Origin of the sequence: Methylocystis sp. B8, from assembly GCF_005771425.1 — a bacterium.
Lineage (GTDB): Bacteria > Pseudomonadota > Alphaproteobacteria > Rhizobiales > Beijerinckiaceae > Methylocystis.
Genome location: NZ_VBTZ01000012.1, coordinates 1 through 56014 on the forward strand (window position 1 = coordinate 1; position 56014 = coordinate 56014).

Below are 56014 nucleotides of genomic sequence, written 5' to 3' on the forward strand. Positions count from 1 at the left end.
CGTAACCGCCGAAGGGGCTGGCCCAGATCGACCAGCGAGGTTCGTAAAGTGCGGAAGCATTTGGTTGGGGCGAACGCGATAGGTCCACGTGAGAAAGCGAGATTTTCTTCGACGCGGCTGACTCATCTGTCGGGTAACTCGCAATGAAGCCGCTTGCGTCGCCTATTTGGCCCTGGTTGCGATTTGGTCCCTGGAGATCAAGCATTTGATACAGGAAGTGGCCCAGTGAACGATATCCGATCTGTTGCGCGCCTGTCGCTGGTTCGCCCGCAGAACTCGCCAAAGCGTTGGTCAAAGCTGTCCCCGTTAGGCCGTAGAGGTTGACGAAGTTTGGCGCCAAGGGAAGGCCCGCGTTGAACCAAGCGTTGATCACATTTGCAACGCCGCGTTGATTCCGCGGAAGAGCGCTCACGCCCCCGGGAATGTCGCCGCCAAGGTTGGCAGTGAGGCTCAAGAAAACGTCGTTTGACGTATAATTGAGACTAGTAATGAAATTCGCGGGAGCGTTGGCAGTGACGAGTCCGGAGAATTTGGACCCGGCGAATCCTCCGTCGGCATGTAGGATAGTATAGTTCTTAACTATGTAAGTGCCTCTTGCAAAAGTCGCGAGCACCGTCCCCGCGAGCGTCGCTGTGCCGGTCACATTGGCGCGGTCGGCGGCGACTGGCGAGACCTCTACGAGGTACTGGCTGCCAGCGCCCAGCGTAAGGTCGCCAACCACCGTGATCAAGCCGATCGAATTGCCCGGCGACAATTCACCATTGATCGTCGCCGAAGGCAGAAATCCGTTGCCGCCGATCACGGCTCCTTGCCCCACCGTCAATCCACTAGAGGAAACGATGGAGCCATTCACGACCAGCTTGCCCTCACTCACCGACGTCGCGCCGGTATAAGTGTTGATGTTTGAGAGAACCGTCGTTCCGGCGCCGGTTTTTTCGATGGCGCCGGTCCCTGAAATAACGCCGCTGACCGTGGACGTGCCAGCGCCGTCCAGGGCAAATGTGCCGTTGTTGACGATGGTGCTCACAATACTGCCGGTGACTATCAGCTGACCGGCATTGATCGTCGTCAGTCCCGTATAGGTATTGTTGCCCGCCAGCGTGAACGTGCCGGCGCCTTCCTTGATGAGGCCGCCGGTCCCAGAGATCGAACCAGAGAAAGTCGTGCTCGTGCCGTCGCCGCCGGTCGTAAGCGTGGCTGATCCGAGAAGGACATTGCCTGCGCCGGCCAGCGAGCCGATTGACTGACTAAAGCCGGCGAGGTCCAAAAATGTGCCGGAGGCGAGCGTGTGTGCGCTGTTGGCCGAGAAGGTGTTGCTGGATCCGGCCCGCAACGTCCCGGCGTTGATCGTCGTCCCGCCCGAATAGGTGTTGGTCCCCGATAGCGTCGTCGTGCCGCTGATCGTCGTCAGGCTCGCGCCGCCGCCAAGAGCGCTGACCGTCCCACCCGTCGAGGTGATCGCCCCGGTGAGCTGGCCATTCGTAAGCGTGCCGCCGGAAAGCGACACCGCGTTGATCGTCTGTGCAAAACCGCTCAGATTCAGCGTGCCGCCCGTGTTGATCGTCGTCGCCGACGCCACGCTGAACGCATTGGCGGCGCCGCCCTGCAGCGTTCCGGCGTTGATCGTGGTGCCCCCGGTGTAGGTATTGGCCCCCGATAGCGTGAATGTGCCTGTGCCTTGTTTGATCAAGCCGGTCACTCCCACGCCATTCTGGATGACGCCGGAAAACGTTGTTGAGGTATTGTTGCCGCCCGCTGTCAGTGTCGCGGCGCTGGCGCTTGAGTTGGTCACCACCCGGCCGCTGCCGCCGCCGGCGCTGGCGAGCGAGCCGATGATCTGATTGAACCCGGCAAGATCCAGGGTTGTGTTCGTATTGAGGGTGTGGGCGCTGGTGACTGAGAATGCGTTCTCCGCTCCGCCCCGCAGCGTGCCGCCGTTGGCGCTGACCGTCGTGCTTCCGCTGTAGGTATTGGTTCCCGTCAGAATGAGCGTGCCCGCCCCGCTCTTGGTCAGCGCGCCCGTGCCGCTGATTGCGCCGCCATAGGTCAGCGCGCCGGTGCGGTTGAACGTCAGCGCAGCGTTGTTGACGATATCGCCGGCGATGCTGCCGGTCGCCCCGTTCCCGATCTGCAGCGTGCCCCCGCCGGCGTTGATCGTCGCGGCGCCCGTGAAGGCGGGGCTGTCGCCGGTTAAGATCAGCGTGCCGGCGCCGCTCTTGGTGAGTGGTCCGCTCCCGCTGATCACGCCGCTCAGCGTCGTTGTGCCGCTGGTCGTGTTGAAGCCGCCGCCGGCGGCGTTAACCGTCACGCCGCGGGCCGAGTTGACGGTTCCAGAAGTCTGCAGCGTTCCGCCGCCAAACGTGAGCCCGCCCGCCGCATTGCCAAGATTGTTGTTATTGGTAATCGCAAGCGTGCCGGCGTTGATCGTCGTCCCGCCCGTATAGGTGTTGGTGCCCGACAGCGTGAACGTCCCCGTGCCCGCCTTTGTCAGGCTGATTGTCCCCGCGCCATCCTGGATCACCCCGGAAAATGTTGTCGACGTGTTGTCGCCGCCCGTTGTCAGTGCCGCGGCGGTCGCATCCGAGTTGGTCACTACACGGCCGCTGCCGGCGCCGGCGAGCGAGCCGATGGTCTGATCGAAGCCGGCAAGATCCAGGGTGGTGTTCGCGTTGAGCGTGTGCGCGCTAGTGGCTGAGAACGCATTCTCCGCTCCGGCCTTCAGCGTCCCGCCGTTGGCGCTGATCGTCGTGCTTCCGCTGTAGGTATTGGCGCCGCTGAGGGTGAGCGTGCCGGCGCCGCTCTTGGTGACCGAGCCGGCGCCGCTGATCACACCGGCATAAGTCAGCGCGTTGCTGCGGTTGAATGTCAGCGCGGCGTTGTCGACGATGTCGCCGGCGACAGAGCCCGTCGTTCCGCCGGCCCCGATCTGCAGCGTTCCCGCACTGATCGTCGTCCCGCCGGTGTATGTGTTGGCGCCGCTGAGGGTGAGCGTGCCCGCGCCTTGCTTGGTGACCGAGCCGGCGCCGCTGATCACACCGGCATAAGTCAGCGCGTTGCTGCGGTTGAATGTCAGCGCGGCGTTGTCGACGATGTCGCCGGCGACAGAGCCCGTCGTTCCGCCGGCTCCGATCTGCAGCGTCCCGGCGTTGATCGTCGTGGCGCCCGTGAAGGTGTTGTCCCCCGTCAGAGTGAATGTCCCTGTGCCGGTCTTCGTCAGACTGGTCGCGCCCACGCCATCCTGGATCACGCCGGAAAATGTCGTCGAGGTGTTGTTTCCGCCGGTCGTGAACGCGGCGGCCCCGCCGGAATTGGTCACCGTTCCCGCGCCGGCCAGGGAGGCAATGATCTGACTAAAGCCACCAAGGTCTAACGATGCCCCAGCGGCGACCGTATGCGCGCTCGCAGACGAGAACGCGTTCGTGGCGCCGCCCTTGAGCGTTCCAGCGTTGATCGTCGTCGCGCCGGAATAGGTGTTGGCCCCCGACAGCGTGAATGTCCCCGAGCCGTTCTTAGTCACGGCGATGGTCGCTGCAGGATTGACGCCGTTCTGAATGACGCCGAAAAACATCGTCGACGTGTTATCGCCGCCGGTGGTGAGGGTCCTCGCCGCCGTGCTCGAACTGGTCACCGTGCCGGCCCCGGCAAGCGACCCGATGGCCTGACTGCCCCCGAACAGGTCAAGGAACGCGCCAGCCGCCACGGTGTGCGCACTGCTTGCTGAGAATGCGTTCGTCGCGCCGGCGAGCAGCGTGCCGGCGTTGACATTCGTCGCGCCGGAATAGGTGTTGGCGCCCGACAGAGTGAATGTCCCTGTGCCGGTCTTCGTCAGACTGGTCGCGCCCGCGCCGTTCTGGATCACCCCGGAAAATGTCGTCGACGTGTTGTCGCCGCCTGCGGTCAGTGTCGCGGCGCTGGCGCTTGAGTTGGTCACCACACGGCCGCTGCCGCCGCCGGCGCTGGCGAGCGAGCCGATGATCTGATTGAACCCGGCGAGGTCCAGGGTTGTGGTCGAGCTGAGCACATGCGCGCTGTTGACGGAGAACGCGCTCGTTGTTCCGGCCTTCAGCGTCCCGCCGGTGAGATTCGTCTGACCCAGATAAGTGTTATTCCCAGTCAGCGTCAGCGTGCCAGCGCCGCTTTTGGTCAGCGCGCCCGAGCCGCTGATCGCGCTACTATAGGTCACCGCGTTGCTGCGGTTGAACATCAGCGCAGCGTTGTTGACGATGTCGCCGGCGATGCTGCCGGTCGCCCCGTTTCCGATCTGCAGCGTCCCGGCGTTGATCGTCGTGGCGCCCGTGAAAGCGGGGCTGTCGCCAGTTAAGATCAGCGTGCCGGCGCCGCTCTTGGTGAGCGGTCCGCTCCCGCTGATCACGCCGCCTAATGTCAATGTCCCAGCCGACGTATTGAAGCCGCCGCCGCCGGCATTGACCGTCACGCCGCGGTTCGACGTAAAGGTCGCCGTAGACTGTAGCGTTCCGCCGCCAAACGTGAGCCCGCCAGATACGTTGCCAAGTCTGGCCTCGGAGTTGATGGAAAGCGTCCCGGCGTTGATCGTCGTCCCGCCGGTGTATGTGTTGGCGCCGCTGAGGGTGAGCGTGCCTGGACCCGCATAGGTTAGTCCGGCGGTGCCGGCCACGACCGAACTAACGGTCGTGCTGCCGCCCGCCAGCACGCTGACGGTCGGATTGACGCCCCCAAGAGTCAGCGTATTGGCACCCGTCCGAGCGACGGTATAGCCGCTTGTATTAAACGTAAGATTATGTACCGTGACCGGCGCGTTGATAGTTACGGCGCCGGCCGTTCCCGCGAAAACGGCATTGTCCAGCGCGGCATTATTCCAAGTCTGGAAAGTAACTCCATTGTACCAAAGCGCGGGAGCCGAGTTATTCCAGTTGCCGGTGCCGCCGCCGCCCGGAGTGACGCCGTTCGCGCTCCACTGCAAATCGGCCGCGTTGACGACAGCGATCCACCCCAGTCCAAATGCAATGATTGCCGTTCCGTGCAGGAGTAAACGGGTCGGACCCGAAAGCAAGATTAAGCGGACGCGATCAACGCGCCGAATGCGAGCGCCGACCAATCTCGGTCCGCCCAATGCTCCCCCCCCCAATCGTTTAATGCCATTCCGAGTTGTGCAACTCGTGCATATTTTTTGTGCGCCACAGGCGTAAGGTTTTCAAATTTAAAAGTACTCGAGCTAATGTACACTGCTTTCAAAAATCCCTGCATGTTACTTAAATGTCACTGTACTGTGTGCATTTTGAAAGGCACGGCTGCGCGCTAAGAGTGCGATTTTACAAGATTATTCTTATCGCAAAGGCAACGCTGCACGCTAAGAGCGCGATTTTACATCATTATTCTTGTGGCGAGGCAAAGGTGTATGCTAAGAGTGCGATTTTACGTAATTATTCTTGTAACCACAGTACAATTGCTTGGCTTACGCTTCAATCGGCCTTCGATATCGTAGTTGTCGATGATTCCAGCCGCTTCTTCCACAATCAGCTCCTGCTCGACTTCTACGTCCGTTGGCCTCCTAAGAACGGGATCAAGCTTGTTTCTGTCGCCCACGAACCCGTTGATCCGATGAGCAACAGGATCCGGTGCTGTTCATGGGTAAGTGCTGTTCCAAGGCCACGTCTTTGAGCGCGACGAGTCGCCCGTAGGTCCTCGGGAGAAGTTCGTCGATCCGGCTATTGAGGTGGCCATTGACGATCTTTTTGAGCGCATCGGCGAGATCAGCCTGCGGATCGACGCCGCAGAGCTTGCAGGTTTTCGATGAGCGAGGCGACGATCGCTCGGGCCGGCGCTGTGTCTGGAGACGCGCCACGTGCACGCGGCGATGTCCGCGCAGCACAACAAGACCGATGCAACAGACGCGCTCGGCATCGTTCATATCGTGCGAACGGGGTGGGTCGAGGCCGCTTTCATCAGGAGAGAGCCGTGCTATCGCCTGCGGCTTCTGCTGACGCAGCGGCGCAATCTCAAACGCAAATTCCTCGACATCGAAAACACGATCCGCCACTCGTTCAAAGCCTTCGGTATCCGGTTGAAAGGAACGTCGCGGGGCAATTTTGAGCAGGCTGTGCGCGAGGCTGTCGCCAACGATCCGCTGACCAGCGAGCTGATGGAAGCGATGCTGACGGCGCGCGCGGCGCTGCGGAAGCAGTATTGTAAGCCGCACGATTTGGTCGTGAAGTTCATCTCTCGGGGTGAACTCTGCCGGCGCTTCATGGCGATCCCCGGCGTCGGCCTGGTGACGGCGTTAAGCTTCATGACGTCGATCGACGATCCGGCGCGATTCCGGCGATCGCGTGATGTCGCCGCCTATTTTGGCTTGACGTCGAAACGGCGTCAGTCGGGGGTCGATCGACGTTCAGGGCCGCATCAGCAAGGCTGGCGACCGCGAGATGCAACGCGCGCGTTACCAAGCAGCCGGCGTGATGCTGACGCGCTTCAAGGGCAATGACAAGCTCAAAGCATGGGGTTTGATGTTGCCGAAACGCGGTTGCCGGCGCCAGGCGACCATCGCCGTCGCGCGCAAACTGGCGGCCGTCATGCATGCGATGTGGCGTGACGGCGCCGGCGATGGCGCGCCAGGCCGACGTCGCCGCGCGGGCGGCCGTCAAAAATCGCAAGCCTCTCGGCGCGCACGCATGACGCAGCAACGCGCACAAATTTTGCAGACGATCACGCAAAACGCGATCGTCCTTGAGCCAGGGAGCTCCGAGCAAGCGGATGAGAATTGGTGTAGACCAAGGACGATGGGAGCACGCAATCTTGCCTGTGGCCGTTCACCCGGACCGCGCCGGAATGCCTGTGATGCGGCGCCGCCGGAGATCCCACGGAATGGACAAGAATGACGGGCATTAAGCCGCAATCGCTCGAGATGGCGCTTGCGGCCGAGCCAGCCGATGTGCGCGAGAAGTGGTTCGCGCGAATCTATGCGCTGAAGCCTCTTATTTTTGCGGTCACGGCGCTCTTCTGGATTTCAACCGCGTTGGTTTCTTTCGGACCAGGATGGGATATTGGCCTGGGGCTTTTGTATGAAGGCGGAATGTTCGGCCCCATAGTCGCTGACCGTCTTCGCCGGCGCGTCATCCGATCTGATCGTCGGCGTCGCGATCGCCTTTCGCCGCACATCGAAGACGGCGCTCGTCGCCGCGCTCATCCTCTCCTTCGTTTACCTTATCCTCGGCACCATTCTTGTGCCGCGACTTTGGATCGAGCCGCTGGGGCCGATGTTGAAAATCTGGTCTGTTATGGTGCTAAACGGCGTCTCCCTGGCGATCGTCGACGACCGGTGATCTATCTTCTCCTCAAATACATTCACATCATCGGCACCGCGGTTTTGCTCGGCGCCGGGGCTGGAATAGCATTCTTCATGCTGATGGCGCACTTCAAGCGCTCTACGCAAGTGATCGCCGGAGTCGCGCGCATTGTCGTGATCGCTGACTTCGTTTTCACCGCATCGGCCGTCGTGGTTCAGCCCGTCAGCGGTGTCCCGCTTACATGGCTCGCAGGCTTATCGCTTAGCGAAGGCTGGATCGCGTTTTCAATCGCGCTCTTTTTTTAACGGGCACCTTCTGGCTGCGGTCGTCTGGATGCAGATGCGCATGCGCGATATCGCGCAAGCCGCGGTAGCGGCGAACGAGCCGCTGCCACAGAGCTACCACAGATTGTTCCGGTGGTGGTTCGCCTTCGGCTTTCCCGCCTTCGGCGCCGTCATGACCATCATATGGCTCATGATCGCCAAGCCGCAGATATTTTAAAATACGCCACCATCGCAGCGAAACGCCTATTAAGAGGCGGTCATTTTTACTTTCATTTCCTTCTTACGTTTCGCGAGCGACGAACCTAGCGCCAAGAGATCGACGCCACTTTCCCGCGCCTCCGGAAAAATCTCATTCTCTTCCTCGCCGACATGATGCATGACATATTCGCCCAGCACCTTGATCTTGGCGTCGAAGAGACGATCGTCTGGCGTCATGGCCTGAATTTCGGCAATTAGCCGTTTGGCGCTCGCATGTTCGACTTCGGCTTCATCGAGCAAATCCCCATCAGCGATGGCGTTGCGGAGAGCGGGATAGAAGATTTCTTCCTCGATCTGCGCATGCAACTTGAGCGCCTGGCAAATTTTGCGCGCTAGCGCCTCTTTCTCGGCGTCATCTTCGAGCTTCTCAAACTCCTTGAACCACGTTTTCACCTCCCGATGATCGTCTTTCAGGATCTTGATCGCATCGGCTGGTTTCGCCGAAGCAAGCGACTCCTTGCGGTTGGTTCTAGACGCAGCCCGTTTGGCGCGGGTGGTGGTGGCGGTTGCCGTTGGCATGCTCTTTCTCCCTGAGCGAAACGGTCGCGCGCGACAATTCGCCTCGGAGTAACCCTTCCGCCAGGAAGATAGTTCCCCAGGAGGAAGCCCGCGTCGCGTCAAATTTTGCCGGCCGGAAATTTATAATTGATAGTTACAAGCGGACCCCAGGGAAACTATGAGTTAGCAAGCACTACCTCCGCTGAAGAATGCGCAGCGGCAAACGGACGCTCGGCGCGCGAAAGCCGGAGACGGCGGAGACATGAACCCTTCACGCGAAGACTTGCCTTCTCTTGCGTAACCTTCCATCACCGCCGTCAGATCGCAGCAAATTGTGACTCGCTGCGGGGCTTCTGCTCAACGATGCGCGCAATGCGCTCAATGCATCGGTCGGAAGTGACCGGGCCTTTTTGCGCTTTCCTTCCGAAGCTGGACAAGAATTCAACTGTTGGGGTTACGATGATTCCGTTAGTCGTCCGCCTATTTGTTGCGGAACCTTTCTAACCGAAGAAGCGTTCAGCTGTCACAGCGACCCGTCGTTTATAAGGCGCAGCAATGAGATGCGTAGCGCGAGTGACGTGTTGCAACCCAAGGAGCACTGAACATGGCCACTGCAACGCCGACCTTCAACCTTATCTCAAGCGAAGACGTCGAAGGCACCGCGGTATATGATCCTTCTGGAAACAAAGTCGGAGAAATCGATCATCTGATGATCGACAGAGTCTCGGGTAACGTGCGTTACGCCATTATGAGCTTCGGCGGCTTCCTCGGCCTCGGGCACAGCCATTACCCGCTTCCCTGGAGCGCTTTTCGGTATGACACCGGTCTAGAAGGCTACGTCGCGAACATCACGGAGCAGCAACTCAAGAACGCGCCGGAGTTCAGCGAAGACAGCTGGACTGACCGCGAGTGGGAAAAGAGCTGGCATGAATATTTCGGAGCCCAGCCCTATTGGCAAGAAGGCGCTGCTACTTCCAGGGAGTCGCGCGAGTCAATGATATAGAGCGTGCATTTTTATGGCGAACCGCGTCCGGCAAGGTCTTCGATCTTGTCGGACCTTGCTATCGTTTGCCTGTCTGTGCGATCCCGCGAGCCGTATCAGATTGAGGGCGAGGATCTCCGGCCATTCCAACTCGGCGAGCGCAAAAGTGCGCCGTCGTCTATGATGCGCTTAGCGCGCTCATATTGCTTGCCGCTCTCGAAACCTGTGCGCTCCCCAGCAAAGGCTCCGCCGGAGCCTCAGCCTCGGGAACAGACGAAGAAGTGCTCTGTTACCTCGGTGAAGGGCTACAAAGGACAGGACAGGCAAATGGACGACCGCAAGGAAATTTTCTCTCATGATTCCGGGAAACAAACACAAAAGCTGGCTCGCGGCGCTATTGAGGAAGCCCGGATGGTGCTTCCGGGAATTCAAGCGCTGTTCGGCTTTCAGCTGATAGCGGTTTTCAACAATCGGTTTTTGGCAGGCTTGCTCCGTCGCTCAACTTGCCGATTTGACGTCTTGTTCAGGTGATCACGATGACTCTTCTAAACGCATTGCCTCGAGTCGATCCTGAGACTGGCGCTGTGTTAGCGGTTGTGGAGACGCCTCGCGGCAGCCGCAACAAATATAAGTATGACGTTGAGCTAAAGTGCATTCGGCTGGCGAGCGTGTTGCCGCAGGGAACCGTGTTTCCTTATGATTTCGGCTTCGTCCCTTCCACCAAGGCTGCTGATGGCGACCCCCTCGACATCATGATCCTCATGGATGAAATTGCATCGGCCGGCTGCGTCATTTCGGTGCGCGTGATTGGCGCAATTGAAGCGGAGCAACGCGCCAAGGGCGGAGATTGGGTACGTAACGATAGATTGCTCGGCGTATCCGTGCAGGCTCATGCCCATGCCAGCATCGAGTCTATAGCCGACATTGATCCTAAGCTCCTCGAGGAGCTGGAGGGATTTTTTGAGCATTACAATCGCCTTCATGACAAAGAATTTCGCGTCCTGGAGCGCGTCGGACCCAAGAAAGCTCTGAAGCTTATCGAGAAAGTGGCGGTGTGAACAGGAGGGCTTTCGTCCACTCCAAAGCATGAGAAGCGGGCAAGCGCCCGCTATAAAATTAGCCTCCCGAGGGCGTCGCGATTTTCAAGTGAAACGAAGCTTTGCCAATAAAACCTCCCGGCGCGTACATCCGGCGACGGGGCGCTCTTAGGAACGGCGAGCGGCCGTCATTGAGCGGAATCTCCGTGTGCGCTTCGTTCAGTTCAAGCGCCGATCGCTGGCGGGCGCCGATTGGCCTGTAACAATCCAATATGGCGACACGTCGGTTTTGTCGCGAACGATTGCGAGTGCGAGAAGGAAAGCAGGTCCGCTCATTTCCTCGTTGCCGTCGAGCCAACTGGCGACCCATTCCGGCGTCTCGGCGAGGAGCGCCGCGAGATCGGCTTCTGCGAGGCCGGCGCTCTCGAGCGGGCGGCGGCTCTTTCGCTCCGCAAAGGAGCGACGGCCGCCGAACGGATCTTCGTTCGCGTCGTTCGCATGCCGCGGTAAAATCCTAGTCACGTGAATCGGATGGCGCGCTTTCATGATCGAATGCCGGTCCTACTCGACGGCGCGACGTTGGAGCTTGGATGGCAGGCGACGAGCCGGGGGCAACGCCCGAGGATGCTCTGCAGCAGTGGATTGCGTCGTCGCGCGTCAACAGTCATGGCCAGCCGCATCGTCCTTATCTGTACTAGCTGATACTCGATCCGACAGTCGGCGCCTGGTTGAGCGATTGGTTTTGATGTCCGACCTTGTCAGGCTGCGATCATTTTCTCCTTGGTCATCGGCATGGCGTCGAGAAAGGTTTGCATCGGCGTTTTGCCGAAACACCGGGGGCCTTGATGCGGGCGCTGTTCGTTATAGTCGCTCACCCAAACGTCGAGATCGGCCTGTAGCTCGTCGATCGAACGATACACTCTTTTGCGGAACGTGACACGATAGAACTCGTTGAGCACGGTCTTATGGAAGCGCTCACAAATTCCGTACGTTTGGGCTCTTGGTCTTGGTTCGCGAGTGATCGATGTCCTCGATCGCAAGATAGAGCTGTATTCATGCCGCTCTGGGTTCCGCAATATTCGCTGCCGCGGTCGGTGAGCACGCGCAGTAGCTTGACATCCTGGCTATCAAAGAACGGAACGACGCGATCATTGAGGAGATCGGTCGCCGTGATCGGCGTCTTGCGATCATAGAGCTTGGCGAAAGCCACCTTGGCATAGGTGTCGATGAAGGTCTGTTGGTAGATGCGCCCCACGCCCTTCAGATTGCCGACATAGAAGGTTTCCTGGGCGCCGCAGTAGCCTGGGTGCTCGCTCTCGAACTCGCCATGGGCCTCCTTCTCTTGTTTGGCCTTTTCCGAGGCGGCGATCTGGGCTTCGGTGAGAATAAGGCGCGCTCCTGAGCCATTTTGGGCCTCGAGCGCCTTCAGCCGCTTGTTCATGGTTTCGAGGTCATGACGCTGCCATACACAGCGCACGCCGGCGGGCGAAATCGTTAGCCCACGCTTGCGTAACTCATTGGCGACGCGGATCTGGCCAAAGGCCGCCTGTTCGAGAGCAAACGCAACGACAGCGTCTTCGACGTCCTCCGGCACCCAGTTCTTCAACGCCAGCTTCTTACGGCTGATCTCCTGTAAGGCCAGCTCGCCGCCTTTTTCATAAAAGCTGTCGCGGCTGTAACCCATGATTTTGCACGCCTGGCTGACATTGCCGAGCTGCTTGGCGAGCTCAAGAAGGCCTACTTTGGCGCAGATGATTTTCTGTTCGGTCGTCACGGTATCCTCCAGTCGCCGAGCGACCCAGGACGCCGTTTGTCAGTTTAAGTCGCACCTTATCGACATTGATCGCCTCTGTTGGTTGAAGTTGATGAACTCCAAGACACAACGATGTTGGTCGGCGTCCCTCACACGCTATGCGCCGACGAGCATCGTTGTGGCGAAGGCCATTCGTAAGAAGCTTGCGTGAGTTTTTCATGATTGAGTACCTCGTCTGGGGGAAGCCTCTCAGCCGGGAACTCTGGACGAAATTTCTTGTTTCGCCTGCCGCCGCGCATCCAGCGCCATCCGCCCCCACGCTCGAGAACATCGGCAAGTAGCTCCAATTTATGCTCGCCGAGATCATCGCCGAGCCAAGGCTACTCAATGTCGCGGTCGGCGAAATGCAGAACGGCGCGCGCATTCACGACGTTGCCGTGCATCAAGTCGTCGCCATTTTGATAGCTGACAAAGCGGTACAGCCTTCATGCTTCAAGATCATGGTTCGCTCAGGCGCGCGCGACGCTGGAAATTAGAATGGTCTGCGTCCTCACCGAGAGGATGAGGGCCCGCTGCCCCTCCCCAAAAGCTCCATGGCATCCTCGGCAATTTCCTCAGGTCCGTCCTGCCCGTCGCTTCCCCGGCGACAGCAAGCATAGCCCGCATCAGCGCAGCTAGATCAAGGCTTATCCCGCGATCAGCGGCCATTTGATTGGCAACGCGGAACGTCTCATCGATCAAATCCCGATGCATACCGGCTACTTTCTCCCTCCGCCATCGTCGGCTTCACCCTCCAGCCAAAACAGTGAAAATCAACAGCTTGATGATGCGGATGGCGAAAATGCCTGCCACGAGCAGTAGGCCGCCGATAGGAAATTGCTGCGCAATGTAACCATGGCGGAGGTCCGTCATCACTGCATCCCCTGCATCCCGCTCACTGCGGTTGCAGCGACGAGCGCGGCGAATTTGGTCCAAGCCTATCCTTGGATCATTTGCTCGCATCGCGCATATTTTTGCAAGGACTTGGGCCCCGCTAGGCTGCATTACGCAATCTCTTAATTAGGTCGTGGTTCTCCATAACCCCTTTGTATTGCCTTTCGATTATGTCGTGAACGTAGGGCGGAAGATCTTCTTCTAGCGCCTTTTGGTATTCGGTCTTGGCAACATCTTCGCCGCGCTCGCATTCTTCGAGTATGGTTTTGTCATCACCGTCTGTGATTACTGCCTTCAGCTTTGTCCATGCGCGGTGCAAGGCGCCTAATGTCGACCCTTGGGTGGAGGGGGAACCACCAAGATTGACGATTTCCTCTTCTAACTCCTGCGCGCCGAGCGCGCATCGTTGCGACGCTTTTTCAAATACCCTGCGCAGTTTCTGGTCTTTGGCTGCTTCCGCTGCGCTCGCGAATCCCTTTTCGCCATCACGGCTCACCTCGGCTAAATTCTTCAAGACAGATTGAGGATCCCCAGTCATTGTTCTACCTCCTACCCAAATCCGATGTGCAGCAACGATCGGGACGATGAATTGTTCCAATCCGCAGGACAGTGGGCGAATCGCCCACGAAAATTCTTGCGCGAAGATATTTAAAGCCGACGGTCTTCCCCATTTCTAACGAGCCGAGATCGCGGGACGAGCCCGTTAACCTCGTCCAACTTGGGCTGTAAGGATGAAAGACGACAAAGGAGAGAGGAGGCACGCCCAATGTAATGGGGGGCCTAGTTTCTGACGCGAAGCGCAACACCCCCTGCCGATCTGGCATCGGCAAGGTTGATCAAGACCTTCGGGACTGTTGCCATGCCAGGCTATTCGCATCTGCTTTACGATGAAAGAGACCCCGGCAGCGCTCGGAAAGCGACCGCGCTACGCGATGACGCCGGACTTGTCTTTCGAGATACGCTCGCGCCTCGCTGCCGGGAACGATCGGTTCGACCGGACGGCCCGCTGCATTCGCCATGATGGCGCTCCCACAAGGCGTCAGAGCGACAAAATATTATGAATCGAACTTCAGTTCCAGGTGACTAGCTCGCGCCGGAGCACGTCGCGACACATCCGTGACCGAACGTGGGAGAGCCAAGCTTCGCTCTGTCGCCGCCATTGCACCTGAAAAGCCCGCGGCCAAGTAAGAGCCGCGGGCAACACGACAGTTGCGCCTCTAACTTACGAGCAGACCCAAACCCAACCGTCCGGGGCCCATTTCCAGCACGGGCCTACGCCATAGGGATACCAGCGGCCTCCCCAATAGCGGCCGCGTCCTGAGCCGAAACCCCAGCGGCCGCGATTCCAGTCGCCGCCACCGCGCATGCCGCCGCGGTCCCCGCTCCAGCCTCGGTGGTCACCATCCAAGCCGCCAGCATGGTCGCTGAAGCCATGATCGCCGCCACCATCGCGCCCGGAGCCTTCATGAGGCCCAGCAAACACGGCTGATGGAATCGCCAACGCTCCTAACACTGCGAAGACAAGGGATACCTTGCGTAGCATAGCTTCCTCTGTTTCAGACCAGAAGCAGAGCGCTTGCGCGCTACCGCCTTCGTGCTGCGGACGAAACCGGTGAACTACACCACTAGTCCCGGCAACAACGGGCGCTTCGGCGAAGAGATAATCTTTTCGCTATAGAGGGGGCAAAGCCAAGCCCTTGGCGATCATGCAGAAACAAGGCCGCGGGAACATATGGACATGTTGACGTGTTGCAGTTTGCTTGGAGGTAACAATGAACCAAACGCCAACTGCGCTTTCGCGAGTAGCCATTCAATGTTTTGTCGTTGCCGCCAACAACCTGAGAGCCCGCTTTAGAAATGAGGTTGTTGCAGCATTACCAAAATTTGCGCGGATGCGACTCGAATGGGAGTGGCGGAACCTCTTCTGTTGCGACGTGGATAGCATTCCGCCGCTAGTACAGGCTTGTCTCTTGGGCGGCGAACGGTGCGCTCAAAGTTTGCTCAGAAATGATTACAAGGGCTCTCCCGACTCATTTTTTCAAGAATGTGTGAGCAGCACAGTGGACGACATTACCGCGCGCGTCGATGCGGAATGCGGGCGCTCTTACCATTGACTATTGCGCATAGGGCGCTGCCTAAACTGAGTGTAGGATAAAGCTATGAACCTCTCCCGTGAGATTGCGGCGCACGTACCTTATTTGCGCCGCTTCGCGAGGGCGCTCTGCGGCTCGCAAAAAAGCGGCGACGCCTATGTTGTCGCCACATTGGAGGCGTTGGTCGCCGACCCTGACGCTTTCCCAGCGAATATGTCGCCCAAAGTTGGACTTTACCATCTGTTCATGTCCTCCTGGTCGTCGATCCGGCTGAACACGGAAACGTCGCCCAACGACGAGATCTCCGCGGCTCAGCGCAACATCAGCATGCTGACGCCGCGCTCGCGACAAGCCTTTCTGCTACGCACGGTCGAAGGCTTCTCGGTTGCAGACGCCGCCACGATCCTGGACGTCTCCGAGGAGGAGGTTGAGGCGCTGGTCAGAGAGGCGGGCCGCGAAATCGCCGAGCGCGTCGCGACGGACGTGCTGATTATCGAGGATGAGTCGCTTATCGCGCAGGACATAGAATTCATTGCGCGCGATCTCGGCCATCGCGTGATCGGCGTTGCGCGGACGCATCAGGAGGCTGTGGAACTCGCCAAGCGCCAGCGGCCCGGGCTGATCCTCGCCGACATTCAGCTCGCGGACGGCAGTTCCGGTCTGAACGCCGTCAATGAAATGCTCGAAAGTTTTGACGCTCCAGTGATTTTTATTACGGCATTTCCGGAACGCCTGCTGACCGGCGAACGGCCTGAGCCCGCATTTCTCATCAGCAAGCCCTATAAGGTCGACACGGTCAAGGCCACGATCAGCCAAGCGCTGTTCTTTGAACGCAAGGCGTCTCGCGCGGCGTAAGCTCAGGCCCCATTAATAGCGTCGCGCGCTCGGATTTCATTTTATTTGTCTGGAAGCGCTATGGCAGTCACATTGGCGACAATCGCAGGCCATGGCTCAGTGAAGTCATCGGCGCCTGCCACGCGCTGTTGCAATCTTGGACATGCCGGAGTGACACGATCACCGATCTGCTGTTCCGTCGACGGCTCATCAATGCGGTGATGCTGCACGTCGGTGCTTTTTGGCTCTGGGCGCTATCTGCCGCGAAGCTTGGAACACCAATCTCCGAGCTTTGTTCTAAGGGCACGTTCGCTGTGACGCATCACCAAACGCACGGAGATAGCAATGCTTAAGTCCTACGTCCTCGCCGGCGCCATCGCGGCAACGCTTTCAGGCGTTGCTTTGGCCGAACAGACGATGAATCGCCCGACGGACGGCGCGGCGATGAGCCGGCCGGAATTCTTGACGATGCTGCCGCAGAATGCGCTGCTCGTCTCGAACATTCATGAGCAGAATGTTTACGATCCGCAAGAGAACAAGATCGGCGAAGTCAAGGACCTCGTGCTGGATCGCAGCGGCAAGGTCACCGCGGCAATCGTTTCGGTTGGCGGCTTCCTTGGAATTGGCGAAAAGGACATCGCGGTCGCCTTCAACGACATCAAGGCCACTGAGCGTAACAACAAATGGTGGCTGACGATGGACGCTACGAAAGACGAACTGAAGAACGCGACGGGCTTCCGTTTCGACAAGAACAAGGGGTTGTGGACGCTCGGCGCCAAGTAAAACGTCGATCGACCAACGCAAGGCCTCGCTGCCAAATGGCGAGGCCTTTTCACTTTCGGATCGGCAGCTTGTCTTCATCGGCAGGATTTGAGTTAAATCCTATAAGATGATTGAAAATTAGAACGAGCGCGGCAAGCCCAACGCGCACCGCCATTGTCAAGGCTTGCGAAAACCCCATCGCGATCTGCGCCATCGAAAAAGCCGGAGCCAGACGGCCCATTGACCGCGAGCGCTTCGCTGCGAAAGCGTGTTTGACACAGACTACTGACCCGAAAATCCGTTGGAACCTCGCGTCGTGCTCGGGGGTTTAGCGACAGACAGGACCGATCTGGACACGTCTCGTTCCGGCGCCCTGGCGGAAGTGCCTCCCTCGTCAGGCCGGTCATCACCGCTTCGTGCAGACGGCGCACGGTCGCCGATTTCGGTCAGGAGGCAGTGAAGGAACAGGCCAAGCTCACGACCACCTATATGATACTTGCAGTATCCGCTCTCTTGTTATGTCGCCGGCGCTATCCCTTCGGGGCAGAGGGGAAGGCCACTCTTTGACGGCCGAGCCGATCCGTATCGCTGATGCGCCGCTAAGGCCAAGAGCCGAAACGAGGCTGCGCAAGGCTGCGCTGTTCGAGCAGTTGGGGCCCGGTCTGGTGACGGGCGCTGCCGATGATGACCCCAGTGGCATCGCCACCTATTCTCAGGCGGGCGCGCAATTCGGCTTCAACATGCTCTGGACGATGGCGCTGACGTATCCACTGATGACGGCGGTTCAGCTTGTCAGCGCACAGATCGGCCGCGTTACCGGGTGCGGACTCGCCAAGAATATTGGCGACATCTTCCCGAGGCCGCTCGTGCTGGGGTTAATCGGTCTCTTGTTCGCCGCCAATACGATCAATATCGGCGCCAACCTCGCCGCCATGGGCGCCGCCACAAGACTGGCGATCGGCGGGCCATCACATCTCTATACCGTGGCGTTCGCATTTGCATCTTTGCTCCTGCAGATGTTCGCTCCCTACGAGCGGTACTCCCGCTATCTCAAATGGCTGACGCTTGTGCTGCTGTCCTACGTTGCTGTTGTCTTCATCGTTCAGGTGGACTGGGCACATGCAGCAAAAGGGATAGTTGCGCCGACGTTCTCAATGACGGCGGACAGCTTGACCGTCATCGTCGCAATCCTCGGCACAACGATCAGCCCTTACCTTCTTTTCTGGCAGAGCAGCCAGGAGGTCGAGGAGATCGAGCAAAGGACCGAGGCAAAGCCGTTAGCGGAGGCGCCCGAGCAGGCGCCTCGCGAAATGCGCCGGATCAGATTTGACACTTTTCTCGGAATGGCGGTCTCCAACGTCATCGCGATGGCGATCATGATTAGCGCCGCAGTGACCCTTCATGCGCAAGGCAAGGCCGAAATTGGTTCGGCCGCAGAAGCCGCAGAAGCCCTGAAACCGATCGCCGGCGAGTTTGCCTTTGCGCTGTTCAGTCTCGGCATCATCGGAACTGGATTACTGTCGCTGCCCGTTCTGGCTGGATCGGCTGCCTACGCCTTTGGCGAGTCGCAGAACTGGAAATGCGGCCTTGACAACAAACCTTGGGAAGCCGTCGGCTTCTATGGTGTCATTGTGGCCGCCATAATGCTAGGTCTCGGCATCGAGTTTTCGCCGATCGATCCGATCAAAGCGCTTTTCTGGAGCGCGGTCATTAACGGCTTGGTGGCCGTGCCAATCATGGGCGCGATGATGTGGGTTGCAAGTCAGCGCAGTCAGATGGACCGTTTTACCGTTACACTTCCCGTGCTGGTGTTCGGCTGGGCGGCCACGGGTATCATGGCCGTCGCCGCGTTTGCTATGGTGGCGCTCAACGGACCGCTTTAATCACTGTGCAAGGGGCGGGCAACGGGCCTATTCGTGTCGCCAGATTTTGACGGCTGAACAATCAGAATTGTCGCCAAGAGCGGGAGTAAGATGCTGTTTGGCACAATGCCGAGCAGCCCGCCGCCGAAGAAGGTCCCCACGACTGAGCCAAGCGCCATGACCAAGACGAACGCGCGGTTTTCAGACAAGACCGCGAAGCTGCGGTCGCCGCTGTAGCGAGTAAAGCCGGTGATCATCGTGTGCAAACTAACCGCGAGCGAAAGGCTTCCGGCAAGTTTTATGTCCGCGTCCTGTCGCGAGCGCGGCGCGATTTGCCCCCGCAAAATAGAGGCTTAGACTGATTCCGACATGTCGCTCTGAAAACGCCCGACCGTGGATGTAACGGCGCACAAGGCGCATAGCGCGAGCTGATATCCCAAGTAAGCGGTTTCAGCCTGAAAGCCCGGTCTCTCTGAATTTATAGACCGGGCTTTTGGAGTGCGCTGAGTAAAGCGAGCCCCCGACCGACAGGGGCGCTGTGTTAATGGCTCACTTGTGCCGTCAGCGCTCTCGCAATCGTCTGCGCGACGGCCTTGGCGTCTGCGTCTGAGAGCCGATTGACCAGTGCCCGGCGCGTCGGCTCGTCTTCGAAATAGACATAGGCGAGCGCGATCCCGTTCGCGTCTTCCACGATGTAGGATTCGCCGCTCTTGCGGATGCGCAGCGGCGGCGCGAAGCAGATTGCCGCCATGCGCTCCATCAGTGCTCATTCGCAAACACGTCGAGGGCGGGAGCCGATCACTTCGCCGTATTCATCGAAGAGGGGACGCGGCTGGACCCAGCAACGTGGTGGCAGAGCTTCGATATAGACCGGCGGCGCGGGGCGAGACAGAGCGCTGCCAACGATCGCGCCAACCGCCAGACCGCCGACCCCAGCGGCGATCGCCGCGCCGGTAGAGTCTGCACGGGCCGGTGCCATAGGCGTGAGAGAGGTGACGCCGAGCGCGAACCCGAGAGTTGCGGTGAGAATGTTCTTCATCGAGGTCTCCGAGAGCTTCGCGCCTTCTTGGGGCGAATCCGATGGCGAGGTGATTTTCGGTCTCGAAAATGAATCGTAAATGAACGTCTAGAAAATCATAGTAGCCGATCGCGAAAGCCTTCCCGGAGAATCGCATGTATGTGCCCTATCAAACCCTCGCCGTCATGCTGTTGGTCGGCCTCGTTGCCGGATGGATCGCCGCGAAGATCGTGACAAAACATGGCATGGGACTCGCCGGCGTCGTGGTTGTCGGAGTGATCGGCGTTTTTATCGGAGATTGGCTGCTGCCCCGGCTCGGTATCCCTTTAGGAACCGGGCTCGCACTCGCCATCTTCAACGCCACAGTCGGTGCTATCGTCTCGCTCGTACTGGTTCGTGTGATCCGAGCTGTTTGAAGTGAGCGTCGATGCGGATGAGACTTTGCTCGCATGTTGGTGATTTCCGAGAATCTCCGCCGCGCCGACCTGACCAAGCTCGAACGCGACGAGCAAATCGCCGAGTGGATCAGACTGGCGGAGAAGAAGGGAGCGGGAGAGAAACCGTCGCAACTTGCGACAGTTTCTAAGGGAGGACGCGGTAACGAAGGCGGCGTCCGCGCAGCAGCGCGCGAGCTTCATATCGACAAGGATGACGCGCACCGAGCAACGAAGGTCGCGAGCCTATCTGACGAAGCGAAGCGGGCGGCGCGTGAAGTCGGACTGGACAACAAACGATCTGTGCTACTGAAGGCGTCGCGCGAAGAGGATTCCGATAAGCAGGCAGAGGCTATCAGGAAGGCCGCAGCGCAAAAGGCTGCGCGCAAAGAGCCGAAGGTTGCCGCCGATCCTCTGACCGATGAGCTTGCCGCAGAGTGCCAAGTAGCTCGTCTTATGGACGCCTGGAATGCCGCAGGACCAGATACTCGCTCCGAGTTTTCCTTTCTAGGATTAGGGCTTGGCAATGATCATCGATCTCGACTCCCCCACTGAAGCAATCTATAAGGCTTACGTCGATTCTAACGACGACGAAGAGCGCACTTATCTAGGTGCGTCGATCATCGGCGAAGAGTGCGAGAGCAAGCTCTGGTATGGCTTCCGTTGGGCGATGACGCCAGAGCAGTTCGACGGTCGCATGTTGCGCTTGTTCCAGACGGGACACCACGAAGAAGCGCGCATGATCGACGATCTCCGTCGCGCTAGCCTCGAAGTGTGGGACCGCGATTCCGATACCGGCGAGCAGTTTGGCGTCTCGGACGTCGGCGGATATTTCAGGGGGCATGCTGACGGATTTTTGGTCGGCGTCATAGAGGCCCCCACGACGCCGCATCTTTTCGAGGCGAAGACGCACAACACCAAGAGCTTCGCGAAGCTGAAAGCTGAAGGCGTCTGCAAGGCGAAGCCGCTGCACTACGCGCAGATGCAGGTCTACATGCACCTGATGTCGCTGACGCGCGTTCTATCTCGCTGTCCACAAGGACACAGACGATCTGCACGCTGAACGAATTGAATACGATCCGGTTTTCGCCGCGCGGTTGATCGGTAAGGCGCACAAGATCATCACCGCCGCCGAACCACCGCAAAAGCTGCATGAAGACCCCGAAAAGCGCATGGCCTTTGCCTGTAGTTACTGCCCTGCTCTGCGCGCCTGTCATCGTGGCGAATGGGCTCGACGCAACTGTCGGTCGTGCCTTTACGCGACGCCGACGCTCGACGGAGACGGCAATTGGTTGTGCGAGCGTCACGGCCACTTCCTGACGCGCGAGGATCAGCAATCCGGCTGCGCAGCAAGGAAATCTATGAGGCGCTGCATCCTGAGGCGACGGCTGGAGCGGTTCGGGCGGCCGGCATGAATAAGGCGCTCGGCAACAACGTTGCGGCGAAAAGCGCCGCAACGTTCACCGCCGCGACCGCCAAGGCCACAGGCAAGGAGGCCTCTTTTCCTGCGCTAGAGCGCCGTGAATCGGAACGGCTGAAATGAACGCGGCGAGCACACTGTTAAATCGGTCGTCGACGACCGTCATAAACCACCTCGCTCGAAGCGCTCGTCATCGGCTCGCCAGCGTTGAGTGCACTAACTGAGACGAGTTGGGCGTGAAGCTGAAACAAGGCCCGCGACGTGAACGCCACGAGCAGTTGATGCTCCCGGTTTGCAGAGCCCACACACGGCTGCGGCTCTTCTCATAGCTTCACGCCCAGGCTTGCAAAAGTCACCTTTGCGCCGGACTCGGGTGCTCAGTCGCGCCTTTCTTCGTAATAATATGTCGTGTCGTCGTAATAATAACTACCATGGGGGCCCACATATACCCGAGGGTTGGCTGGCCTTGTCTCGACGCGGCGGTAAACATGACCGCGTTGCCCATGAAGACCAAGACAATCTGGGCCGATGCTGACGCCTAAGCAGCTTTGCGAGTAAGCGGGCGCAGACATCATAATGGCAAGCCCGAACGCGGATGCGGGTATGATGTATTTTATCATTTGGCGTTCCTTTTTCTGCGCAGTTGCGTTTTGCGCTGCCCCGTCAGCCCATTCTTAAAATACAACCTCCAACAGTCGATTTCTGTTCCCAATTCGAGGTGTCGCCTGTCATGCCCGAGTCGCGTAAGAAAAGGCTTCACTAACTCAGTCATGACGGTTTGCTCCTATGTCGATGCGTCCTTCGCCGCGACTATTGACGCTCCCGTTGGGGACGCCAGATGACGCCTCTCCAACATAGTGAGCACATCAAGTTCACTGTGACAGGCGAAGAATGCGGCGATGCAGCCAGATAAGACAACAATCGAGAGAGCGTTTGACCTTGCTCGTTCCGGAGCATGTCGCGACATTAGAGAGATCGTCGGGCGCCTTGATCGCGAAGGCTATGATGGGCGGCAAATTCCGGGGCGCATCCTTAAGAAGCAGCTTATGGACTTCATTGAAGAGGCGAAGGCTAGCGCTCACGGAAAGGGACTCAGCGCCCGTAAAGCGCGACCCAGGATACGTCGAGAAATCTCAAGTCGGAGAGTCGGTTAGTTTCTGACTTTCCGACGTCGGGCGCAAAAAGCTCCGCCCGATACTCGCGGGCGGAGCTCCGGCGCAGGCGCAACAAGACCCATGCTGCGTCCATGCCCTCGCCCGCCGGCCAGGGGTGACTTGATCGACGGGCGTCAATGTCAAAGTGGAACCGAACGAGAGGGAGGCAAGCCTCGTCCTGCATTGCCGCCATCGAACGTGAAAAGCCCGCGGGGCCCAGGGAGCGCCGCGGGCGAGGCTAAATGGCGTCGCTCTCGGGGCGGTCTCGCGATTACACCATGCGTGACCGCGATAGGGATAGAGACGTCCCGCCAGGGGTGAGGCATAAGTCGCACAGCGACCAAGGACTCCACTATGGACGGAAGCGCGGGCACCACTACGGGTGGGACCGCGATGACAAGAATCGGCGGCGGAATATGGATCGCGATAGAGATCGCGACGATCTCCGAATGATGAAGAAGAATTACTAGCACTAGAAAAGCGCCTTGGCATTGATACTCAGGCGCGCGGGCTGGCGGCTTTTTCGTTCATTCAAGAGCCGCCAGCTGATTGCGCCGAATTGGCCGCCGCTTCAGCAAGGTCCGCAGCCCGCGTCCACAACGCTGCATGGCAGGAACGAAAGTTGCGCCCCAAGCCATCGTGCGCGTGACGCGAATCGATGTGACGATCGAGTGGCTTGCCACACACGGAACCTCAGTGATGGCTTTCGAGTTTGAGCACTGCGCGCGCCGTGCTCCCATTGCTGGTGCGTCGCAGTGGAGACGAAGGGAATGCTTAGCGCAGAAATAGTGACAAATGTCGTTGGCCCAGCAATCGAAGAGATCAAGCAATCGAAGTCATAGCCGATTCGACAATCGGTCCGATCCACGCCGCAAGTCCTGATCTTCAGCAAGATGCTCAAAGCGCAATTGATCAGGTGAAGGACGCCATGACGTCTGCGCTCGACGCCATCGTTCAAAGCGGTTCCGCTGATCAGATGCGGGGTTACGCAAATCAGGCAATGGGCAAGACAAAACTGGCCGTCGCTCTTGCTACCCAATCCCCCGAACTCGCTGGAGCGGGCATCGCGCAACAAGCACTAGGCGAAATGCAGAAATTCGTGGGCGAAGCAAAATTGGCCGCTGATCGAGACGAATTGGAAACAATCTCCGCTCTGCGGGGCTAAGAATCGCTAGTGCCTCGAAGGACTCGCCGCCCATGCGAAAGTGCGGCGGTAGGGGATAAGGCGCACTTGTTACCATCGCACCTCGATCCATATAATTGCGGCTGGGGCTGACGCTTTAATAGGGGGAGGCGACTGTGAGCGCCGTGAACGTTTCTCCCGTCACTAGCATCCTACCAAGTTCCTCAACCGTCGAAGTTGACCCTAATTATTCAAATGGTGCGCCGGCGACTGAGGAATTATGGGAGCCGCCTTCGGAAGAACAATTTCGGCAGGCCGTCCGCGTGCTTGCCTTGCGAGTTCTTTAATACATCTGCGGTTACGGCGAAGAGAGTGATGTTGCGCGCAGTAGACACAACTCAATAGAGTCGCGGTTGATCACGGCGCATGAAATGCTGGCGCGCCGGGCCTTAAAGCAAACAGGCTGCAGTAGTTAGTGCGGCTTAGGCCCCATACACGCGCGCCCTGGAAGGGCTCCGCGCTCGCATGTTGGAGATTTCAGAGAATCTCCACCGCTCCGAACTGACGGCGCTCGAACGCGACGAACATATCGCCGAGTGGATCAGGCCGGCGGAGAGGCAAGAAGCAATTTCGCGACAAGTTGTCGCGAAAAAAGGACCGGGAAAACCAGAGAGTGGAATCTCCAAGGCGGCTCGCGAACTTGGCACGGAAAAGGAACACGCCATGTTATCGCCGAATTGCTGAATCAGGCTTGCAACAGTAGGCGGCTCCAAGCACCATTCGCCGCCGCAACAACGCCCCGACCACGGATGAACTGGCGGGGCGTCTTTGCGTTTTCGGCTACTTCGTCGCTGCTTGCAGGTGGGTCAATGCTTCCTCGGCATGTCCCGTCGCTGCTTTGGCGTCCTTTTTCTTGCCCTCCGCGATCGACGCCTTCAGATGCATAATTCCTTCCTTGGTATGCTCATTCTTCTTGGCCTTTTCCGCCGCCTCGGCATGTTTGAGCGCGGCCTCGGCGTGCGTCACGAGCACATCCGCGTGGCCTTGTTTGCCATGGTCGATCGCCTCTTTGGTGTGACTGATGGCTTCGGCCAAATGGTCCTCGGCCAAGGCGACGCGAGGCGCGAACAGCGCTGCGAGGCCAAGACCCAACGCGAGTGCAAAAATTCTACGGTTCATTTCAAAGCCCTCCCTGACCATTCCTCTTAAGGGAATGCGTGCGGGATCATAATCCACGATTTGGAGGAGTCGATTGTCGCAATTGACGCGGCCTTGCCGTGGCATGAACGCCCCGACCGTGGATGGAACGGCGGGGCGTTTGCAGTGCGAGATCAACTCGCGAAGCAAGTCAGCGCCGTGAGGCATTTTCTTGTGATTCCGGCTCATATTTGGCGCAGACTCTTCCGCGCTAGGCAAATACACTTGGACATGCCCCGACCCGGAGTGGTTCGGGCATAAGGTTGGAAAAGCGACAATGAGCTTACGCGATCTTAACCGAGCGCCAGCCAAGTTCATCCCGCGCGGGGAAGGCTCGATTGCAACACCTTCTGCGACGCGCGACGCAAACTATGATGTGGAGGCGGCATTGAGCCTGGTGATGGAGAAGGCGGTGGCGATCAGAGAGTTTGAGCGGGCAACCGCTCAGGCGCTGACGCAGGCCCGTGACGTCGCCGTTGACCTGAGAGAACAATTGAATCACACCGAGGTCCGCGCCGAACGCGCAGAAGAGATGCTTCGCTTGGCTGAAGGGCAGGTCGAACAGTTCGCCGCTGATGTCGAGCAGATCCGCAATGATCTTGAGGACCTGCAGTCGCAACTTGCCGTGCGGGAAGCGGAACTGGTTGCATCGACACATCGCGCCGATGCTGCCGAGACTGCAGTGCAAAAAATCATCGACGCGATTCGCACGCACCTCCCGGTCAAATTGAGCACGCCGTCGGAATAAGAGGGCACGTCAAATGCGCTTAAGACGCCCGAACCGTGGGGTAACGGCGGGGCGTTTTTCCGCTTGATCTGCGCGCGATCTGTCTTTTGAGCGCTAGACTTTCCGTGATGAGCTAAATGAAAATCTTCAAATCAAGTCACTTTTTTGAATGAGAGTGAGCGGTTGCAGTATGCTTATGTGCCTGTTCGCTGTGCTCAGCACGTCGACGCGTGGATCAGACTGGCGGAGGGACAGCCTGCGCAAGTTGCGCAAGCGGTCTTGAAAAAGGGAAGGTGGACCGCCGCAGCATCAAGAGAGCGGCCTCAGCAAAGCCTCCCGCGATCTCGGCGTAAACCGCGACGACGCCGGCCGCGCGACGAAAGTCGCGGCGCTATCGGACGAGGCGAACCGGCGATGACGAACTTGAGCGGCGCGAGGGCGTCGCGGTCGGGGCATGGGGCTGGCAATCCAGGCGCTCGGCGGACGCCAGGCCACTGACCCTAACGTCCCCAGCATTCATGGACATTCATCGACATTCACAGGAGACTTATTTGATAAATATTCAACGCTTCGAGCGCGCGTTTCATAACTTACTGATTTCATTGGCGTGCCCAAGGGGATTCGAACTCCTGTTTTCGCCGTGAAAGGACGAGGAGCAGTCAGGGAGTTGCGAATCCTATTACCGATGATTCCCAATGCTCTTCGAGATCCTCCTCTTCCGGGAAAAGAACGGCATCGAGATCGGCCTCAGGCTGCGGCCTCCCCAAAAGTCCCTCCTCTTCGAGCCGTTCGATGTCGGGGAGATCGCGCAGCGACGCGAGTCCGAAGACCTCTAGGAACTTCCTCGTGGTCACATAGGCGTAAGGCGCGCCGGGCAATGGCGCGCGCGGTCCGGCGGCAATGAGGTCGAGCGCTTTCAAGCTGCCGACGACGTCTCGGCTGATTTCTCGCCCTGCAAACTGCGACAGTTCCGCGCGCGTCGCTGGCTGCAGATAGGCAATTGCGGTCACGGTTAGGAGTTCGGTCGGCGTCAACTGCGGCGGTCCGGCGGCGCGGGCGCCGTTGCCCAGAACGCGAATGGCGTCAGCGTAGCGCGCCTTGGTGCGCAGTTGGTAGCCGGCGGCGACATGAACCAGTTCATACGGTCTGGCGCGCAGATCGTCACGAATATCGGACATCAGATCGTCGAGATTACAGGCCCGCCCAACAAGTTTGGCCAGCGCGTCACGCGTCACCGGCGCGGGTGACGCAAAGATCGCCGCCTCGACGCGACCCATCCATTCTCGCCAGCGCATGGCTTGCGGCAAATCCACAAGATCGGCGTCGAACAGCAGGTCGCCACCCTGCCCTGTCGCGCAACGGCTAGTCCGTGTGCGCGTCTCATCGGACGCTGCGCCCTCAGCGCGCGCCGCCTTCGTCGACCGCATGTCGGCGTCCCTCCCATCACATTTTTTGCGCGTTTTCTTCACGCAAACCGGTTCCCACTTTGCTCGAAAACGCTACAGTCCATAGAGCCGAAAATTGGCGCGGCCGGTAAGTTCCCGAACGGCGCCGAGCGCGACCAGTCGATCGAACAGACGCCGCGAAGCGCGATCGGACAGGCCCGCCGCCTTCGCCGCCCGCGCCGCCGAAAGGCAATCGTCCGCAAGCAACAGATCGACGACAGGCGCGGTTTTTTTGACGCGCAATTTCGGCAAAGCGGAGAGCAGCGCTTCCGAGCGACGCGACAATTCGCTAGCAAGCGCATACGCTTCTTGCGCCGCGCGCGCATAAGCATAAGCAACGCTCAAACACCAATCTGGATCGCTGGAACGCGGTCGTCGATTGGACGCCGTGCGCACGGACGGGTGCGTGATCACCGTCGCCAAGAGCGGCAGCGCCGCCGCCCACGCGAGGCGCTGCGCCAACACAAGATCGGCGAGCCACAGCGCGAAAATTTCCGCGTCGATTCGCGGCGCGTCGTCGAGGATGTGCAGCGCTCTAGCGCTCACGCGCGCTGCGGCATTAAGCGGATTCTCGTGCGTCGACGCCTCCTGCAGAAGGGCGGCAAGGCTTTCGCAATCGATGTGCGGCGGCAGCTCGAGACAATCGGCGGCGGCTCGCATAAACGCGGCGTCAAGCCGCGCATCGATCTGTTCCTGGCGCATCGCGAAGAGACGCCACAGGCAATGCAGCCGTCCGCCCGGCGTCGGCGCGGCGTCAAAACCGGCGAGATGTTCGGAGTCGCGCAGCGCCACTTCATCTTCGCGTAGCCGCGCCATCGCTGCACAAGCGGCAGCGGCGCGCAAAGCGAGCCGCTGGCGCAGGGTTCCGGCGAAAACGGGTTCCGCGCCTTCTTCGCCACTTCGCAAAATGCCGTCCAGCAGCACGAGACTGGCCCCGGCGGAAAAGGCGACGCCGGCGGCGGCGTCAGGGTCTTCAGCGCGGTGCGTCCTTATGCGCGCCCATCGCGGAAATCTCTGGATTTCTTGGGACTTTTGGGGGTTAACCGTATCATCGCGGCGGCTTGACGCCCGACGTTTGATCGTCGCGCGCGACGACGATTGCGCCTCAAGAACTGCGTCCGAATCAATTTTCAACATGAAGAATCGTAGGTCCGGAACGAGTCCGGCGGCAAGGGATCACGGCGCTTTATCGCTCAGTAGCATGCCCAATCCGCCGCGCTTGTCGTCTCTTCTCGATGTCCGATAATCTGCGCTTATCGGACATGATTCGAAAGCCCAACAGCGCCGCGCGAAAGTGACCGAAAACACCCTCCGCCAGCCTGCCGAGGCGTCGGATTTTTCACGCCCGAAACGACGCCAGACCTCAAACAGGACGCCAAACGACACCGCGATGGCCAAAATCGACGACGAACTGGAAGACGGCGGCGCGTCGCTGATTGAGCGAGCCTCAGCGCCCCATCTCGCCGCGCTTTCGGAAAAGGCGCGCGATTACGCCCGCAACGCCCGCTCAGACAACACAAAGCGCGCCTATGACGCCGATTGGCGGCAGTTTGCCGCCTGGCTGCGCCGGCAGGGGCTCGATCCCCTGCCCCCGGCTCCGCAGACCGTCGGCCTTTACCTCGCCGCGTGTGTGGACGGCGAGCGCGGTCTTGCGCCGGTTTCGGTCGCTACTTTGGAGCGGCGGCTCGCCGGCATTTGTTGGCATTACCGGCAGCGCGGCGAGCCGCTCGACACGTCCGACCGGCATATCGCGACGGTGCTCGCCGGCATTCGCCGCCGCCATGGCCGGCCACCGGCGCAGAAGGAGGCGATCTTCGCCGATGAGCTCCTCGCCATGTTGGCGACGCTCGATATGGATCTGCGCGGGCTGCGCGACCGCGCCATTCTGGCGATCGGCTTCGCCGGCGGTCTGCGCCGCTCGGAGATCGTCGGGCTCGATTGCGGCCCCGATCAGACCGACGACGGAACCGGCTGGGTCGAGATTTACCCTCCGGCCGCCGATGTTTCGAGCAGCGGCAAAAGCACTGGCGCGGATATATCCAGCGCCAGCAACAATGACGGCGGCGTGGTGCTACAGATTTTGGGCAAGACCGGCTGGCGCGAGGTTGAAATCGGCCGCGGCTCCCGCCCCGAAACCTGCCCCGTCGCTCTGCTCGAGACCTGGATGCGGCTCGGCCGCATCCATCAGGGGCCTCTATTCCGGCCGATTGCGCGCAAGAATGGCGGCGTTTCCGCCGAGCGGCTGACCGATAAACATGTCGCGCGTTTGGTGCAGAAAACCGCCCTCGCCGCCGGCATTCGCGGCGATCTGACCGAAGGCGAACGACATCTGGCCTTCTCTGGCCATTCGCTGCGCGCCGGCCTCGCCTCCTCGGCGCAGATCGAGGAGGCGCATGTGCAAAAACACCTCGGCCACGCCAGCCCCGAAATGACCCGGCGCTACCAGAGGAAACGCGACCGTTTCAGGGTCAATCTGACCAAGGCGGCAGGCCTTTAGGAGCTAGCTCGTCTCGATCAAGGCTTCGCCGCGTTCCAAGGCCTCGATCATTCGTGGCAGCACAGCTTCAAACCAAACCAGCAATTCGCGCCGCCGCGTGTTGGGCCGTCTGATCCAAACAATTTGTGGTCCGGCGTTCGTCATCACCTTGCGTTGCGCGAAGTCCTCGTCCTTGGAGACGATCACCGCTCCAACGCTGACCGCATAGGCCTAAATCGCTTGGTCTTGGGCGTCGCCCAGGCCGACGTCGAAGACATGTCCGGCCTCATGTCCAGCCGCGACAAGCCATCGGGCGAGCGCGGCGGCAATTGCGCATCGACAAGAAATCGCATTATGCGACATGCAAGATCGGATGGTCGCTCTGACGCGCGGCGAATTCCAGGACAGCGGCGATGTCCGCCGCTTCTAGCAGCGGAGAGTCCGCGAGAATCTCGTCGTGCGAGGCGCCCGCCGCCAGTAGGTCGAGCACGTCCTTGACGCGGATGCGCAAGCCTCGAATGCAGGGGCACCCGCCGCACTGCTGCGGGTCGACCGCGATGCGATGAAGTTCACTCACGCCTGCGCCCCTTGTTGCGCCGCTTGGCGCTCTAACGCTATTTGCCTCGAATATAGCCGAAATTCCGCGGTTTGCGATTGGATCGCAATCAACCATAGGCGGCGGCGGTCAGCGCCTGCGGGGCGATGTTGCCCGCCCGGATTAGGCCGCCGGGATTTAATCCCCTCGCCTATCGCAGCTCTGCGACCAGCTCCGGATGTCGATCGAGGAGCGCCATCAACTGAATCGTGGGTCCGCTCGGCTCCACCAACCCGCGTTCATATTTGTCAAAGGCGCTTTCCCCGACTTTGAACAGGGTCCCCGCCTCCCGCTGCGACAACCGCAGCTTGGCGCGCAGACGCCGGATGGTCGCCGGCGAGGGAACGCCGTCCACCTTCTCCTTGAGAGCACGCAAGGCCTCGTCCACGACGGCCATGTCCTCGCCGACGTGAACGCCGTCGCCTTCACCCTTGGGATAATAGCCCGGCAGATCGACGCTGACGCTTTCGCCCTTATAGGCCACCCTGAATGACCGAACGCCGCGTGTCAGCGTCTCTCCCGTTTCGGGAGATATCATCGTTTCGGGAAGCGGCTCTTCTTTCCTCGCCATGGCTCATTTTTCCTTGAATGAGACGACCGTGAACTCGGTCAGCACATCCGCCTGAAATTTCACGTAAAGTAGCAGTCCACGCATCGGCACGTGATAGACGTCCTGCCAGAGCCGATGATCCGCGTAGGTTGTCATCGACTTGACGAACATGCGCCGTTCGACGCTGTGGATCGTCTCGATGATCCCGCCACGATCGAAACCGAGCGCAGCGGCGTCGCGCAGCGCCGACGTTGTAATGGCGAGCCTATCGACTGATCCGATCGCCAACTTGATGGCTTCGAGATCATAGGTCGGTCGCCGCTTCTCCATCAGCTCAAATGCCACCATTAAGGTGGCGTTTCAAGGCCCATGGCTAGCGCAAAATCACCCTGCGCTCTTCCGCTCGCGCACCGCTTTCGCCGCCTTTCCGCGCAACAGCGCCATCAGCACCGGCCCAAGCGAGAATTCGCCTGCCTTCGCTTTCGCCGTCAGCACCCGCAAATAGCCGCCGGCGGATTTGATTTCCTCGCCCCGCTGCAGGATCGCAGCGATAACGATCGAGGCGTCATGTTCGCCCAGAACGTCGAGCGCCTGTTTCCAAGCGTCAGGCGAGACGCCAAGCGCCGAGCGCACAATCGCAGCTGCATCAATGAGATCGCGCCAGCAGGAAATCTCGCCCCTCTTGCCGTAATCGGTAATGTCGGGACAGGCTTGCAGCACCATGCCGAGCGGATAGGTTAGCGGCGGTGACGTTTTCCGTTCGCCGATTCCAGAATTGGGGGCCTCAGTTCCGAGAGCCCCTCCCCTGTCAGCACTCGCCTCTTCCGGCATTGGCCCGGACGTTTCGGCCCTGCCTTTTTGGAGGCTAGGTTCAAGATCAGAAATGTTTGTGATTTGATTCTGTATATGGCGCTCAGTTTGAGACTCATTGGCGCTACTTTTTTGGCCTTTTACGTGTGTTTCCAGCAGTTTCTCGATCTCGGTCGCGAAAGCCGCCAATTCGCCTGCCAAAGCGTCGAGGTCGACCCTCCCAAGGCTGCGCGCATAGCGCCCTGCGAGAGCCTGGCAGCGCCCGTAGAGGCCTTCCCAGTCGCGAATCTCCTGCCCGTCGATCGAGAACGGCGCGAAGCGAACGCCCTCCTCCATGCCGGTCTCGATCATCTTGACAATGTCGCGCCGCACGATGGTGATCTTCTCGCGCAATAGTGCGATGGCGCGGGCCTCGGCGCGGACTTCCTCGGCGAGATTTTCGATCTCGGCCGCGCGCGCGATTAAAGGCGTCAGATCGAAGCCGAAGGCTTCCGCAATCTCGCCGCCCTGCCCTCTCCTGGCGAAGCGTTTGCCGTTCGGCGAGTCGCGCCGGATGATCAGCCCCGCCTCGACGAGCGAAGCGAGATGACGGCGCAACGTCGCCGGCGCCATGCCATGAGCGCGGATCAAGAGTTCCCTATTCGACGGAAAAACCACGATCCCGGGAGCCGGTGAATCGCCCTGCCCCTCCCCGGCTTCGATCTCTGGAAGCGTTAGCGCCGTTTCCTGATGGAAACTAAGCAAGGCATGCAAGACCGACAGCGCCCGGTCGGTGACGCCGAGCGGCCCTTTGGCTTCCGTGAGCGCGCGAAACAGCCGCCATTTATGGACGACGGTCTCGGACGCGTCGGGTCTTGCCGCGAAATCTCTCGTCGCCGCCTGCGCCGCCACCATGGCGAGCGACAACGGCCGCCGCCCAAAGGGCGTCGTTGGATATGAGCGCATGGTCCTTTGCCTCGTTCAGGCAAAAGAAATCTGCTCGCCGAAACGGCGCCGACTCTTGACAGCGATTCGCGGAAGTGTGATTCTCTCAGTTGCTACACATCGAGAAGGGCTTCCGGACGGAAACGTTTCGGGGGCCTTTTTCTTTCGCTAGTTCCTTCTCTTTCCAGTTTTTCCTACGCAACGATCCGCTACGCACTACGTGTGCGGAATTCTTCATAAAGGTCGCTTAGACGCTCGACGACAAACGCACCAAAATCAGGTTCAACTTTCTCGTCGAAGCGCAATACGGTCGCCTTGGGATCGCGGCTAATTCGCGCCAGAGCCGCACCATCCGGCCGCTTCCAAACCTCATCGCGCACGATCTTTGACGCCTTTTCCATAGCCGCCGCAAACGCCTTCAGAAATCGGGCGTCGGTGTCCGCCGGCAAATTTGTGTCGGAAAGGACATTCTCGACTCGAACAAGCGTCTTCCGCGCACGCAAAAGCTCGGCGAACTGCAACCAACGCCGCCGGCCCGCCTTCGGCGCCGGCCCGATCGCGCGAACTATTGACTCAGGCAGCGCACGCGCGACCGTGATCAACTTCGAAAGCTCAGTTTTATCAGTCGAGAGCGCGGCCATAATGACGCTGCGGTCATGCCCGCTGTCTTCAAGGGATTTTGCGAAAATGGCCCGCTCGATGAAGGATAGATCTCGCCTCGCGGAATTTTCGATGCCTTGAGCAACGATCAGCTGTCGATCATCGAGATTGCGCACGACAGCTTTGATCTTGATCCCGAGGTCTTGCGCTGCCTTTAAACGCCGATGCCCGTATGCAGCTTGATAGGCACCGCTGCGGATTGGGTGCGGCCTCACAAGAATCGGCACTTCTTGGCCGTGAGAGCGCAGCGACTCCTTGAGCGTCTGAAATTCTGGATCGTCAGTACCCGAAAATCTGTCTCTAATGAAAGAAACGTCGACGCATTCGGGATCCAGTTCGATCACCGCCGCGCCAGTCGCGAGCGCCTCTTGAAGAGTGCGAGACTCTTCGGCCATACGATCCAGCGTTAGGCTCATTGTCCTCACCGGCCCTGCGAGAACCCTGTCTTTGCTTTGCGCGCTAGGGCGATCAGATGAGTTGGCCGCGGCCAACTTGCCCTCGAGTAGCGAGGTCAAAATGTTTCGTCGGGTCATGGAACCCGTCCCCATGTTCGAAGAATCAGCCCGAGAATTTCGCTATTGACCGCTTCCAAAGACTCGATCGCGCGGTCATAGGTCGCGCGCCCTATCGCCCCGCGTTCGAGCTCGTATAGCGATTGCTTGGTGAGACCCGCGTCGGCAATGGCTGTCGACTTCCAGGCCGAAGCCGCGAGAACCTCTTCACCAAAAAGGTTACGGAGAAGAGCGACAACCTGCGACTGCGGCCCATCATGCGGCTCGTGTCGTGTGACCACATAGCGAATAAAGTCGTGACGTAGGTCGCCGCCGGCTTTTCGCACAACCGTCATTAAGTCGGAGGCCATCAGCAGGAATTGCGACATGGACGCCACGTCCACCATCTGCGGATGAATCGTGATCAGAAGCGCCGTTGCCGCGCAGAGCGCACCAAGCGTCAAATAGCCCAGCTGAGGCGGGCAATCGACCACAACGATATCGTAATCCGCTTCAATCTCAGCGAGCGCGTTGCCTACCCTTTCGAAGAACATGCCGCCTGGCAGTCGCGAACTAAGAGCCAGCGCTCGCGGCGTTTCATGTTCGAACTCCATGAGCTCAAGATTGCCAGGAATTAGATCCAGTCCGTCAAAATAGGTCTTGCGAATGCAGTCCCGGACGGGACGACGGTCGTTTTCATACCGAATCGCCCCAAAAATCGTGTCGCCTTCCTTGAGGTCGAATTCCGGCTGCAAGCCAAGCATAGCCGACAGGGATGCCTGAGGGTCGAGATCGACCGCAAGCACTCGAAATCCCGACATCGCTAAATATTGGGCAAGATACAGACACGTCGTCGTTTTTGCTGAGCCACCCTTAAAATTGACGCAGGCTATGGTCTGCATTTTTTCGCCAGCGCGACGGTGGGGCAAAACGGACAGCGCTTCGCGTGGCTTCACCATCGCAATGTGCCTGCGCAGCTCATTAATTTGTGCGAGTGTATAGGATCGTCTCCCAGAGGCGCTTATTTCAGGCGCAGGCCCAATCCCGTCGAGAGAGAGCTGCCGGAGATATCCGTCCGATACATGCAAGAGTTTGGCGGCTTCCCCCGATGAAAAGGAGCGGAGTGATTTGTGACTGTCCGGAGGGAAAAGTCGGGAGCCGAGCGCCTGAAGCTGTTCGGACAACAGGCGAGCGTGCGCGGAAATTCGCGCATCTGATGTTGCCGTCGCCTCAATTGTCTGCGCGCCCACGATTTAATCCCGCGATACGATTTCAAGCACAAAATCGCTCTTCTTCCGTATCAGGAACACGATTCGGCATCTTGAGCAATGATTTTTGAGTAAACGAAGAGTTAACGGCGTGCTGTATGAGCCCCCGCGAATTAAGTTGGCCGCGGCCAACCAGCCCCGCGATTACGCGCTGCCCTTATCGAATCGCCACGCCGGAATTCCCATCTTGCGGGCCTTGTCGCCGAGATTCTCGATGATGCCGGAACCGGGGAACACGATCACGCCGATCGGCAATGTCTCAAGCATCACATCATTGCGCTTGAAGGGCGCGGCGTTCTTGTGACGGCTCCAGTCCGGTTTGAACGCGACCTGAGGAACCTTGCGATTGTCCGCCCAGCAGGAGGCGATCCGTTCGGCACCCTTGGAGCCGCCGCCATGGAGAAGGACCATGTCGGGATGCTTCGCATGAACCTTGTCGAGAGCTTCCCATATCCGCCGATGATCGTTGCAGTCGGCTCCGCCGGCAAAAGCGATCCGTGGACCGCGCGGCAAGAGCACTTGCATCTCCGCCACTTTCTTTGCGTTGAGGAAATCCCGACTATCGATCATCGCAGCTGTCAGCGCACGGTGATTGACCTTTGAGCCTGAGCGCGGACGCCAAGCGGAACCTGTCTCGCTCGCATAGAGTTCAGCGAGATGGTCCCGGAAGAATTCAAAGGCGTTGCGGCGCTCGTTGAGCGTCAGCCCTTGCGCAATCAATCGCTCCAGTTCGACCGAGCGGACCTCCGAGCCGTCCTGTTCCGCCTGCGAGCGACGCTGCGCGGTTTCATTGTCGTCGAGCTCGCGATCGAGGCGCTCCGCCTTGCGATGGAAGAGGTTGACGAAGGACCAAAGCAGATCAGGCAGGTCGGCTTCAAGCCGCGTGTTGAGAAAGAGGCTTGAAAGCGATTCGACCGCAGATGCGAGCGCTATTGACGCAATGTCGGAGGAGGGCAGGGGACGCGGGTCAGGCTCTTCGTCAAAGGCCCGATAGCCGTGAAGCGCGAGTTCGTCGAGAAGATGCGAAGAGGGCGATGCATGAGGTGCGTCGTAGGGCAGGGGAATAATGTCAATATCCATGGCAATTGCTCTTTCGCTTGTGCCGCGGCGATCGCGGTCTGACAGCGATCTCGAGCCACGGGCGGATCGCGCCGCACCCGAAGGGCTGAAGCGCAGCGGAGGACGCTTCCCGACGACTTCTTTGGACCGCGCGAGGAATGCCCGGCGCTTGAGCGTCGGGCAGGGGGAAGAAGTCGGCGGGAAGCGTTGCGGCGAGCGAGCCGCTTGTGGCGTCATCGCTGCTCTCTCAGGCCGGCGCGCGGCCCTCTTGAAAGAGCGCGTGTCTGAGCGCGAAAGAAGCCTCGCTTCCCCAAGCGGTCGAATGGATAGGTCGATGCCATATCTCGATTACACGCGGCCGGCGCAACTCACGTAACGATTCATGCCGGGCACACGGACTGGCTCAGCCCTGCAGCGGCGCCGTTCCTTCGTTGAGGATGTCGAGGTAAGCGCGGTAGCTGAAAACGCGCCCCCGGCGACGCCCCGTTATCTCGCTGACGACGCCAAGACGCTCGAGATCGGCCAGTGCGGCGTTGACGGTGGGCGCTGTTAGACCGGCACTAAGGACAAGGTCGTTTGCTGTGGCAAAAGGATGCTGCTGGAGCAGGTCGTGAATGCGCAGCGCGGACCCGGCCCGTTCGCTCTCCGTCGCAATGCGCGCCCGATCCTTCGCGAATAGATCGGCGATTCGCACCGCCGCATCGAAGGCCTGATTCGCCGTCTCCGCGACGCCGTCGAGGAAGAATTCGAGCCACGCCTCCCAAGCGCCGTTCTCGCGGACTTCCTGTAGCAAGCGATAATAGTCGGTGCGGCGCGTTTTCAGATAGAGGCTGAGATAGAGAAGGGGGTTGTGCAGCACGCCATTGGCGCAAAGAAAGAGCGTCACCAGAAGGCGTCCGACACGACCATTGCCGTCGAGAAAAGGATGGATGGTCTCGAACTGGACGTGGAGCAGGCCGGCCTTGATCAGCGGCGGCAGTCGCGACTCCGTCTCGTGGAAGAACCGCTCGAACGCGTCGAGGCAGGCGTCGAGCTCGCTAACAGGCGGCGGCACGAACAGCGCGTTACCAGGCCTCGTCCCGCCAATCCAATTTTGCGAACGACGAAATTCCCCAGGGTCTTTCGTCTCGCCGCGCCCGCTCTGCAGGAGACGCGCATGCAGGTCGCGAATGAGCCGTAGCGACAGCGGGAACTCTTTGAGGCGATCCAGACCGAACATCATCGCATCGACATAATTCGAGACTTCGCGAATGTCGTCGATCGGCTGGCCAGAGTGAGCCCCGGTCTCAAAGCGCAGAAGGTCCGCGAGCGTCGACTGGGTTCCCTCGATTTGCGATGAAAGCACCGCCTCCTTGCGAACATACATGTAGAGAAAGAGCTCCTGCCGCGGCAGAAGCACGGCGGCGCCGTCAAGACGACCGAGCGCCCGCTCGGCCGCGCTCAAGCGATCCAGTAGCGGGAGCAGGTTAATCTCAGGCTTTGGCGGCAAAGGCGGGGGAACGAAGGCGCGCACCAATTCTCCGCCGGCAGGCGTTTCCACGAAGCGGCAGAGTCGGGAGTTTTCTGGGGTGAGGGCGCTCATCATCGAAGCATGCCCCAAGCTTCTTATTTAAGCAATCATACCCCCACTTAAATAACGCGGCGCCTAAATTAAGGTGGCTTAATTACGGGGAATTCGAACCGTCCTTTCCGGCCCCCAACGCCGAGAATCCCCCGGATATAAGATTGGCGCGATGCCTCCGAAAAAGACTCTCACTACGAAGAACCTCGAAGCGCTCGGCGCCGAGCGGGTGGCCGATCTCCTGATCGAGATCGGCGACACGAATGTGGCGGTCAAACGCCGTTTGCGGCTTGAACTCGCCGGCGCGCAAAGTCCCGCCGAGGTCGCGCGCGAAATCCCCAAGCGCTTGAACGCAATCGCCCGCTCCCGGAGCTTCGTCGACTGGCAGAACCGGCGCGGTCTCGTCGATGATCTCCAGACACAGCGGCGCGCCATCGTCGATCATGTCGGCAAAACCGATCCGAAAGAAGCGCTCGATCTGATGTGGAGTTTCATGGCGCTGGCTTCTTTGGTTTTCACGCGGTGCGATGACAGCAGCTGAACGGTGATCGGAATCTTTCACGAAGGCGTGAGCGATCTCGGGCGGCTGGCCGAAGCCGCCAAAGGCGACGCGAAAAACTTGGCCGATCGAGCGTTTCAGGCCTTGCTCGACAATGAATATGGAGAGTTCGACGATCTTGTCACCGCTCTTAGCCCAGCGCTCGGCGACGCGGGTCTCGAACATTTGAGGCAACGCTTCGTCGCTCTGTCCAAGGAGCCCGTTAAAAAGCTCGTGGAGCACGAGCGACGAAAAATCGGCTGGTCGACGGGCGGAGCTATTTACGAAGACGATATCGCTAATCGTCACCGCGCCCACGTCATCGAAATGGCGCTCAGGGACATTGCCGATGCGCAGGGCGACGTCGATGCCTTCATCGCGCAATATGATCGCGACACACCAAAGGTTCCACGCATCGCTGATCGGCTTCTTGCGGCTGGCCGAGCTGCGGAAGCTTTACAGGCGATCGACGCCGCGGAACACAAGCGTTCTGACTGGCCGGAATTCGAACGCGAGGACACGCGCATCGTCGCGTTCGACGCGCTCGGACGCAGCGACGACGCGCAGGCAGCGCGCTGGTCCGTCTTCGAACGATTTCTGTCGGCGGACCTTTTGCTGGCGCAGCAATGTCTTCCCGAATGGCTAAGCATATGAGGGCGCTATCTAATAACGTCAGTATGGCCGAGCGGCGAGTATGTTGCGAGCCGGGGCTTCGCATTCCATCACGAGCGGCGCTTATCACCGGATCCGACAAACCAAAGGCGAAGGTCCCTGCCTCTGTGAAGAGGCGTCTGGCGTTCCGAACGCTTCCGCCAATAGAGGTTGCGTTCGAAGTAAAGGAAACGAACATGGCCAAGATCATATGCGTGCTGTACGACGATCCGGTCGACGGTTATCCGAAAACCTATGCGCGCAACGACGTGACCCAACCCGAGCGCTATCCTGACGGACAAACGCTGCCTTCTCCAAAAGCGATAGATTTCAAGCCGGGCACGCTCCTCGGCAGCGTCTCCGGCGAACTAGGATTGCGTAAATTCCTAGAGTCGAACGGTCATCAACTGGTCGCAACGTCTAGCAAGGACGGTAAGGACAACGTGCTCGACCGAGAGCTTCATGATGCCGACATCGTCATCTCGCAGCCGTTTTGGCCGGCTTATATGACGCGCGAGCGAATCGCGAAGGCGCCCAAGCTCAAACTCATCGTGACCGCCGGCATTGGGTCCGACCACACCGACCTGCAAGCGGCGATCGATCGCAACATCACTGTCGCCGAGGTCACCTACTGCAATAGCATCAGCGTATCGGAGCATGTGGTCATGATGATCCTTGCGCTGGTGCGCAATTACATCCCTTCATACCAATGGGTCGTGAAAGGCGGCTGGAATATTGCCGATTGCGTTACGCGTTCTTATGATCTGGAAGCCATGCAGGTCGGCACCGTCGCAGCCGGCCGCATCGGATCGGCCGTACTGCGGCGGCTGAAGCCCTTCGATGTCGGCCTTCACTATTTCGAGCGCCATCGTCTTCCAGAGTCGGTCGAACGGGAACTGAACGTGACGTACCACCCGAGCGTGGAAAGCATGGTCGCGGTTTGCGACGTCGTCACCATTAATTGCCCGCTGCACCCCGAGACCGAACATCTGTTCAATGACGCATTGATCGCGAGAATGAAACGCGGCTCGTACATCGTCAATACAGCGCGGGGAAAAATCTGCGATCGCGACGCCATCGTGCGTGCGCTCGAAAGCGGACAATTGGCCGGATATGCGGGCGATGTCTGGTTTCCTCAACCAGCGCCGGTCGACCATCCGTGGAGAACGATGCCGCACCATGGTATGACGCCGCATATCGCTGGCACCAGCCTGACGGCGCAGACACGTTATGCAGCTGGCGTGCGCGAGATTCTCGAATGCTGGTTCGACAATCGCCCGATCCGCGATGAATACCTCATCGTCGCCGCAGGCAAGCTCGCCGGCGCCGGCGCACATTCTTACAGCGCGGGCGATGCAACCGGCGGATCGGAAGAAGCCGCCCGATTCAAAAGAAACTGACATCACACAGAAATGTTTCGAGGGACTGGCGCTTTCATTCGGCAGCGGCTCCGATAGCGGACCAGAAACTCGGAACGACTAAGGATGATGATCGCGTTCGTCAAAGGCCCGCCGCGGGTCACGAGCGCGGCGCAAAGTTCCTTGTAGCAGTGTTTCAACACCCTAAAGTAACTTCGGCCGTTGCTCCTAAAAATTAGGGAGCAGAAAATTCAGGGAGGGTGGCATGTATCCTAAGCCAGCCCAAATATGTGCCTTCGTTTTCATGTCAAGCGCAATATCCCTATCCGCGTGCGGCAGTGGAGAAAAAGATGAAGCGCTTGGCCGTTTAATTGCGGATTGCCAGATGTCGGCTCACTATGCGATGGCAGATTCGCCTTTAACGGACGAAAAGAAGCACGTTGCAATTGGAGACTACGTTGAACGATGCTTGAGAGAAGGCGGACTGCAACCACAGCCGGATGAGTCTTGCGTTGAAACTCCTCAATCAGCTGAGGACGGCAAGAGTTTTGTCAAGCCTCTCAAGAAATGCTGGAAATACAGCAAATCCTCTAACTGAAACCGTCTTGCTCCAATTGTCATCGAGCAGGAGTGATTACGAATAGCTGGGATGGCGCGACTGAGAATATCTCAGCTCGTGTCGTCTCTCGCCGCCGAAGCCCAAAGTCAATCCTGTCGCCTTTGCGAAGGGCATACATGCGCCAGAAGCAGACATGCGTGCGGGAGCGCGCTTGAATTTTGCAGCAGACATGCGTGCGGGAGCACGCTTGAATTTTGCAAAAGGGTTTCCGATTGCGTCGAAAGGTCACCAGCGGATCAGCGCACGCCCAACTGTGTTCAATACACGGTCGTTTTATGGACACTCAAAAAGCTCTGACATCTCAACACGGCAGCGCAAGCGCCGCGGGCGCGGACGGCTCAGGCGTCGCAGATGATTTTTACCGATCTTCGGACCCGTCAATTGTCGGTGACGAAGCAATTGCCACTCGCCGACTTAACCCTTTTGCAGATGGCCGCGGCGGCCTCCTTGCTCATGCCGCCGACATTTACATAATAAACGAACTTGTCGCCATGCTTCACGTAACGGTAGCCCAGCCGGCGGCCGCCGATCTGCGAGCCGTATTTGCTCGCCACTTTTCTCATTAACTCGCGCGCTTCGGCCTTGGACTTGGCCACCCCCAATTGGACGGCAAATAACCTGCCCAGAACTTTGCTGGGGGCCGGGGCCGGCGCGTTATTTTGCGCAACCCGAGCCTCACCCGCCGCGGCCATTGCGGGCTTGGTAGCATGCGCGGTCGTCTTGGCTCCTGCGCTCTCGGGCGTGCCGCCGACCATCTTGTCTTGTTCGCGTGAGAGCTTTGCCTTCGGCGGTACGATCGCCGGGGCTTCCGCCGGTTTGTCTGCCGAGGCGATGGTCGCGATTTCCTGAGGCGCTATGCGACCGCTGTAGCTGTGCGCGAGTGTCCAAACCAGACCATCCCCTGCCAAGGCCCCTACGATGGCGAAAGCCAGTATGCCGGCAGTGACGCGGGGCAAATGGGCGTTCGGATCGTGCTCGACAGTTCCTCGTCGCTCTACTCGCATTTTCAGACTGCTGCGTTACTGCGATCACGATTATATATGGCGTCGATGTTTCGAAAGCGACGCTCAGCACTTGCATAAATCAGTGGCAGAGTACCGCTCGAGAAGTCGTCCAACACACGTTCGTTTGTTGGACACTGGTTTAAGGCGAGCCCGTGCCGTCTCGCCACCGTAGTTTCGAAGTTATGTTCGCACACAGAGCGTGGGTTGAGGTTAGCGGCCCATGAATGACCGCTTCGGGTCATTCAGAGCCCTTAGAAGGGTGGATCATGAATGTCCGAGATCGGTCAAACCAAGACATTCTTGGACTATCCGCCAAACTGCTGGCATTCGAGTAAATGACACGTTTGGGAACAAATGCCTCATGCGATTTCGGGAGCCTAGCTGGCTCCGAAGAGGTCCCGGCGTAAAGTGCTGCAGATCGCTGTTGAAATCTTTGCCTTGCGACACAATCGTTTCAACATAAGCGCCCTCAGCCTTAGCGCGTTCCGCGAGTTTGCGCGCAGCGTTTCGTCCGGCGCGATCATTGTCCGCGGCAATGACGAGTCGCCGTAATCCGGTCGGAATATCCCACGCCGCGAGATGCGCCGCCGAAAGCGCCGCGACCATTGGCAGATGTGGCGCGATGTTTTTGAGTGAAAGAACGGTTTCAATGCCTTCGCCGGCGACAGCAAAATCGTCGATGGCGCCGAAGCGCACGCCATGCCCGAGAATAGCGCCGAGCGAACGACGCGGCGAAGCGACATTCGCCTTGGCGTTACGCACCGGATCAAGAAACGTCCGATGAATTCCCATGATCTCGCCGTCATGATTGGTGACGGCGGCGACAAGCACCGGGAATTTTCGTGGCGGCGAGTCTGGATATTCGCGATAGAGTAGCGCCGGGTGATAGCGCAGCGGCGCGTCATGGAGATCGGCGGTGATTTTTTGCGCGCGCAGATACGCCTCAGCCTTTGTTCCGACGATCGGCCGCGATGCCGCCCAGATCTTGCGAGCGAGCGCGATCGTGTCGGGTTCGCCCGAGTATCTGCTTTGTAGCTCAGGAAGCGTCTCGCGCGGCGTTCGCAAAAACCGCCGCGCCTCATCGAGCGTATGCGTGAACGAATGGCCACCCTTCCGCGCCGCGATCAGATCGAGAAGGTCACCATGTTCACCGCTTGCGGCGTCGGTCCATTTCCCGCGCGCGCCTTTGCTAGAGAGCGGACCCTTGAGGCGAAGGAACAGGCTGCGGCCCGCATGATTGTTAACGTCGCCGACGATCCAGTAATTGCCAGATCGTCGGCCATTGGAGAGATAGTGCTTGCACACAGCCTCGACATTTTCGGCAAGTCCGCGTGACAATTCCCGCGCCCGGCTTTCCATCATCGCCTCCTGTCTCAATTGGCGGCGCGCGTTGCCGGCGCGATGCGCAGCAACGGGTGGCGATCGAGCAGTTTCTCTATGATCGACGCGACCTCGTCGCCGAGCGGCACAAAGAGTCGCAGCTTCCAGGCGATAATTTCCGACATGAGGCCCAACGCCTTCAGTCGATCGACGCTTGTGTCTGCAAAGCCGACGAGTTCGAGTCGCTGTCGGTTCATGACGAGAGAGCGTTTAAGAACCAGGCCGTCAGCCAAGATAAGACTCGCGCCGTCCTGCATGACGGCGGCAATCGCCGTCGCTGGCGCGAGGGCAGGGGCGTCGCCGCCGGAGGATTCGAGCAGCGCCGCGGCGCTCTCCGGCGAGAGAGCCGCCCGATGATGCGCTCGCCCTCGTCGGTTTGCAGCCGATAGACTCGCGCGGTTTCATCGGGGAGCCGGTTCCAGACCGGCAGCAGCAAGCCGGTGACCATATGAAATGTGCTCTCAGTCAATTCAGGAATATCGGCGACCTCGGCCTCCCACGCCGCCTGAAATTCGCTCGTACTGACCTCACGCCAAAGCGACCGCTTCAGTGCTTCGACGGAGATCACATCGCGCTGCGCCGGCCGCAGCAGACGCGCCCGTGGCTGAATCGACCCGTCGTCCAGCATAAGGCCGGACGCCGGTAGTTTGACCGCGGCGCGGCCCGATTGCTCGTTGATCATGAGGCGAGCCGATTGAGATGCGGTCGCCAGTTCGAGCGCCTCGGCAAGCGTCGTGACCCGCGTCCTGTCCTTGCGCGCAATCGTCAGCAATTGCGTTTGCGCGCCGCTCTCGGCGTGAGAGGCGATCATCTGACGTCCCGTCACGACGAGGCTTTGGGCCGTGACCGTCTCGACGCCTCGATCGAAGACTCCAGCCTGGACCGCCGCCTCGACCTGCGCCTCCATCAGCCCCTCGAAGACTTCGAACAGGCGGTTCTGCAGCGCGCTCGGCAAAGCGAGGATGCGATTGAGGAAAGTCGAGATCGGCGGCAATTCCTCCTTGAGGCTGCCGTCCTGGTCAGTGAGATCGAGGCCGGTCGCTTCCGTAAAGCGCGTCAATGAGCAGCCTTCGACCTTTCCCGAAAACATCAGCTGATAGAGCTGCCGCAAAGCGCTGCGCCCATAGGGGGATTCGAGATTATCCTCCGGCCGGAACAGGCCTTGACCGCCGGTCTGGCGTTGACCCCTCGTGATGGCGCCGAGCGTGTCGAGCCGCCGCGCGATCGTCGAAAGAAACCGCTTCTCGCCCTTCACATTGGTGGCGACTGGGCGAAACAGGGGAGGCTGCGCCTGATTGGTACGATTGGTGCGGCCCAATCCCTGAATGGCGTTGTCCGCCTTCCAGCCGGGCTCCAGCAGATAATGAACACGCAACCGTTGGTTCCTGGCGCTGCGCTCGGCGTGATAGGAACGCCCCGTGCCGCCCGCGTCTGAAAAGACGAGAATGTACTTCTCGTCATCCATGAAGGCTTGCGTCTCCCCAAGATTGGCGGAAGCCGGTCGGTTTTCCACGCAGAGCCGATCCGAGCGGTCGGCGTTGGTCTTGCGGACGATCCGACGCGAACGGCCCGTGACCTCGGCGACCATGTCGGTTCGAAATCGCTGCACGATCTGGTCAAGCGCGCCCTGAACGGCGGGAAGGGCGGCGAGATGTTCGATCAACCGGTCACGCCGCTCCGTCGCCTCGCGCGATTGAACCGGATTGCCATTGTCGTCGACCACGGGGCGCGAGTGGAGATCGCCATTCTCGTCGGAATAGACTTCATAGAACTGCGTCGGGAATGAATGGGCGAGATAGTCGAGGACATATTCGCGCGGGGTGATGTCGAGGGAGAGGTCCGCCCATTCGGAAGTCGGGATTGCTGAAAGGCGGCGCTCCATTAGTGCTTCACTCGTCGAAACGATCTGAATGACGGCGGCGTGGCCGGCCTCTAAATCGCGCTCGATCGAAGCGATGAGGCTCGTGACCTTCATCGTCACAATCAGATGATTGAAGAAGCGCTGCTTGTTGGATTCGAACGCCGAGCGCGCGGCGCTCGTGGCGTTGCGGTTATAGGCCTTGCCGCCCTCGCCGGTAATGTTCGCCGCTTCCAGAGCCGCGGTCAGATTGTTGTGAATGATCTCGAAGGCGCCGGTATAGACGTCATAGATGCGGATCTGCTCTGGCAAGAGCTGGTGCTCCAGCATCTCGACCTCGACGCCCGCGTAAGACAGCGCGCGCGATGCATAGAGACCGAGCGCCTTCAAATCACGCGCCAGCACTTGCATCGCGGCGATGCCGCCCGCCTCCATCGCCGAGACAAAATCTTGCCGCGTTGCGAAGGGCATGTCGGTCGAGCCCCAAAGGCCCAGACGCGTGGCGTAGGCGAGATTGGCGACGGTCGTCGCGCCCGTTGCCGAGACATAGAGAACGCGGGCGTCGGGCAGGGCGTTCTGTAACCTCAGGCCCGCGCGGCCTTGCTGGGAGGCGGTCTTCTCGCCGCGCCCGCCCTTGTGGCCGACGGCGTTGGCGAGGGCGTGCGCCTCGTCAAAGACGATGACGCCATCAAATTCCGATCCCTGCCAGTCGATAATTTGCGTCAGGCGCGAGGCTTTGAGCGCACCGTCGCGGCCCTGACGTTCGTCGGAGCGCAGCGTGGCGTAGGTCGTAAAGAGAATGCCTTCGGCAAGACGTGATCGGCGTTCCCTGCTTGAAGCGCGACAGCGGAACGATCTGGAGCTTTTCCTGCCCCAACGCCGCCCAGTCGCGCTGAGCGTCCTCGATGAGCTTGTCGGATTTTGAGATCCAGAGCGCCTTGCGGCGACCTTTCAGCCAATTGTCGAGAACGACGCCAGCGACCTGACGACCTTTACCGGCGCCGGTGCCGTCGCCGAGATAATAGCCGCGGCGAAAGCGGACCGCTTTGTCGGCGTCGTCGGGAGCGGCCGAGACCGTATCGAAGCTCTCATTGACGAGGAAAGCGCCGGCGAGATGATCGCTGTGGGCTTCGCCGGCATAGATGACGCTCTCGAGCTGCGCGTCGGAGAGCAGCCCCGACTCGATAACGCTTTTGGCGAGATGCGGCCGATAGGAGGGTTTCGGCGGGGCGACCGACGCCATGGCGGCGGATTGGACGAGCGTCGTCGGATGCGGGCGGGCGCCGTTGATCGCAATCGATTGGACCGAATAACGCTCATAGAGCCCAGCGCTGAGCGCGCCGCCCTCGGGCGCCTTCCAGTCGCGAGCTTCATAAGCGACTTCGACGACCGCCCCCGCCGGAATATTGCCTGCAGGAGCTGACGTTGGCGCCGCTGCGCGCGCCACGCCCGACTCTGACGCCTTGATTTGCAAAGACGCCGGACGTTTGACTGCCGAGAAGGGGAGGGGGCTTGTCGATGACGCAGTGAACGCCGTCGACTGCGCCGACGAAACACTGAGCGCCGCGCGCGGCGGAACCTCTCGCAGAACAAGCGCGAGCAGCTCTTCGAGCGATCCAACGGGTCCGAAACCCGCGGGGAAGACTTTCGGATTCTTTGCTGGCGTCCGGTCGAAAATCGTCAGCCGGCTTTCGACGGTCGTTCCATGGCGCGCAAAGAACCCGCGCGCGAGCGAGGCGGTGAAGATAAGCCTGCCATGCTCCTGCAAACGCTCGAAACTTCCGCGCCAAGCGTTCGACGTCGGGGCAAAACTTTCGCCGGTGATGGCGACGAGCCGGCCGCCAGCGCGAAGACGCAAAAGCCCGGAACGGATATGCTCGAAGGTCGCCGCCGCGTGACGCCCTTCGATCAAGGGCGAGGCAGAAAAGGGCGGGTTCATCAGCACGACGCTCGGCGCGAGATTTCCGTCGAGCCGGTCGTTGATCTGCGCGCCGTCGTAATGCGCGAGCGCCGCCGCCGGGAACAATCGCGCGAGCAGCTGCTGGCGTGTCTGCGCCCATTCATTGAGGATCAGCGTCGCGCCCGAGAGCTCGGCGAAGATCGCCAGCGTGCCCGTGCCGGCAGAGGGCTCGAGCACGACGTCGCCGGGAGTGATCCCCGCCGTGAGACTCGCAACATAGGCGAATTCCAGCGGCGTCGAAAATTGCTGCAGCGCATCGCTTTCTTCCGAGCGCCGCGTTTCGCTGGGCAACAACGCGCCGATTTTCGAGAGCATCGTGAGAACGCGCGCCGGATTATTTTCAGCGCGCGCGAACATCGCCGGCCCATAACGGCGCAAAGATAACACCTGCGCCGCCTCTACCGCTTCATAGGCGTCCTTCCAGCTCCAGGCCCCTTGTGCGTCGCTGGCGCCGAAGGCGCTTTCCATGGTGCAGCGTAGGGCAGGGGCGTCGATGACTCGCCCCTTGGTGAGATGAATGACGAGCGCCTGCGCCGCCATGACGAGCGCATGCGGCTTGTCGGCCGACAGGAAAGAAAGTTCGGACTGTTCGCGGGGCGCTTAAGCAACGGCGAGGATCGGGCTCATCAATTGTCTCCGGAGTAACGGCCCGGGACGCTCTCTCTTTCCGCTTCCCGAGCTCGCCCTCCCGGCAAAGCCCTCTTCCTCTTTTCTCCCTCAGCCTCTCCCGCGCGCCAGCCGTTTGACGGCGAGTGGGCGAAACATCGCGCTGATCCGCGACAGATCTCCGCTCATCACCGCTCGAACATCGCTGGCAAGCGCCGCCGGCTCATCAAGCAGCGACAGCGGCGCGAAATGATTCCGACCGCCCTCATAGTCGCGCCTGCCGTTGCAGGAGCGGATCAAGATGCCGCTGTCAGCGCCGGTCGCGGGCTGCGAGAGCTGGATATAGATGTTCTCGCCATGCAAAATGATTTCGCCGGAGACGGCGACGCCGCCAAGGCAGCTGCGGATGTCGAAGGAATTTGGAGGAAGCCGCAGCTCCTTTGCGAGCGCGCGCAAAGCGGTGCGTCCATTCTGGTGAAACAGTTTCTTCTGCGCGCCGTCGTAGGCGCAGCGCCGACGCCAATCGAACATCTTCATCCCCCAAAAAAGAGAAGAGCCCGCCGGGTAGGGCGGGCTCCTGGTGAGCGCGGAATGTTTCGAACAGGCGCCAGACTATTCGGCAGCCTCCGGGACCACCGGCTCGGCCTCGTACTCGGCAAGAAAGGCGGGAAGGTCGTCGTCACTTCCCGCCCGCGCTTCTTCGCCGATTTGAGCGGGTGCCGCCGCGATCGGCGCGGCGTCGAAGTTTTGCGTTCGCAAAACTTCGGGCAGCCAGCCGCTGTCTGCGAGCAGGCGCTCGGCTTCCACCGCCATATCGGCTTTCTTGAGATGCTCGATCATTTGCGCCGTCGCCTCGCCCTTCGCTTCGCGGACGGCGGCGAGAATCTGCGTCTTCGTTACCTTCCCGAAATAGTTCTCGACCGTCGTCACCCAAAAGTCTCGCATATCGAGCGCGAGATGTTCGGCGAGGCGATCGGCATGATCGAATGCGGCGCTTCGCCGTTCATACGGCAGATAAGGCGCGTTGACGCCAAAGCCGACACAGAAGGCGAAGAGCGCCGCACGATCTTCCTTGCTTTGCGCAATGAGCCAACCCCAGAGATCGGTGGGATTTTGCGGCAGACGCAATTGCCATTGCCCGAAGGTTTCCTGAAGGGCGCTCGCTGCTGGCGCGTCGCCGATGCCGAGCGCGTGAGACCCGATCGGCGCGCTGCGCAGAGTGATGTCCAGACAAGAGTGCTGCGCCGATCCGTAGAAGATATTGAGCGCCAGCGCGTGGGTCGCCGCCAGAAACGCGGTTTCCGGATCAGCCGACAGCCTCAATCGTAGCGCCATCGTCCGATACGCGGAGAGTTCCGTACGCAGACGATCGGACAGTTTGGGAGAGGCTTCTCCCTCAATGTCCCCGTCGCCGGGCGAAACGCCCTCTGTCGACACCTGCGTCGAATCCGGATGAATCTCGCCAGATCCGGACTGTTGAGAATTCGCTTCGTTGCGCTGTTCGATCGACGCCTCATCCTCGGGACGTACATAGCCCCGTTCGAGTTTCAGCGCGCCATTGCAATCGATGCTGACGAAAACGCCGCCGCGCGCCATATCGGCCGGATCAAAAATCGCGGGGCGCTGCTCGATGGCGTCAATGATTTCTTCGAGTTCGCCCATTCTCCGGTCGATGTCTTCCGGAAGCTCGTCGACGCTGGTGTGCTCTTCCGAGAGCGTGTCATATTCTTCGAGCGCTGCGTCGTAGCGTTCCTTCTCTTCATCCGAAATTTGCGGCGTCGTCGACGGCAAGCGACGATGGCCATTCGTGTGGCCATAGGGGAATTCGCATACGAACTCCGCCCACTTCCAACCTGCGGAGCGAAGATCGTCCGCCGCTTTCGCGAGCTTTTCCCGCGCGAGCCGATCGAGCAGCGCGACATCCTGCAGCCAGCCGCCATGATCCTGCTGAAAAAGATCTCGCAAGACCACGCCGCCAGCCGCCTCATAGGCCTCGACGCCGACAAACATCGCGCGCTTGTCGCCGGCTTTGACCGCACCTTCCGTCAGCATGCGGCGAATCGTATAAGGCTCCTTGTTGTAGGAACGCGCGAGCGCGTCCCACACTTCTTCCTGACGCGCATGATCGTCGGTGACGCAAAACGCCATGAGTTGTTCCAGCGTCAATTCTTCCGCGACATAGAGATCAAGGATCTTCGGGCTCGCAGCGGCCAATTTGAGGCGTTGGCGCACAACCTGCGCTCCGACGAAAAACCGCGCCGCGATCTCATCAACGCTCAGGCCTGCATCTTGCAGATTTTTGAACGCTCGGAATTGATCGAGCGGATGCAGGGCTTCACGCATCGTATTTTCAGCGAGAGAATCTTCTTCCTCGATGCCCTCCGTTTTCACGATGCAGGGAACGGGCGCGTTCTTTGCGAGGCGCTTCTGCTTGACAAGCAGCTTCAGCGCCGCGAGCCGCCGCCCGCCGGCGCTAACCGCGAATTTTCCAGTTTCCTGGTCGTCGCCGTCCAGCACGGGCCGCACGCTCAACGACTGCAGCAATCCCCGCCTTGCGATATCCTCTGCCAATTCTTCAACGCTGACGCCCGCTTTAATGCGGCGCACGTTGGCGTCCGACGCCACGAGCCGATCGAGCGCAATATCCCTCGCTCCCACAAGCGCAATCTTCGACATGTTTCAATCTCCGCGACGGGCCGGCGAAAGCCTCTCTCGCCTCCTATCCCATCACGAAGCCCAAAGGGCCCTCTTACTTTTCCGCTTGAGGCGGCGAGAAGATGCCCTATACTATGACCTGAATATCCGGCAGGATATCTTCCATGGCCTCCCCCAAAGCCCGCGCCGCACAAGTCAAGAAAACCCCCACGCGCAAGACGCATAGGCCCAGTACGGCTCAAAAGACTGCCGTGGCCGCCGGGCCCCTTGCGGCGATTCTCATAGGCAAACGGGGTCTCGTGCAGCTCGACGGCGTCGCCACGGCCTTCGGCATGTCCAAAGGACAACTCGCCGAAACCATCGGCCTCAGCCGCGAATCCCTTTACAAGCGCGCGCGTCTCGAGGGACCCAAGACCCAGTCGCGCCTGAAGGAAATGCTCGAAATCGTCTCTCGTATTTCCGACTGGGCGGGCGGCAAGGAGCAGGCAATGGCCTGGTATCGCGCCCAGCCGATCCCGGCATTTGGCGGCCGCACCGCCGAAGCGCTGGTCAAGGATGGGCAGGCTGGGGCGCTGCGTGACTATCTCGATCACATCGCCCTTGGCGGCTTTGCTTGAGATTTCAGGGGACCTGCTACCGGGCGCATGATCCAAGATGGTCCTTCGCGCCGCTCTCGGGTAACGGCGCGGCGATCCACGGCGGCCGCTTCAATCCAAAAGGCGTTCCGGCGCTCTACCTTGCGCTGACGATCATAACGGCCGTCAAGGAAATCAATCAGGGCTTCGCACATAAGATCGAGCCATGCGTGATCTGCTCTTATAACGTGGACTGCGACGACATCGTCGACCTGCGCACCGAGGACGATCAAAAAACTGCCGGCGCTTCGCTCGCCGATTTGGCCTGCGCCTGGTTCTCGGACATCTCGCAGGGCAGGGAGCCGCCGTCGTGGCGGATCTCACGGAAGCTGCTCGACGCGGGAAAGGCCGGCATCCTTGTTCCGAGTTTTGCGCCCGGCGCAACCTCCGCCGATCAAAATCTCGTGCTCTGGAAATGGGGCAAGACTCGCCCTCACGAAGTTTCCGTTTACGATCCGAGCGGTCGGCTGCCCAAGGATCAGCTCTCATGGAGATAGTGTAGTTTCGCTTCCTGCACTTCCGGAAACACCAAATACGCAGGGGCCGAGAAGGAATGGGACTTCTCCATTTTTGCGTCTACATTCAAAATTCGCATAATTTGGATTATGGAACTAGAATAGCCGTGTTATCGCAAGTAATCGCGAAGATTTCACGGGCGCAACTTTAACAATCACTAATTGCAAAATGCAAAACTCTTAAGCGTTGCTAGGCAAGTCCTTGCGACACTCGATGCTACATGCCGAAAAGATAGGTGGCGGTGTAGGGAACGGAATGTAGCTCCCCTTCGGTGGAACAGCCTCCCTCGAGAAGGCCGCCCTTCGTGTTGAGGCGCAAAATCCAGGTCGCACCAGCGGCGAGACCGGCTGTCGTCTGTTGAACGACGGCTAGCTTGAGCCATGGAACGTCTTGGCTGGATTGGCCCGGAACTTTAGCTACAAGCTTGCCCGCAACACGCGATCCATCCGCGAATTCCCATACCGGGCCTGCGTAGTGTCGGCCAATGGTATTTCGTCCGGCAATCAAAATGGCGATTGGCTCACGAAAGGCCCATTCCAAGCCGCCCTTGGCATTTTTCGAACAGACATAAATCTGTGCGCCTACCCCTTCGACGCGAGCGAGCGGGATCCCTCCCTTGACCGAGATCGGGTCGGGGAGCGTAGGAAGCTCCTCTGCGTGTGTGTCTGCCACGCTGAGAAGGACGACCAAGCAGCAAATAGTCTTTCTCATGGTCTATCGTTCTCCGATTGCTGATGATTGGGAACCAAAAAAAGTGACCATCTAACCTTTCCTATGATCTTGGCAGGCTAGCCCCAAACGACAATGTCGCGATTGATCCCTGCCCATCCGGCATGCGCTCAAACGAAAAAAAACCGCATTGAGTCTCTGCTATGCGATGAACGATCTTCAGACCCAAGCCGACGCCTTTCGGCTCTTCCATGTCGCTCATAATTTTGTTCTGCCGTCCATTGTCGCGGACGCAGAACTGGGGCCCGGGACCCACTTCGACTACGATTGCCGAACCCGGCGTTGTGTGGCGAATGGCGTTTTCAATCAAATTGCGCAGGGCGTTCTCGACGAGTGCGGGGCGCCCAAGGAAGGACCTTCCGCCTCGGTCCGTCAATTCGAGACTTCGGCCCGAGTCATAGGCGACAGGAGCGAGCGCACCAACAACGCTTTCAGCAATAGCAAATGGCGTAATCGTCTCGACCGGCGACAGATCCGCAGACTCTAGGCGCGCCAAGGTGGTTAACTGCTCAACCAGCCAGTTAAGTGAGACTAGGTCCTGCTCGACCTTTCTTGCGCGTGGGTCAGCGATTTTCTCTAGTTCAAGGCGCGCAATTGCAATCGGGGTTCTTACTTCATGTGATATCGCGGATGTGAAGATTTTTTGGGCCTGCACCACTTCTCGCACCCTGCCAAAGCTCTTGTTTACCGCTTGGATCAGGGCCGCGATCTCGCGTGGCATTCCAGCAAGGGGCAGATTACTATTCGAGTCGGCCGGATTTAGTTTCTCGGCAAGATCCGCCGCGGCCTTAATCGGCTCCAAGGTCCGGCGGATTGAAAAAATGCTCGCGCCGAGGACGACGACGAGCATAAGGCTCATCGGCAAAGCCATATGGTCGAACACTTCACGTGCAAGCACCGTGAGGACGACGCCCGCGCGATCTTGGAGAACGGCCATTTCAATGGTCACGAGCTCATCGTCGATGCGGTATGTTTTGCCGCCCGCCACCTTCCAGGGCGTCTCGGGATCACGTCTAATCATCCAGAAGTCCGGAGGGGACGCATATGAGGGGAGGAGGCGCAAGGGGCATTCGCCGATGCAGTTCGTATAGAGGATTGCACCGCTGCCCGTACGTATCCTCACCAGATAACTTCCGTCATTGGAATCGTAGCGCCCGTGCAGTCCAGCCGGGAGATCAAAACCAAGCCTGGCCTGATTTCGCCAAAGCCCCCTGAAGAGCGCATCCGCCTCTCTCTGGATCGAATGGCGAGCAAGCTCCTGCTGATTGAACCAATATTCTGCAATAACCCCGATTAGCTGCGCAATCATTGCTAGCGCCGAGAAGAAGATGATTGGTCGGATGACCGTCGACGTTAGAGAACGGGCCCCACTGATCACTGCTTCCTCTCTCGAAGGAAATAGCCGACGCCGCGGATGGTTTCGAGCGACACGGCGGTTCTCGCAGGATCAAGCTTCTTTCTTAGCCTGGAAACCGCCGTCTCCAACGCGTTACTCGAAAGCTCTTCGCCGAACTCCGACAGGGCATATTCGAGCTTTCGCTTGTTGACCACGGATCCGATATCCCGCATCAAGATTTCTAGGACGGCGCGTTCACGCGGCGCCAGCGCTAACGCCTCATCGCCGCACATGACAGACCCAGACGCGACATCAAAAACCAATCGGCCGGCCTCCAGCACCGGGTCCGCCACGCTGGGGGACCGCCGTAATAGAGCGCGGCAACGGGCGAGAAACTCCCTGTGATTGAAGGGTTTCACCAGATAATCGTCTGCACCGGCATCCAGCCCTGCGATCCGCTCGTCGATGGCTCCGCGCGCGGTTAAAATGAGTATCGGCGTTTGGTTCTTCGCCCTGCGCATAGTTCGGATCAGATCGAGTCCATCGCCATCAGGCAATCCAAGGTCTATGAGAAGGAGATCATATTCAGTGGTGGCGATAGCCTCCTCGGCATCGACCAAGCTTCCCACGGAGTCGACCCGCCAGCCGGCAGCATGAACTGCTTCGGTCAAAAGCTCTCTCAGACGCGTCGCATCTTCGACGAGCAACAACCTCATGCGCGCTTGTAGCCCGTGATCATCGAAAGAACCAGATTTTCACGGTGTCTCCAACTCTCAAGCAGCGCGGCGCAGGCGTGAGCGCCGGCGAGAATCAGGATCGAATTCGCGATCGCCTCGTGGATGTCCTCCAGAGACTGGCTTCCAAAGAACCCGTCTAGCGTCAACATCCAGCCTGTGACCGAGACGGCGACCAGCAAGCCCATGAGCGACAGCATCATAACGGCTCCTGCCGGATTGTGCCCGAGAAACCTTTGCTCCTCCCCGCGAAATCGAGCCGCAACGTAGCGGCTAAAGTTCGACGGCCGCGGAACGAAATCAGTAAATCGCGCGTGCTTCGACCCTACGACCCCCCAGATCACCCGCACGATCAGAGCTAACGCTACCAGGTATCCGACCCAACGGTGCAATCGCCCGCCTTCTTCGAAAACGTAGAGATCAGCAAGACAACCCAGGACAACGGTCCAGTGAAAAAGTCTCACGATGGGATCCCAGACGAAGACCTTTGTGGGTCGGCGGGCGACGCCGTCCCTCTCCCGATGTAGTTTCGCCAACATCACAGGCTCCCAATGTTGGCCTTCACCACGTCGCCGCTGACAGGATCGAAATAGACTTCCGCCTTCGCGCCGTCTTTGGTGTAGCCGTAGATCTCATAGCATTCGCCAGAGACCCTAAAAGTCTTGATCCGTTCATAACCGGCTTCGGCAGCCTTGGACCGCATCGCCGCTTCTGACATCCATTTGTCTTTGGGCTCAGCCGTGCATTTGGGAGCAGCCCGAGCAAGCGCCGGCATCAAGAGCGCCGCACAAATCACGAGCGTCGTTGTGCGCATATGTATTCTCCTTCATTTTGTCGACCAGCAACGCAATCTAATTTGCTTGATTGGAGCTGTCAGTTCGCTGTCATTATCGTCACAAATTCGCCTTTTGCCCGCAACGCCCTTTGAACAAGCGCTCGAAAGCGCCACCCCGGGAAAGCGACGCTGGCGAATTGCCGCAGCCGCAACTGCCGCCTTCGCATTCATCGCCGGCGCGCTCTATTGGGGTAGCGACTATTATCCTCGCCGCCATACCGCGCTCATGCACCAACGTGCCTGGAGCAAATTTATCACCGCGGATGTACTCGACGACGCTGTTTCGATCGGCGCCGCGATCGACGGCGTCGTTGATAAGGTTAATTGTGAAATCGGCGCTATCGTGAGAATCGATCAAGTGTGTGCGACAATCGACGCGCGCGCTTACCAACTCCTCGCTGAGCGCGCCAAGGCCAATCTCACTACAGCCAATCGCTGGGTCGAAAAGGCCACGGACCAATTCGCTCGTGCACGGGTGAGCTATGAACGATCCCTGGGCCGTTCGACGGCGGCTCCAGCGATGGAACGAACGCAAAAAGTCTTCGAACAGCGACAGAGAGAGGTGGTCCAAGCTGAAGTTGCTGCCAATTTAGCGCGAGCAGCGCTCCGCACCGCACAGAGCGATCTTCAGCATACCTCCATCCTGGCGCCCATCGATGGGACGATAATCAATCGGACAGTGGAAGTTGGCCAAACGGTTGCCGCCAGGCGAACGGAACCTCTGTTTCGTGTTGTCGCCAATCCCAGCGTTGTTAAGATCAATCTCACATTCGATGCGCGAGACGCTAATAAGCTGTACGTGGGGGAAAGTGTTTTGCTCAACCTTGAGTCGGAACAGGACAGTGCTTTCCTGGGCGAGGTGACGCAAATTTCGCTCGCAAAAAGGGTCATATCACTTGAAAACTACGACATTGTCATCACCGTTAGGGATCCAAGCGCGCGGCTCCAGCGGGGCATGTCGGCGATGATTCGAATAGCGCCAGCCGCGTCTCGCCCCGAAAGGTGCTTGGCGGGGAACAACGCACACTAGCTGTCTCCGAATCTGGCCTCTATACGCTGATCATGCGTTGCCGTGCGTCAAGCCTGGTGTTTGGGATTTGGCTCGTGGGCTTTCTCGCGCCGAAAGG

The 56014-nt window shown here is 59.6% G+C and carries 50 protein-coding genes and 9 pseudogenes; 23 read left to right on the forward strand and 36 right to left on the reverse strand.

Going from position 1 to position 56014, the window contains the following annotated elements; all coding sequences use genetic code 11:
* Nucleotides 1-4942 (reverse strand): autotransporter-associated beta strand repeat-containing protein (locus tag FEV16_RS15070; RefSeq protein ID WP_171015251.1); only part of this gene is annotated, 4942 nt, incomplete at its 3' end.
* Nucleotides 4943-5665: 723 nt separating this feature from the next.
* Nucleotides 5666-5792: pseudogene (locus FEV16_RS15075) on the reverse strand (transposase domain-containing protein); the annotation flags it as partial.
* Here FEV16_RS15075 and FEV16_RS15080 point away from each other — a divergent pair.
* Nucleotides 5789-6575, forward strand: a pseudogene (locus tag FEV16_RS15080) (IS110 family transposase); the annotation flags it as partial. The pseudogenes FEV16_RS15075 and FEV16_RS15080 sit on opposite strands and share 4 nt — an antisense overlap.
* Before the next feature lie 410 nt (nt 6576-6985).
* On the opposite strand, the gene FEV16_RS17320 reads toward FEV16_RS15080, so the two are convergent.
* Complete coding sequence (locus FEV16_RS17320; protein WP_246657364.1) at nt 6986-7165, reverse strand: hypothetical protein; 180 nt, start codon at nt 7163-7165, stop codon at nt 6986-6988.
* On the opposite strand from FEV16_RS17320, the gene FEV16_RS17325 reads away from it, so the two are divergent.
* Nucleotides 7119-7301: a DoxX-like family protein gene (locus FEV16_RS17325; protein WP_246657375.1), complete on the forward strand. Its 183-nt coding sequence runs from the start codon at nt 7119-7121 to the stop codon at nt 7299-7301. The two genes, FEV16_RS17320 and FEV16_RS17325, sit on opposite strands and share 47 nt — an antisense overlap.
* Nucleotides 7298-7766: pseudogene (locus tag FEV16_RS15090) on the forward strand (DUF2269 domain-containing protein). The gene FEV16_RS17325 and the pseudogene FEV16_RS15090 overlap by 4 nt, the downstream one beginning before the upstream one ends.
* Nucleotides 7767-7795: 29 nt before the next feature.
* On the opposite strand, the gene FEV16_RS15095 reads toward FEV16_RS15090, so the two are convergent.
* Complete coding sequence (locus FEV16_RS15095; protein WP_138168441.1) at nt 7796-8326, reverse strand: hemerythrin domain-containing protein; 531 nt, start codon at nt 8324-8326, stop codon at nt 7796-7798.
* A 583-nt stretch (nt 8327-8909) separates the two neighbouring features.
* Here FEV16_RS15095 and FEV16_RS15100 point away from each other — a divergent pair.
* From FEV16_RS15100 to FEV16_RS15110, 3 genes are all read left to right on the forward strand, one after another.
* Complete coding sequence (locus FEV16_RS15100; protein WP_171015252.1) at nt 8910-9308, forward strand: PRC-barrel domain-containing protein; 399 nt, start codon at nt 8910-8912, stop codon at nt 9306-9308.
* A 306-nt stretch (nt 9309-9614) separates the two neighbouring features.
* The gene (locus FEV16_RS15105) at nt 9615-9818 is read left to right on the forward strand and encodes a hypothetical protein (protein ID WP_138168443.1); all 204 of its coding nucleotides are present in this window, start codon (nt 9615-9617) and stop codon (nt 9816-9818) included.
* 5 nt (nt 9819-9823) lie between these two features.
* Nucleotides 9824-10345, forward strand: a complete 522-nt coding sequence (locus tag FEV16_RS15110) for an inorganic diphosphatase (protein ID WP_138168444.1) — start codon at nt 9824-9826, stop codon at nt 10343-10345.
* 198 nt (nt 10346-10543) lie between these two features.
* On the opposite strand, the gene FEV16_RS15115 is transcribed toward FEV16_RS15110, so the two are convergent.
* Both FEV16_RS15115 and FEV16_RS15120 read right to left on the reverse strand, forming a co-directional pair.
* Complete coding sequence (locus FEV16_RS15115; protein WP_138168445.1) at nt 10544-10870, reverse strand: hypothetical protein; 327 nt, start codon at nt 10868-10870, stop codon at nt 10544-10546.
* A 212-nt stretch (nt 10871-11082) separates the two neighbouring features.
* Nucleotides 11083-12098 (reverse strand): annotated as a pseudogene (locus FEV16_RS15120) (IS481 family transposase).
* A 329-nt stretch (nt 12099-12427) separates the two neighbouring features.
* Between FEV16_RS15120 and FEV16_RS15125 the strand changes: the two are divergent.
* On the forward strand, nt 12428-12613 hold the full coding sequence (locus FEV16_RS15125) for a hypothetical protein (protein ID WP_138168446.1): 186 nt from the start codon (nt 12428-12430) through the stop codon (nt 12611-12613).
* A 250-nt stretch (nt 12614-12863) separates the two neighbouring features.
* Here FEV16_RS15125 and FEV16_RS17485 read toward each other — a convergent pair whose 3' ends face one another.
* From FEV16_RS17485 to FEV16_RS17000, 4 genes and pseudogenes are all read right to left on the reverse strand, one after another.
* On the reverse strand, nt 12864-12989 hold the full coding sequence (locus FEV16_RS17485; protein WP_281404865.1) for a hypothetical protein: 126 nt from the start codon (nt 12987-12989) through the stop codon (nt 12864-12866).
* A 121-nt stretch (nt 12990-13110) separates the two neighbouring features.
* Nucleotides 13111-13548 carry a PA2169 family four-helix-bundle protein gene (locus FEV16_RS15130; protein WP_138168447.1) on the reverse strand — a complete coding sequence of 146 codons (438 nt, stop codon included), beginning with the start codon at nt 13546-13548 and terminating at the stop codon, nt 13111-13113.
* 355 nt (nt 13549-13903) lie between these two features.
* Nucleotides 13904-14029 (reverse strand): annotated as a pseudogene (locus FEV16_RS15135) (IS630 family transposase); the annotation flags it as partial.
* 253 nt (nt 14030-14282) lie between these two features.
* Nucleotides 14283-14444, reverse strand: coding sequence for a hypothetical protein (locus tag FEV16_RS17000; RefSeq protein ID WP_171015253.1), 162 nt, complete (start codon nt 14442-14444; stop codon nt 14283-14285).
* 725 nt (nt 14445-15169) lie between these two features.
* On the opposite strand from FEV16_RS17000, the gene FEV16_RS15140 reads away from it, so the two are divergent.
* Nucleotides 15170-15958, forward strand: coding sequence for a response regulator (locus tag FEV16_RS15140; protein ID WP_138168448.1), 789 nt, complete (start codon nt 15170-15172; stop codon nt 15956-15958).
* 324 nt (nt 15959-16282) lie between these two features.
* Nucleotides 16283-16720, forward strand: a complete 438-nt coding sequence (locus tag FEV16_RS15145) for a PRC-barrel domain-containing protein (protein ID WP_138168449.1) — start codon at nt 16283-16285, stop codon at nt 16718-16720.
* Between the two features lie 49 nt (nt 16721-16769).
* On the opposite strand, the gene FEV16_RS17005 is transcribed toward FEV16_RS15145, so the two are convergent.
* Entirely contained in the window at nt 16770-16913 is a 144-nt protein-coding gene (locus FEV16_RS17005; RefSeq protein WP_171015254.1) for a hypothetical protein, read from the reverse strand.
* 349 nt (nt 16914-17262) lie between these two features.
* On the opposite strand from FEV16_RS17005, the gene FEV16_RS15150 reads away from it, so the two are divergent.
* Entirely contained in the window at nt 17263-18582 is a 1320-nt protein-coding gene (locus FEV16_RS15150; RefSeq protein WP_246657365.1) for an Nramp family divalent metal transporter, read from the forward strand.
* A gap of 27 nt (nt 18583-18609) precedes the next feature.
* Here FEV16_RS15150 and FEV16_RS17330 read toward each other — a convergent pair.
* The 3 genes and pseudogenes from FEV16_RS17330 to FEV16_RS15165 form a co-directional block, all read right to left on the reverse strand.
* A pseudogene (locus FEV16_RS17330) lies at nt 18610-18869 on the reverse strand (sulfite exporter TauE/SafE family protein); the annotation flags it as partial.
* A gap of 233 nt (nt 18870-19102) precedes the next feature.
* Nucleotides 19103-19312: a hypothetical protein gene (locus FEV16_RS15160; protein WP_138168451.1), complete on the reverse strand. Its 210-nt coding sequence runs from the start codon at nt 19310-19312 to the stop codon at nt 19103-19105.
* A gap of 15 nt (nt 19313-19327) precedes the next feature.
* Nucleotides 19328-19600, reverse strand: coding sequence for a hypothetical protein (locus FEV16_RS15165; RefSeq protein WP_138168452.1), 273 nt, complete (start codon nt 19598-19600; stop codon nt 19328-19330).
* A 134-nt stretch (nt 19601-19734) separates the two neighbouring features.
* Between FEV16_RS15165 and FEV16_RS15170 the strand changes: the two genes are divergently transcribed.
* From FEV16_RS15170 to FEV16_RS15195, 5 genes are all read left to right on the forward strand, one after another.
* On the forward strand, nt 19735-19995 hold the full coding sequence (locus FEV16_RS15170; protein ID WP_138168453.1) for a GlsB/YeaQ/YmgE family stress response membrane protein: 261 nt from the start codon (nt 19735-19737) through the stop codon (nt 19993-19995).
* A gap of 33 nt (nt 19996-20028) precedes the next feature.
* Nucleotides 20029-20568: a hypothetical protein gene (locus tag FEV16_RS15175; protein ID WP_138168454.1), complete on the forward strand. Its 540-nt coding sequence runs from the start codon at nt 20029-20031 to the stop codon at nt 20566-20568.
* On the forward strand, nt 20534-21076 hold the full coding sequence (locus FEV16_RS15180) for a hypothetical protein (RefSeq protein ID WP_138168455.1): 543 nt from the start codon (nt 20534-20536) through the stop codon (nt 21074-21076). Before FEV16_RS15175 ends, FEV16_RS15180 begins: the two co-directional genes overlap by 35 nt.
* 225 nt (nt 21077-21301) lie before the next feature.
* Nucleotides 21302-21556 (forward strand): hypothetical protein, encoded by a 255-nt coding sequence (locus FEV16_RS15185; RefSeq protein ID WP_138168456.1) that lies wholly within the window; start codon nt 21302-21304, stop codon nt 21554-21556.
* 1959 nt (nt 21557-23515) lie between these two features.
* A complete protein-coding gene (locus tag FEV16_RS15195; RefSeq protein ID WP_138168458.1) occupies nt 23516-23752 on the forward strand; it encodes a CsbD family protein in 237 nt (78 codons plus the stop codon).
* A 798-nt stretch (nt 23753-24550) separates the two neighbouring features.
* Here FEV16_RS15195 and smbP read toward each other — a convergent pair.
* On the reverse strand, nt 24551-24889 hold the full coding sequence (gene smbP, locus FEV16_RS15200) for a small metal-binding protein SmbP (protein ID WP_138168459.1): 339 nt from the start codon (nt 24887-24889) through the stop codon (nt 24551-24553).
* A gap of 295 nt (nt 24890-25184) precedes the next feature.
* On the opposite strand from smbP, the gene FEV16_RS15205 reads away from it, so the two are divergent.
* Complete coding sequence (locus FEV16_RS15205) at nt 25185-25655, forward strand: ABC transporter permease (RefSeq protein WP_138168460.1); 471 nt, start codon at nt 25185-25187, stop codon at nt 25653-25655.
* A gap of 638 nt (nt 25656-26293) precedes the next feature.
* Here FEV16_RS15205 and FEV16_RS15210 read toward each other — a convergent pair.
* Together FEV16_RS15210 and FEV16_RS15215 are read right to left on the reverse strand one after the other, a co-directional pair.
* On the reverse strand, nt 26294-27061 hold the full coding sequence (locus FEV16_RS15210; RefSeq protein ID WP_138168461.1) for an SMC-Scp complex subunit ScpB: 768 nt from the start codon (nt 27059-27061) through the stop codon (nt 26294-26296).
* A 72-nt stretch (nt 27062-27133) separates the two neighbouring features.
* Entirely contained in the window at nt 27134-28216 is a 1083-nt protein-coding gene (locus tag FEV16_RS15215) for a DUF1403 family protein (protein ID WP_138168462.1), read from the reverse strand.
* A gap of 253 nt (nt 28217-28469) precedes the next feature.
* Here FEV16_RS15215 and FEV16_RS15220 point away from each other — a divergent pair, with 253 nt between their 5' ends.
* Nucleotides 28470-29576: a tyrosine-type recombinase/integrase gene (locus FEV16_RS15220; protein ID WP_138168463.1), complete on the forward strand. Its 1107-nt coding sequence runs from the start codon at nt 28470-28472 to the stop codon at nt 29574-29576.
* Nucleotides 29577-29579: 3 nt separating this feature from the next.
* Here FEV16_RS15220 and FEV16_RS17085 read toward each other — a convergent pair.
* The 9 genes and pseudogenes from FEV16_RS17085 to FEV16_RS15265 all read right to left on the reverse strand — a co-directional run.
* Nucleotides 29580-29771, reverse strand: a pseudogene (locus FEV16_RS17085) (DUF5615 family PIN-like protein); the annotation flags it as partial.
* A gap of 136 nt (nt 29772-29907) precedes the next feature.
* Nucleotides 29908-30132 (reverse strand): DUF433 domain-containing protein, encoded by a 225-nt coding sequence (locus FEV16_RS15230; protein WP_138168464.1) that lies wholly within the window; start codon nt 30130-30132, stop codon nt 29908-29910.
* A 169-nt stretch (nt 30133-30301) separates the two neighbouring features.
* On the reverse strand, nt 30302-30721 hold the full coding sequence (locus FEV16_RS15235; protein ID WP_246657367.1) for a type II toxin-antitoxin system MqsA family antitoxin: 420 nt from the start codon (nt 30719-30721) through the stop codon (nt 30302-30304).
* 3 nt (nt 30722-30724) lie between these two features.
* Nucleotides 30725-31048: a type II toxin-antitoxin system MqsR family toxin gene (locus FEV16_RS15240; RefSeq protein ID WP_348639991.1), complete on the reverse strand. Its 324-nt coding sequence runs from the start codon at nt 31046-31048 to the stop codon at nt 30725-30727.
* Nucleotides 31049-31084: 36 nt separating this feature from the next.
* Nucleotides 31085-32455: a plasmid replication protein RepC gene (gene repC / locus FEV16_RS15245; protein ID WP_138168465.1), complete on the reverse strand. Its 1371-nt coding sequence runs from the start codon at nt 32453-32455 to the stop codon at nt 31085-31087.
* A 188-nt stretch (nt 32456-32643) separates the two neighbouring features.
* Nucleotides 32644-33642, reverse strand: coding sequence for a plasmid partitioning protein RepB (repB, locus tag FEV16_RS15250; RefSeq protein WP_348639992.1), 999 nt, complete (start codon nt 33640-33642; stop codon nt 32644-32646).
* A complete protein-coding gene (gene repA / locus FEV16_RS15255) occupies nt 33624-34820 on the reverse strand; it encodes a plasmid partitioning protein RepA (RefSeq protein ID WP_138168509.1) in 1197 nt (398 codons plus the stop codon). Before repA ends, repB begins: the two co-directional genes overlap by 19 nt.
* A gap of 177 nt (nt 34821-34997) precedes the next feature.
* Nucleotides 34998-35933: a DUF2493 domain-containing protein gene (locus tag FEV16_RS15260; protein ID WP_138168467.1), complete on the reverse strand. Its 936-nt coding sequence runs from the start codon at nt 35931-35933 to the stop codon at nt 34998-35000.
* A 382-nt stretch (nt 35934-36315) separates the two neighbouring features.
* Nucleotides 36316-37494: a Fic family protein gene (locus FEV16_RS15265; RefSeq protein WP_138168510.1), complete on the reverse strand. Its 1179-nt coding sequence runs from the start codon at nt 37492-37494 to the stop codon at nt 36316-36318.
* Nucleotides 37495-37645: 151 nt separating this feature from the next.
* Here FEV16_RS15265 and FEV16_RS17530 point away from each other — a divergent pair.
* The 3 genes and pseudogenes from FEV16_RS17530 to FEV16_RS15285 all read left to right on the forward strand — a co-directional run bounded on the left by FEV16_RS17530 (nt 37646) and on the right by FEV16_RS15285 (nt 40618).
* Nucleotides 37646-38665, forward strand: a pseudogene (locus tag FEV16_RS17530) (DUF6880 family protein).
* A gap of 194 nt (nt 38666-38859) precedes the next feature.
* Nucleotides 38860-40062: an NAD-dependent formate dehydrogenase gene (locus tag FEV16_RS15280; RefSeq protein WP_138168470.1), complete on the forward strand. Its 1203-nt coding sequence runs from the start codon at nt 38860-38862 to the stop codon at nt 40060-40062.
* Nucleotides 40063-40285: 223 nt separating this feature from the next.
* A complete protein-coding gene (locus tag FEV16_RS15285; protein WP_138168471.1) occupies nt 40286-40618 on the forward strand; it encodes a hypothetical protein in 333 nt (110 codons plus the stop codon).
* A 398-nt stretch (nt 40619-41016) separates the two neighbouring features.
* Here the strand turns inward: FEV16_RS15285 and FEV16_RS15290 are convergent, their stop codons facing one another.
* From FEV16_RS15290 to FEV16_RS15310, 5 genes and pseudogenes are all read right to left on the reverse strand, one after another.
* Nucleotides 41017-41643 (reverse strand): SPOR domain-containing protein, encoded by a 627-nt coding sequence (locus FEV16_RS15290; protein WP_138168472.1) that lies wholly within the window; start codon nt 41641-41643, stop codon nt 41017-41019.
* Nucleotides 41644-41907: 264 nt separating this feature from the next.
* On the reverse strand, nt 41908-43005 hold the full coding sequence (locus tag FEV16_RS15295) for a toprim domain-containing protein (RefSeq protein WP_246657368.1): 1098 nt from the start codon (nt 43003-43005) through the stop codon (nt 41908-41910).
* 11 nt (nt 43006-43016) lie between these two features.
* Nucleotides 43017-47381 (reverse strand): annotated as a pseudogene (locus FEV16_RS15300) (strawberry notch family protein).
* A 177-nt stretch (nt 47382-47558) separates the two neighbouring features.
* Nucleotides 47559-47978, reverse strand: coding sequence for a hypothetical protein (locus tag FEV16_RS15305; protein WP_210234905.1), 420 nt, complete (start codon nt 47976-47978; stop codon nt 47559-47561).
* Nucleotides 47979-48059: 81 nt separating this feature from the next.
* The gene (locus FEV16_RS15310; RefSeq protein WP_138168473.1) at nt 48060-50123 is read right to left on the reverse strand and encodes a ParB/RepB/Spo0J family partition protein; all 2064 of its coding nucleotides are present in this window, start codon (nt 50121-50123) and stop codon (nt 48060-48062) included.
* Nucleotides 50124-50266: 143 nt separating this feature from the next.
* Between FEV16_RS15310 and FEV16_RS15315 the strand changes: the two genes are divergently transcribed.
* Nucleotides 50267-50719 carry an antitoxin Xre/MbcA/ParS toxin-binding domain-containing protein gene (locus tag FEV16_RS15315; RefSeq protein ID WP_138168474.1) on the forward strand — a complete coding sequence of 151 codons (453 nt, stop codon included), beginning with the start codon at nt 50267-50269 and terminating at the stop codon, nt 50717-50719.
* On the forward strand, nt 50716-51234 hold the full coding sequence (locus FEV16_RS15320) for an RES family NAD+ phosphorylase (RefSeq protein WP_138168475.1): 519 nt from the start codon (nt 50716-50718) through the stop codon (nt 51232-51234). The genes FEV16_RS15315 and FEV16_RS15320 overlap by 4 nt, the downstream gene beginning before the upstream one ends.
* A gap of 235 nt (nt 51235-51469) precedes the next feature.
* Here the strand turns inward: FEV16_RS15320 and FEV16_RS15325 are convergent, their stop codons facing one another.
* The 5 genes from FEV16_RS15325 to FEV16_RS15345 all read right to left on the reverse strand — a co-directional run bounded on the left by FEV16_RS15325 (nt 51470) and on the right by FEV16_RS15345 (nt 54866).
* The gene (locus FEV16_RS15325) at nt 51470-51964 is read right to left on the reverse strand and encodes a DUF3455 domain-containing protein (RefSeq protein ID WP_138168476.1); all 495 of its coding nucleotides are present in this window, start codon (nt 51962-51964) and stop codon (nt 51470-51472) included.
* Nucleotides 51965-52025: 61 nt separating this feature from the next.
* The gene (locus tag FEV16_RS15330) at nt 52026-53291 is read right to left on the reverse strand and encodes a HAMP domain-containing sensor histidine kinase (RefSeq protein ID WP_138168477.1); all 1266 of its coding nucleotides are present in this window, start codon (nt 53289-53291) and stop codon (nt 52026-52028) included.
* Between the two features lie 65 nt (nt 53292-53356).
* Entirely contained in the window at nt 53357-54034 is a 678-nt protein-coding gene (locus FEV16_RS15335) for a response regulator (RefSeq protein ID WP_138168478.1), read from the reverse strand.
* Nucleotides 54031-54591 (reverse strand): cytochrome b/b6 domain-containing protein, encoded by a 561-nt coding sequence (locus FEV16_RS15340; RefSeq protein ID WP_138168479.1) that lies wholly within the window; start codon nt 54589-54591, stop codon nt 54031-54033. The genes FEV16_RS15335 and FEV16_RS15340 overlap by 4 nt, the downstream gene beginning before the upstream one ends.
* Complete coding sequence (locus FEV16_RS15345; RefSeq protein ID WP_138168480.1) at nt 54591-54866, reverse strand: PepSY domain-containing protein; 276 nt, start codon at nt 54864-54866, stop codon at nt 54591-54593. The genes FEV16_RS15340 and FEV16_RS15345 overlap by 1 nt, the downstream gene beginning before the upstream one ends.
* Between FEV16_RS15345 and FEV16_RS15350 the strand changes: the two genes are divergently transcribed.
* On the forward strand, nt 54754-55917 hold the full coding sequence (locus tag FEV16_RS15350; RefSeq protein WP_246657376.1) for an efflux RND transporter periplasmic adaptor subunit: 1164 nt from the start codon (nt 54754-54756) through the stop codon (nt 55915-55917). The genes FEV16_RS15345 and FEV16_RS15350 overlap by 113 nt on opposite strands.
* Nucleotides 55918-56014: the final 97 nt, after the last annotated feature.

Excerpts from the sequence above, each read along its gene's own strand:
- FEV16_RS15140 (WP_138168448.1), top strand. The coding sequence starts at position 15,170 with ATGAACCTCTCCCGTGAGATTGCGGCGCACGTACCTTATTTGCGCCGC.
- FEV16_RS15265 (WP_138168510.1), bottom strand. The coding sequence starts at position 37,494 with ATGAGCGCCCTCACCCCAGAAAACTCCCGACTCTGCCGCTTCGTGGAA.
- FEV16_RS15130 (WP_138168447.1), bottom strand. The coding sequence starts at position 13,548 with ATGACTGGGGATCCTCAATCTGTCTTGAAGAATTTAGCCGAGGTGAGC.
- FEV16_RS15340 (WP_138168479.1), bottom strand. The coding sequence starts at position 54,591 with ATGTTGGCGAAACTACATCGGGAGAGGGACGGCGTCGCCCGCCGACCC.
- FEV16_RS15220 (WP_138168463.1), top strand. The coding sequence starts at position 28,470 with ATGGCCAAAATCGACGACGAACTGGAAGACGGCGGCGCGTCGCTGATT.
- FEV16_RS15335 (WP_138168478.1), bottom strand. The coding sequence starts at position 54,034 with ATGAGGTTGTTGCTCGTCGAAGATGCGACGCGTCTGAGAGAGCTTTTG.
- FEV16_RS15160 (WP_138168451.1), bottom strand. The coding sequence starts at position 19,312 with ATGGCGGCAATCTGCTTCGCGCCGCCGCTGCGCATCCGCAAGAGCGGC.
- FEV16_RS15345 (WP_138168480.1), bottom strand. The coding sequence starts at position 54,866 with ATGCGCACAACGACGCTCGTGATTTGTGCGGCGCTCTTGATGCCGGCG.
- FEV16_RS15170 (WP_138168453.1), top strand. The coding sequence starts at position 19,735 with ATGTATGTGCCCTATCAAACCCTCGCCGTCATGCTGTTGGTCGGCCTC.
- FEV16_RS15215 (WP_138168462.1), bottom strand. The coding sequence starts at position 28,216 with ATGTTGAAAATTGATTCGGACGCAGTTCTTGAGGCGCAATCGTCGTCG.
- FEV16_RS15145 (WP_138168449.1), top strand. The coding sequence starts at position 16,283 with ATGCTTAAGTCCTACGTCCTCGCCGGCGCCATCGCGGCAACGCTTTCA.
- FEV16_RS15125 (WP_138168446.1), top strand. The coding sequence starts at position 12,428 with ATGCTCGCCGAGATCATCGCCGAGCCAAGGCTACTCAATGTCGCGGTC.
- FEV16_RS15115 (WP_138168445.1), bottom strand. The coding sequence starts at position 10,870 with ATGAAAGCGCGCCATCCGATTCACGTGACTAGGATTTTACCGCGGCAT.
- FEV16_RS15165 (WP_138168452.1), bottom strand. The coding sequence starts at position 19,600 with ATGAAGAACATTCTCACCGCAACTCTCGGGTTCGCGCTCGGCGTCACC.
- FEV16_RS17000 (WP_171015253.1), bottom strand. The coding sequence starts at position 14,444 with ATGGCTTCAGCGACCATGCTGGCGGCTTGGATGGTGACCACCGAGGCT.
- FEV16_RS15195 (WP_138168458.1), top strand. The coding sequence starts at position 23,516 with ATGACGTCTGCGCTCGACGCCATCGTTCAAAGCGGTTCCGCTGATCAG.
- FEV16_RS17485 (WP_281404865.1), bottom strand. The coding sequence starts at position 12,989 with ATGACGGACCTCCGCCATGGTTACATTGCGCAGCAATTTCCTATCGGC.
- repC (WP_138168465.1), bottom strand. The coding sequence starts at position 32,455 with ATGCGCTCATATCCAACGACGCCCTTTGGGCGGCGGCCGTTGTCGCTC.
- FEV16_RS17320 (WP_246657364.1), bottom strand. The coding sequence starts at position 7,165 with ATGAGCGCGGCGACGAGCGCCGTCTTCGATGTGCGGCGAAAGGCGATC.
- FEV16_RS15290 (WP_138168472.1), bottom strand. The coding sequence starts at position 41,643 with ATGCGAGTAGAGCGACGAGGAACTGTCGAGCACGATCCGAACGCCCAT.
- FEV16_RS15325 (WP_138168476.1), bottom strand. The coding sequence starts at position 51,964 with ATGAGAAAGACTATTTGCTGCTTGGTCGTCCTTCTCAGCGTGGCAGAC.
- repB (WP_348639992.1), bottom strand. The coding sequence starts at position 33,642 with ATGGGGACGGGTTCCATGACCCGACGAAACATTTTGACCTCGCTACTC.
- FEV16_RS15295 (WP_246657368.1), bottom strand. The coding sequence starts at position 43,005 with ATGATGGAAAGCCGGGCGCGGGAATTGTCACGCGGACTTGCCGAAAAT.
- FEV16_RS15285 (WP_138168471.1), top strand. The coding sequence starts at position 40,286 with ATGTATCCTAAGCCAGCCCAAATATGTGCCTTCGTTTTCATGTCAAGC.
- FEV16_RS15310 (WP_138168473.1), bottom strand. The coding sequence starts at position 50,123 with ATGTCGAAGATTGCGCTTGTGGGAGCGAGGGATATTGCGCTCGATCGG.
- FEV16_RS15315 (WP_138168474.1), top strand. The coding sequence starts at position 50,267 with ATGGCCTCCCCCAAAGCCCGCGCCGCACAAGTCAAGAAAACCCCCACG.
- FEV16_RS15260 (WP_138168467.1), bottom strand. The coding sequence starts at position 35,933 with ATGGATATTGACATTATTCCCCTGCCCTACGACGCACCTCATGCATCG.
- FEV16_RS15105 (WP_138168443.1), top strand. The coding sequence starts at position 9,615 with ATGGACGACCGCAAGGAAATTTTCTCTCATGATTCCGGGAAACAAACA.
- FEV16_RS15175 (WP_138168454.1), top strand. The coding sequence starts at position 20,029 with ATGTTGGTGATTTCCGAGAATCTCCGCCGCGCCGACCTGACCAAGCTC.
- FEV16_RS15240 (WP_348639991.1), bottom strand. The coding sequence starts at position 31,048 with ATGGTGGCATTTGAGCTGATGGAGAAGCGGCGACCGACCTATGATCTC.
- FEV16_RS15095 (WP_138168441.1), bottom strand. The coding sequence starts at position 8,326 with ATGCCAACGGCAACCGCCACCACCACCCGCGCCAAACGGGCTGCGTCT.
- FEV16_RS15110 (WP_138168444.1), top strand. The coding sequence starts at position 9,824 with ATGACTCTTCTAAACGCATTGCCTCGAGTCGATCCTGAGACTGGCGCT.
- FEV16_RS15305 (WP_210234905.1), bottom strand. The coding sequence starts at position 47,978 with ATGTTCGATTGGCGTCGGCGCTGCGCCTACGACGGCGCGCAGAAGAAA.
- FEV16_RS15280 (WP_138168470.1), top strand. The coding sequence starts at position 38,860 with ATGGCCAAGATCATATGCGTGCTGTACGACGATCCGGTCGACGGTTAT.
- smbP (WP_138168459.1), bottom strand. The coding sequence starts at position 24,889 with ATGAACCGTAGAATTTTTGCACTCGCGTTGGGTCTTGGCCTCGCAGCG.
- FEV16_RS15330 (WP_138168477.1), bottom strand. The coding sequence starts at position 53,291 with ATGATTGCGCAGCTAATCGGGGTTATTGCAGAATATTGGTTCAATCAG.
- FEV16_RS15205 (WP_138168460.1), top strand. The coding sequence starts at position 25,185 with ATGAGCTTACGCGATCTTAACCGAGCGCCAGCCAAGTTCATCCCGCGC.
- FEV16_RS17005 (WP_171015254.1), bottom strand. The coding sequence starts at position 16,913 with ATGGCGCAGATCGCGATGGGGTTTTCGCAAGCCTTGACAATGGCGGTG.
- FEV16_RS15235 (WP_246657367.1), bottom strand. The coding sequence starts at position 30,721 with ATGGCGAGGAAAGAAGAGCCGCTTCCCGAAACGATGATATCTCCCGAA.
- FEV16_RS15100 (WP_171015252.1), top strand. The coding sequence starts at position 8,910 with ATGGCCACTGCAACGCCGACCTTCAACCTTATCTCAAGCGAAGACGTC.
- FEV16_RS15210 (WP_138168461.1), bottom strand. The coding sequence starts at position 27,061 with ATGCGGTCGACGAAGGCGGCGCGCGCTGAGGGCGCAGCGTCCGATGAG.